The organism is Isoptericola sp. NPDC019693 (assembly GCF_044389085.1).
Classification (GTDB): domain Bacteria; phylum Actinomycetota; class Actinomycetes; order Actinomycetales; family Cellulomonadaceae; genus Isoptericola.
Window position 1 is genome coordinate 1 of sequence record NZ_JBIRXP010000008.1, and the last position, 57,671, is coordinate 57,671.

General features: G+C 72.2%; 48 protein-coding genes and 1 tRNA gene (1 of these 49 running past the window's edge). 37 read left to right on the top strand and 12 right to left on the bottom strand.

Annotated features, from left to right (window positions below; translation table 11 throughout):
- The first annotated feature begins 411 nt into the window (after window positions 1-411).
- On the top strand, window positions 412-1,596 hold the full coding sequence (locus ACH436_RS19405) for a replication initiator (protein WP_430561974.1): 1,185 nt from the start codon (window positions 412-414) through the stop codon (window positions 1,594-1,596).
- A 917-nt stretch (window positions 1,597-2,513) separates the two neighbouring features.
- Here ACH436_RS19405 and ACH436_RS19410 read toward each other — a convergent pair.
- Together ACH436_RS19410 and ACH436_RS19415 are read right to left on the bottom strand one after the other, a co-directional pair.
- On the bottom strand, window positions 2,514-3,227 hold the full coding sequence (locus ACH436_RS19410) for a hypothetical protein (protein ID WP_430561848.1): 714 nt from the start codon (window positions 3,225-3,227) through the stop codon (window positions 2,514-2,516).
- A 782-nt stretch (window positions 3,228-4,009) separates the two neighbouring features.
- Window positions 4,010-4,516 carry a helix-turn-helix domain-containing protein gene (locus tag ACH436_RS19415; RefSeq protein WP_430561849.1) on the bottom strand — a complete coding sequence of 169 codons (507 nt, stop codon included), beginning with the start codon at window positions 4,514-4,516 and terminating at the stop codon, window positions 4,010-4,012.
- Window positions 4,517-4,654: 138 nt separating this feature from the next.
- On the opposite strand from ACH436_RS19415, the gene ACH436_RS19420 reads away from it, so the two are divergent.
- The 5 genes from ACH436_RS19420 (at window position 4,655) to ACH436_RS19440 (ending at window position 8,853) form a co-directional block, all read left to right on the top strand.
- Window positions 4,655-5,047, top strand: a complete 393-nt coding sequence (locus ACH436_RS19420) for a hypothetical protein (RefSeq protein ID WP_430561850.1) — start codon at window positions 4,655-4,657, stop codon at window positions 5,045-5,047.
- A gap of 3 nt (window positions 5,048-5,050) precedes the next feature.
- The gene (locus ACH436_RS19425) at window positions 5,051-6,718 is read left to right on the top strand and encodes an FtsK/SpoIIIE domain-containing protein (RefSeq protein WP_430561851.1); all 1,668 of its coding nucleotides are present in this window, start codon (window positions 5,051-5,053) and stop codon (window positions 6,716-6,718) included.
- Window positions 6,719-6,870: 152 nt separating this feature from the next.
- Window positions 6,871-7,410 (top strand): HNH endonuclease, encoded by a 540-nt coding sequence (locus ACH436_RS19430; RefSeq protein ID WP_430561852.1) that lies wholly within the window; start codon window positions 6,871-6,873, stop codon window positions 7,408-7,410.
- A gap of 46 nt (window positions 7,411-7,456) precedes the next feature.
- On the top strand, window positions 7,457-7,678 hold the full coding sequence (locus ACH436_RS19435) for a helix-turn-helix domain-containing protein (protein ID WP_430561853.1): 222 nt from the start codon (window positions 7,457-7,459) through the stop codon (window positions 7,676-7,678).
- On the top strand, window positions 7,675-8,853 hold the full coding sequence (locus ACH436_RS19440; protein WP_430561854.1) for a tyrosine-type recombinase/integrase: 1,179 nt from the start codon (window positions 7,675-7,677) through the stop codon (window positions 8,851-8,853). Before ACH436_RS19435 ends, ACH436_RS19440 begins: the two co-directional genes overlap by 4 nt.
- Before the next feature lie 141 nt (window positions 8,854-8,994).
- On the opposite strand, the gene ACH436_RS19445 is transcribed toward ACH436_RS19440, so the two are convergent.
- Window positions 8,995-9,067: transfer RNA gene (locus ACH436_RS19445), tRNA-Arg, on the bottom strand.
- A 120-nt stretch (window positions 9,068-9,187) separates the two neighbouring features.
- Here ACH436_RS19445 and argS point away from each other — a divergent pair.
- The 23 genes from argS to ACH436_RS19560 all read left to right on the top strand — a co-directional run bounded on the left by argS (window position 9,188) and on the right by ACH436_RS19560 (window position 33,126).
- Window positions 9,188-10,855, top strand: a complete 1,668-nt coding sequence (gene argS / locus ACH436_RS19450) for an arginine--tRNA ligase (protein WP_430561855.1) — start codon at window positions 9,188-9,190, stop codon at window positions 10,853-10,855.
- Window positions 10,852-12,249, top strand: a complete 1,398-nt coding sequence (gene lysA / locus ACH436_RS19455; RefSeq protein ID WP_430561856.1) for a diaminopimelate decarboxylase — start codon at window positions 10,852-10,854, stop codon at window positions 12,247-12,249. The genes argS and lysA overlap by 4 nt, the downstream gene beginning before the upstream one ends.
- A gap of 218 nt (window positions 12,250-12,467) precedes the next feature.
- Entirely contained in the window at window positions 12,468-13,766 is a 1,299-nt protein-coding gene (locus ACH436_RS19460) for a homoserine dehydrogenase (RefSeq protein ID WP_430561975.1), read from the top strand.
- Between the two features lie 2 nt (window positions 13,767-13,768).
- A complete protein-coding gene (gene thrC, locus ACH436_RS19465; RefSeq protein ID WP_430561857.1) occupies window positions 13,769-14,887 on the top strand; it encodes a threonine synthase in 1,119 nt (372 codons plus the stop codon).
- A 37-nt stretch (window positions 14,888-14,924) separates the two neighbouring features.
- A complete protein-coding gene (gene thrB, locus ACH436_RS19470) occupies window positions 14,925-15,887 on the top strand; it encodes a homoserine kinase (protein ID WP_430561858.1) in 963 nt (320 codons plus the stop codon).
- Between the two features lie 281 nt (window positions 15,888-16,168).
- Window positions 16,169-18,139, top strand: coding sequence for a transcription termination factor Rho (gene rho, locus ACH436_RS19475; protein WP_430561859.1), 1,971 nt, complete (start codon window positions 16,169-16,171; stop codon window positions 18,137-18,139).
- 143 nt (window positions 18,140-18,282) lie between these two features.
- Window positions 18,283-18,492 (top strand): 50S ribosomal protein L31, encoded by a 210-nt coding sequence (gene rpmE, locus ACH436_RS19480; protein WP_430561860.1) that lies wholly within the window; start codon window positions 18,283-18,285, stop codon window positions 18,490-18,492.
- A 196-nt stretch (window positions 18,493-18,688) separates the two neighbouring features.
- Complete coding sequence (gene prfA / locus ACH436_RS19485; RefSeq protein WP_430561861.1) at window positions 18,689-19,780, top strand: peptide chain release factor 1; 1,092 nt, start codon at window positions 18,689-18,691, stop codon at window positions 19,778-19,780.
- Window positions 19,773-20,738, top strand: coding sequence for a peptide chain release factor N(5)-glutamine methyltransferase (gene prmC, locus ACH436_RS19490; RefSeq protein WP_430561862.1), 966 nt, complete (start codon window positions 19,773-19,775; stop codon window positions 20,736-20,738). The genes prfA and prmC overlap by 8 nt, the downstream gene beginning before the upstream one ends.
- A gap of 13 nt (window positions 20,739-20,751) precedes the next feature.
- A complete protein-coding gene (locus tag ACH436_RS19495) occupies window positions 20,752-21,468 on the top strand; it encodes an L-threonylcarbamoyladenylate synthase (protein ID WP_430561976.1) in 717 nt (238 codons plus the stop codon).
- Complete coding sequence (locus ACH436_RS19500) at window positions 21,465-22,721, top strand: glycosyltransferase family 4 protein (protein ID WP_430561863.1); 1,257 nt, start codon at window positions 21,465-21,467, stop codon at window positions 22,719-22,721. The genes ACH436_RS19495 and ACH436_RS19500 overlap by 4 nt, the downstream gene beginning before the upstream one ends.
- A complete protein-coding gene (locus tag ACH436_RS19505; protein ID WP_430561864.1) occupies window positions 22,718-23,197 on the top strand; it encodes a hypothetical protein in 480 nt (159 codons plus the stop codon). The genes ACH436_RS19500 and ACH436_RS19505 overlap by 4 nt, the downstream gene beginning before the upstream one ends.
- Before the next feature lie 356 nt (window positions 23,198-23,553).
- Window positions 23,554-24,237 carry a F0F1 ATP synthase subunit A gene (gene atpB, locus ACH436_RS19510; protein ID WP_430561865.1) on the top strand — a complete coding sequence of 228 codons (684 nt, stop codon included), beginning with the start codon at window positions 23,554-23,556 and terminating at the stop codon, window positions 24,235-24,237.
- 104 nt (window positions 24,238-24,341) lie between these two features.
- Window positions 24,342-24,572, top strand: coding sequence for an ATP synthase F0 subunit C (locus ACH436_RS19515; RefSeq protein ID WP_079569652.1), 231 nt, complete (start codon window positions 24,342-24,344; stop codon window positions 24,570-24,572).
- Between the two features lie 2 nt (window positions 24,573-24,574).
- Entirely contained in the window at window positions 24,575-25,180 is a 606-nt protein-coding gene (locus ACH436_RS19520) for a F0F1 ATP synthase subunit B (RefSeq protein WP_430561977.1), read from the top strand.
- Window positions 25,180-25,995: a F0F1 ATP synthase subunit delta gene (locus tag ACH436_RS19525; RefSeq protein WP_430561866.1), complete on the top strand. Its 816-nt coding sequence runs from the start codon at window positions 25,180-25,182 to the stop codon at window positions 25,993-25,995. Before ACH436_RS19520 ends, ACH436_RS19525 begins: the two co-directional genes overlap by 1 nt.
- 83 nt (window positions 25,996-26,078) lie before the next feature.
- Window positions 26,079-27,707, top strand: a complete 1,629-nt coding sequence (gene atpA / locus ACH436_RS19530; RefSeq protein WP_430561867.1) for a F0F1 ATP synthase subunit alpha — start codon at window positions 26,079-26,081, stop codon at window positions 27,705-27,707.
- Between the two features lie 2 nt (window positions 27,708-27,709).
- Window positions 27,710-28,609: a F0F1 ATP synthase subunit gamma gene (locus ACH436_RS19535; RefSeq protein WP_430561868.1), complete on the top strand. Its 900-nt coding sequence runs from the start codon at window positions 27,710-27,712 to the stop codon at window positions 28,607-28,609.
- 88 nt (window positions 28,610-28,697) lie between these two features.
- Window positions 28,698-30,179 carry a F0F1 ATP synthase subunit beta gene (gene atpD / locus ACH436_RS19540; RefSeq protein WP_430561869.1) on the top strand — a complete coding sequence of 494 codons (1,482 nt, stop codon included), beginning with the start codon at window positions 28,698-28,700 and terminating at the stop codon, window positions 30,177-30,179.
- A 101-nt stretch (window positions 30,180-30,280) separates the two neighbouring features.
- A complete protein-coding gene (locus ACH436_RS19545; protein ID WP_380327012.1) occupies window positions 30,281-30,565 on the top strand; it encodes a F0F1 ATP synthase subunit epsilon in 285 nt (94 codons plus the stop codon).
- Window positions 30,566-30,576: 11 nt separating this feature from the next.
- Window positions 30,577-30,996 carry a DUF2550 domain-containing protein gene (locus tag ACH436_RS19550; RefSeq protein ID WP_429735124.1) on the top strand — a complete coding sequence of 140 codons (420 nt, stop codon included), beginning with the start codon at window positions 30,577-30,579 and terminating at the stop codon, window positions 30,994-30,996.
- Window positions 30,997-31,084: 88 nt separating this feature from the next.
- Window positions 31,085-31,780, top strand: a complete 696-nt coding sequence (nucS, locus tag ACH436_RS19555; RefSeq protein WP_430561870.1) for an endonuclease NucS — start codon at window positions 31,085-31,087, stop codon at window positions 31,778-31,780.
- Between the two features lie 62 nt (window positions 31,781-31,842).
- Window positions 31,843-33,126, top strand: a complete 1,284-nt coding sequence (locus ACH436_RS19560; RefSeq protein ID WP_430561871.1) for an N-acetylglucosamine-6-phosphate deacetylase — start codon at window positions 31,843-31,845, stop codon at window positions 33,124-33,126.
- Window positions 33,127-33,146: 20 nt separating this feature from the next.
- Here the strand turns inward: ACH436_RS19560 and ACH436_RS19565 are convergent, their stop codons facing one another.
- From ACH436_RS19565 to ACH436_RS19580, 4 genes are read right to left on the bottom strand one after another with little or no spacing between them, the layout of a single operon-like run.
- Window positions 33,147-34,583, bottom strand: a complete 1,437-nt coding sequence (locus tag ACH436_RS19565; RefSeq protein WP_430561872.1) for a sulfatase — start codon at window positions 34,581-34,583, stop codon at window positions 33,147-33,149.
- Window positions 34,580-35,464, bottom strand: coding sequence for a carbohydrate ABC transporter permease (locus ACH436_RS19570; RefSeq protein ID WP_430561873.1), 885 nt, complete (start codon window positions 35,462-35,464; stop codon window positions 34,580-34,582). Before ACH436_RS19570 ends, ACH436_RS19565 begins: the two co-directional genes overlap by 4 nt.
- Window positions 35,464-36,444: a carbohydrate ABC transporter permease gene (locus ACH436_RS19575; RefSeq protein WP_430561874.1), complete on the bottom strand. Its 981-nt coding sequence runs from the start codon at window positions 36,442-36,444 to the stop codon at window positions 35,464-35,466. The genes ACH436_RS19570 and ACH436_RS19575 overlap by 1 nt, the downstream gene beginning before the upstream one ends.
- A gap of 50 nt (window positions 36,445-36,494) precedes the next feature.
- The gene (locus ACH436_RS19580; protein WP_430561875.1) at window positions 36,495-37,787 is read right to left on the bottom strand and encodes an ABC transporter substrate-binding protein; all 1,293 of its coding nucleotides are present in this window, start codon (window positions 37,785-37,787) and stop codon (window positions 36,495-36,497) included.
- Window positions 37,788-38,147: 360 nt separating this feature from the next.
- Here ACH436_RS19580 and ACH436_RS19585 point away from each other — a divergent pair, with 360 nt between their 5' ends.
- Together ACH436_RS19585 and ACH436_RS19590 are read left to right on the top strand one after the other, a co-directional pair.
- The gene (locus ACH436_RS19585; protein ID WP_430561876.1) at window positions 38,148-40,655 is read left to right on the top strand and encodes a beta-glucosidase; all 2,508 of its coding nucleotides are present in this window, start codon (window positions 38,148-38,150) and stop codon (window positions 40,653-40,655) included.
- Window positions 40,652-41,299 carry a DUF624 domain-containing protein gene (locus ACH436_RS19590; RefSeq protein WP_430561877.1) on the top strand — a complete coding sequence of 216 codons (648 nt, stop codon included), beginning with the start codon at window positions 40,652-40,654 and terminating at the stop codon, window positions 41,297-41,299. Before ACH436_RS19585 ends, ACH436_RS19590 begins: the two co-directional genes overlap by 4 nt.
- Before the next feature lie 118 nt (window positions 41,300-41,417).
- Here ACH436_RS19590 and ACH436_RS19595 read toward each other — a convergent pair whose 3' ends face one another.
- From ACH436_RS19595 to ACH436_RS19615, 5 genes are all read right to left on the bottom strand, one after another.
- Entirely contained in the window at window positions 41,418-43,175 is a 1,758-nt protein-coding gene (locus tag ACH436_RS19595; protein ID WP_430561878.1) for an ABC transporter substrate-binding protein, read from the bottom strand.
- A 31-nt stretch (window positions 43,176-43,206) separates the two neighbouring features.
- On the bottom strand, window positions 43,207-44,124 hold the full coding sequence (locus ACH436_RS19600; protein ID WP_430561879.1) for a carbohydrate ABC transporter permease: 918 nt from the start codon (window positions 44,122-44,124) through the stop codon (window positions 43,207-43,209).
- Between the two features lie 14 nt (window positions 44,125-44,138).
- Window positions 44,139-45,161 carry an ABC transporter permease gene (locus ACH436_RS19605; protein WP_430561880.1) on the bottom strand — a complete coding sequence of 341 codons (1,023 nt, stop codon included), beginning with the start codon at window positions 45,159-45,161 and terminating at the stop codon, window positions 44,139-44,141.
- A gap of 157 nt (window positions 45,162-45,318) precedes the next feature.
- Window positions 45,319-46,317: a LacI family DNA-binding transcriptional regulator gene (locus ACH436_RS19610; protein ID WP_430561881.1), complete on the bottom strand. Its 999-nt coding sequence runs from the start codon at window positions 46,315-46,317 to the stop codon at window positions 45,319-45,321.
- Window positions 46,318-46,320: 3 nt separating this feature from the next.
- Window positions 46,321-48,903: a glycosyl hydrolase family 95 catalytic domain-containing protein gene (locus ACH436_RS19615; protein ID WP_430561882.1), complete on the bottom strand. Its 2,583-nt coding sequence runs from the start codon at window positions 48,901-48,903 to the stop codon at window positions 46,321-46,323.
- A gap of 208 nt (window positions 48,904-49,111) precedes the next feature.
- On the opposite strand from ACH436_RS19615, the gene ACH436_RS19620 reads away from it, so the two are divergent.
- From ACH436_RS19620 to ACH436_RS19645, 6 genes are all read left to right on the top strand, one after another.
- Entirely contained in the window at window positions 49,112-50,437 is a 1,326-nt protein-coding gene (locus tag ACH436_RS19620; protein WP_430561883.1) for an ABC transporter substrate-binding protein, read from the top strand.
- Window positions 50,438-50,441: 4 nt separating this feature from the next.
- Entirely contained in the window at window positions 50,442-51,407 is a 966-nt protein-coding gene (locus ACH436_RS19625; RefSeq protein WP_430561884.1) for a carbohydrate ABC transporter permease, read from the top strand.
- On the top strand, window positions 51,407-52,276 hold the full coding sequence (locus ACH436_RS19630; protein ID WP_430561885.1) for a carbohydrate ABC transporter permease: 870 nt from the start codon (window positions 51,407-51,409) through the stop codon (window positions 52,274-52,276). Before ACH436_RS19625 ends, ACH436_RS19630 begins: the two co-directional genes overlap by 1 nt.
- Before the next feature lie 78 nt (window positions 52,277-52,354).
- Window positions 52,355-54,661 (top strand): alpha-xylosidase, encoded by a 2,307-nt coding sequence (yicI, locus tag ACH436_RS19635; protein ID WP_430561886.1) that lies wholly within the window; start codon window positions 52,355-52,357, stop codon window positions 54,659-54,661.
- Window positions 54,662-54,838: 177 nt separating this feature from the next.
- A complete protein-coding gene (locus tag ACH436_RS19640; RefSeq protein WP_430561887.1) occupies window positions 54,839-56,317 on the top strand; it encodes a GH1 family beta-glucosidase in 1,479 nt (492 codons plus the stop codon).
- Window positions 56,318-56,415: 98 nt separating this feature from the next.
- Window positions 56,416-57,671, top strand: the 5' portion of a protein-coding gene (locus tag ACH436_RS19645) for a serine hydrolase domain-containing protein (protein ID WP_430561888.1). 181 nt of this gene lie beyond the right edge of the window; only the first 1,256 of its 1,437 coding nucleotides appear in the window; it begins with the start codon at window positions 56,416-56,418; its stop codon lies off the right edge, out of view.

Below are 57,671 nucleotides of genomic sequence, written 5' to 3' on the forward strand. Positions count from 1 at the left end.
GCGCGGGGCGGCGCCGCCCCCGCCGCCCGGCCCCCGCCCCCCCGGGGCGCGCCCCCCGCCCGCACCGCAACGGCCGAGAGGGTCGAGGGGGAACGAGAAGCGGCCCTGGTCGATGACCAGGGCCGCTTCTCTCGTGGTGCGCCTGAAGGGATTCGAACCCCCGACCTTCTGCTCCGGAGTTCGAAGGCTCGTCCAGGACGCGCGGGATCGTGCCGCCCGAGTTCCCCGAGTCGCCCGGAATTCCGGGTCCCAGGGGGCCGGCGGAGGCTGTTTGGCGGGCACCGTGGCGGGCACCGCCGCACCTGAGAAGGCCCCGGCTGCGCTGCAACGCACCGGGGCGGGACAGGTGCAGTTGTGGGTACACCCGTCGCGTCCGAGGGTACGTCGAAGGTTCCGACCCGCGCCGAAGCGGTGTCGCTCATCGAGAATGCTGGGCTCAGCCTTCCGTGTCAGCGTCCGATCCGGCGTCGTGGGGTCGACAAGACCACTGGGGAGCCCGTGGAGGTCCTGGTGCGGTGCGGCACCCGTCTTCGGCGGGTTTGTCCGTCGTGTGCCGCGCTGTACAAGAACGACGTGCGCGCGGTGCTTTTCCAGGGGCTGCGTGGGGCGGTGGAGTCGGGGGAGACGGTGGTGCTCCTGACGGTGACCGCGCCGTCGTTCGGCCGCGTGCATCGGGTATCGAAGGACGAGGTGTGGCGGCAGGGCGGCTCGCGGCGCGCGCATTGCCCGTGCGGGAAGGTGCACGGTCCGGACGACCCGGTGGGCGGTACGCCGCTGGACGGGGCCTGCTACGACTACAACGGTGCAGTGCGGTTCAATCATGTGGCGGGCCGTCTGTGGGGTCGGACGGCGCAGGAGATCGGCCGTCGGGCGGGCCTGATGAAATGGTCGGAAGCCCGAGGTGAGTACATTGCACGTCGGCCGGTGTACGCCGGAGTGGCGGAGTGGCAGGCACGGGGGGCGATTCACCTCCATGTCATCCTCCGCTTCCCGGCCGGGGCGGTTTTGGGGGTCTACCAGGACCGTCGCGGGCGACCCCGTTCTCGTCTCGTGGAGGAAGCCAGCCAGGGCGCCGCGGTGTTCGCCGGCCCTAGACGGAGTGGTGGGCGGATCGGCTGGGGGAAGCAGGTTCGAGCCGACGTTGTGCGCAGCGAGAACAGCGCGTTTCGGACGGCGGGCTACCTGGCGAAGGTTCTCGGGTACGCGGCGAAGGACGTAGGCGCGGACGTCCTCGGAGACCGTCGACCGAACGATGAGGAGGGCTGGATCAGGCAGCGCCACCATGCCCGGCTGCAAGCGTCGGCAGACCTGCTCGGCATGGAAGTGCGTGCCAGAGGTGGCGGGGCGGAGTCGGCTCGCCGGTTGTCGCGGGCGTGGGGCTGGCGGGGGATCACGGCTCGAAGGTCGCGGGACTGGGGAGAGCTGACGCTCACGAAGGCTCGTGCTCGACGCGTTGACCACATGCGAGAGCAGAACGGCTCCGGCGCTCCCGATGTGGCCTGGCACCCAGACGTGCGGGTCGAGTACCGGGACGAGTGGCACAACCTCGTCAACGCGGCCATCAGAGGGTGGGATCTTGTCGCGTCAAGTCCCTAGGGAGCGCAGTTGAGAGTGACCGTGCGCCGCGCAGTGGATGGTCACGCCCTGGCGTACGAACCAGGGCGACGGTTCGTCGAGGGTTGGTGGCGCGTCACACACCTGCCTCTCGCGGCTACGATCCGTTGCCATGGGAGAGGGCGACCAGATGGAAATTCACGCAATGGGCGATTGGATCACACAGACCTCAGAGGCCTGGGGCGCGTTAGTTCAAGACGCGGGGGCGGCACGCATCTACCCCGACAGCGAACTCGATAACGACGCCGTGCTACCTGGACGCCTGGTTCCTGCGCACCTTGCGTGGCGGTCCATCGCCACAGCGGGGGAACACCTGGGTGCCTTGTATCATCTTCACTCAACTTCGGACTCGGGAGTCTGGGTTAAGCCGTACCTGAGTTTGGCCAGGGCGACGTTGCTCGGGGCCGCCCGAGCCCTCTACGTCCTAGAGCCGGAGGACGCGAACTATCGAAGGGCGCATTCGCTGCAACTGCTGAGGTCGGAGGCAGAGGACCTGCATCGCGTAGTTGGTGACTGGGAACGGGCGTCCGAGGACACTCTTCTCAACGACGTCAGGCGGGAAGCAGACGCGTTCCGAGCTGAGACCGAACGAGAACTGGTCAGATCCGGGATGAAGTCGGGCAGCATTAAGTCTGAGACTGCTCTGCTTCTCGATGTCGCTCACCACCTCAGCGACGGCGCTGATGATCCAGTCGCTTCGATCATGGACGTCTGGCGTCTGGCCTCCGGGACGGCCCACGCGCGCACGTGGCCCTGGGAGTCAGGGTTCGAGGACCAGGAGGCGCTACACGCCTACGTAAGGATTTGGTCGGTACCCCTCGGGCTTCTGGGGCACGCCTGGGAACTATGGAATCGCCGGCGAGGGGAATCTTGATATATCGCCCTTGTGACTCGGCCTCCTATGAACGGTCGCCCCAGTCGTTTCCAAAGAGGGCCATAGGCGATGAATTTAGTCGCACGATCCATTGAATAGACGTGACGTCCCAGAACCATAGTTCGGGGTCGTCGTCAACGGCGGGCGTGATTGATTGCGTGGAAGGAGAATGTGCCCCTTCCGCGTACCAGTACACCCGCGATTCTCCTGGAGTCAGATAGTCAGAACCCAACGCTTGAAATAGCTCATATGGGTGCGCTTCCTGGTGAGGGCTGACGGGCTGGACGTAGTCCGGGTCCACGTGGCTCGCGCGCACCGATTCAACCCGGATGGGCGCCTTCGACTCGTTTACGACCTTATAGAGATGAAGGCGGGAAGCGCTGCCGGGGCTCACGCGCAGAACGTCGGCACGATCGCCAACCCCGGCATTTTCGAGCCGCACGCCATCCACCAGTTGTAGCGCTTCGCGCTCACGCAACTTCGACTGTGCCCTGATCCTCTCTTTTCGTTCAACCCACCACAACGCCGATGGTACAACTACGGCCAAAAGGCTGGACCACTCACCAACAGTTCCCCATTGGACCGCGGTTCGGTAGGGGCCAAGCAATAGTACTAATGCAACAAGTAGCGCAGCGGCAATAAGTAGAACGAACGCATGCTGCCGCGCACGTTCCAGCGCGTTCTCCCATATCCAGCGAGTGTTGCCCGTTAAACGGGACCACCACGAGCGCCCAGCCATGGCTGAACGGTAGCCCCCTGGCACTGCGCGGCTATGCCGCGGCGCGCTACGTATGCAGTGCGTCGGGCGGCAGGTGCCACGTAACGCATCGACATCTCTGGCCGGACGCCCGGGAGCCGCCCACCGCGAGGGAGTCCCGCGCCGCGACGTATCCGACTGTCGGGGGCTGGTGCCAGCGCGTGCACCGTCTAGCGGTTGGGCGACTGTCGCGAGAGCGGGCCGACACGTACCCCGGGTATGGTTCCTCGTCCGTGGGGCACGGGGGCAGCTATGGGTTTCGTGAGGGCAACCCCGCGCGGAGCGAAGCGAGCACGGGGGCGGCAGCATGCTCGTCACGGTGAGCAACCCGATGGCCTCGGTGCCGGTCGGGGCGTTGGCCTACCCATCGGGCATGCGGAGTAGGAGTAGGAGCGGGGTACTCCTACGTTCCTACTGATTGTTTGATGGTGGCAGGTGCTTGTCGATGAACGCTTGGACCGATGCGGGGCGGAGGTAGCCGGCGGGAAGGGCGCGGCCCTCCAGAGCCGCGGATGCCTTGGTTGATTGTTCGGCGGATCGGCTCACCGCCTGCTTGCTGAGGTGCTGACGCGCCATGCTGCCCAGTGTGTCGATGCACGACCCCCTGCAGAGGGATTTCAATGTTCAACCGTGCGTCGGGCCGGGCGCTGGGTGTGGGCCCCGAGCCGAGAACGGCGCGTGCGCCGCACGCGCAGGCTCGGGGCCCACACCCAGCGCGCGCACGGCTCGGCCGTGCGCCTTGACCTTGTAGTGAAACTCTCGCCTCACTCGTTGTTGGGCAGGGGGATGTCGCCCTCCGTGTGCGGGATCGGCGATGTGCCCCCTCGCCAGTCCTCGGTTGCCTCGCCTATGTCGATTCCAGTGAGGCCGGCTCGCTTGCCGAGTTCGCGGATCCGTTCGCGGTCGAGGGCCCACATTGGCGGGTCCGACGCGCTCGGGTCCTGACTCGGCGGTGTATCGCCAGCACGGCCGTTGATCCACTTGCGGACCGTCGCATGGGTCACTCCCGTTGCTTGAGCAACTTGGCGGAGCGAGACCCCTTCATCGACGGCGGCATCGGCCAGTGCCTCACGAAGGAATCGAATCTCCTCCTCCGCCCCACGCAGCGCCTGCAGAAGACGCATGGACCAGATCGCTCGGTCCGTCCATTCGTCTTGATGCTCAAGCGCCAAGTCGACCGCGTCTCGGACGCCCGAGAGCGCGACCAGTGCCGTGAGGCGGTCCGGCGGGGGGACCTCGATTATGTGCCGTCCGGGCGTCCACCAAGTCATGCCTTGAATGTAGCACCCATGCCCAGCAAGGATGCTGTGGAACCATCAGCATTCATGGGTTCCCATGAGGGTTCCGGTATGGTTACTATGTATCCACCGGTCGACACGCGGCCGGCTGAGGACGAGGAGATGACTGTCATGGCGACGTACCCGGTGGACAGCAAGCGGCAGGAGATGGTGGCGACAGGTGTCGTCGAGCCGGTCATGGAGTGGGTCGAGACCGCTGAGGGCAAGCGTCGTCCTGGCGATGTCCAGGCCCGAGCCGAGGCTTCGGGGCTTCCGCTGTGGGGCGTGGAGGTGGCCTATCAGTCGGAGGACTGGGGGCGGGTTTCGACGAAGACGACGAAGGTGACGGTGCCGTCCCAGACGCCGCCAGCCCCGTCGACGTTCTCGCCGATTGCGTTCGGAGACCTGGTCGCGCACGCGCGGGTCGACCGTCGTAATGGAGTTCTTTCGGAGTCGTGGGAAGCCGGGAGCATCGACGGGCCGGGTGCTGGTTCCGCCAAGGCGTCGCCGGGTCGCGAGGGCTGATCGGTGATCGGCGCGCTGTGGATCGTCGCCCTGATGGGGATCGCGGTGGTCGGATGCATCGCGATCGCCCGTCTGGCGCGTCGTGTCGCTCCGCGGCTCCTGGTGGCGCTGAGAGTCCGCTGGGTCGGGATCGTGTGGACGATCGCCGTCCTGGTGGCCCTGATGGTGTGGCCGGACTACGAGGTCCTCACGCTCGCAGTCGGCGTCGTGGGGTGGGTCTCGCTCGGTGTCCGTGCGCGTCAGCGACGTGCTGCGAATAAGGCGCCGGCGGCGGTGGTCCGGTCGGGGGCGGAAGGGGTACCCCCGCACGACCCGGATGTCGTGGTTCTTGCGACGGTAGGGGCTACGTGGGCGACTGCGTGCGCGAGTGTCGGTCTCGCGGTCACTGACTACCGGTTGACTGAGTCGTTCCGACGGTCAAGGTCCGGGCAAGCGTCCAGTTCGAGTGGTTGGGCTGCGGTGGTGGAGGAGGCTTCGTCAGCGATCGCCCGCAAGACGATCTTGGAGACGCCCGGTGCGGTTGTTCAGGGGAGCTCTGTCGTGGCGACGCCGCTCGTTCTGGGTGGCCATGCCTCGCCGGTGGGCCCGGTCATGGTGGTATCGATGCTGCCCGGACTGACTCTTGGGGACTATCAGGCGCGGACGGATGCTCTTGCGCACACCCTGCAGGTCCCCGGTCTGTCGGCCTCACAGAGCGAGTCAGAGCGGGCAGTGGGTCGGGTGTCGGTCGCGATCAGGCTGCGGGATCCGCTGGCCGCACCGATTGAAACCTCCTTGGTTCCGCCAGCGGACGACCTGAAGGCCGTGCCGGTGGCTCTCGGCGAGGACGGTCGTTGGGTGACACGGTCTCTGGCGAACGTCTCTGGGGAAGTCGTCGGAGGCGTCCCGGGGTCGGGGAAGTCTGCTGCTGTGACGAGCGTGCTGTGCCGTCTGGCGCAGAACCCCTGCGTGCAGTTCGTGGTCGTAGACGGCAAGGGCGGCTCGGACCTTTCATGGATCCAGCCCCGCGCCGCGGTCTGGACGAACGAGGACGAGGACCTTGCGACGGTCGCGACGGTCACGGACGACGTCAGGTCGCTTCTTCGGCAGCGTCTTCGGACCCAGATGCGGGACCGGGGCGCGTCGAACTTTTGGGACTTGCCATTGGTGCCTGAGCACCCCTTGATCGTCGTGGTCGTCGACGAGGTGCAGACGTACACCGATACCCGGGGCATGCCGAAGGACGCGAAGGCTCTGGCTGAACGGATCACAGCGAATCTCGTCAGCTGCGTGAAGAAGGGACGCTCGGCAGGGGTTCTCGTGATCGCAATGACGCAGAAGCCGACGTCGGACGCGCTGCCGACCGCATTGCGTGACAACGCGAGCGTTCGGACGGCGTTCCGGGTGCTGACCCGGGAAGCAGCGGTGTCGGTGCTGGGAGACGCGGTGCACGCGTCGGATGTGTCGCCGACGGACATCCCCCGCTCAATGCCGGGTGTCGCAGTGGTGGTCGACGAGTCCGGCGCCATGGTACGTGTCCGCTTCCCGTACGTGAGCGAGCATGCGGCGGCTGGAATCGCGCGGCGCACGGCAGCCATGCGTCGGGAACTGACTACCGAAGCAGGCGCGGTGAGAGTCGGGGAGGGGAGTGGAGATGTCGAAGCCGACGCGCGTGCTCCTCGGGCTTCCTGAGATCGCGAGATTGGCAGGGGAGTCCTACGAGAAGGTCCGACGGATGGAACGTGACGGGCTGTTGCCGGAGCCGTTCCTTCCGAAGCCGTATCGCTCGAGGTGGCGGCGACGGGACATCGAGAAGTGGTTGGGAATCGATGAGGGGGTTCGTGATGAGCAGGATGTTCGTTCCGACGCGTGATGAGGCGGTGGCGGCGTGGTCGGCGGTGCGGCCCCGTCTGGTGAGGGTCCCGAAGAAGGACTACGCGCTTCCCGGGTTGAGCGCTGAGTGTCTGACGATGCGTGACGGGTCCCGCTATCCGGAGGCGGTGATTGGCGAGCGGAAGAAGGTCCGGCTGTCGCGAATCGCCTACCTAGCCGAGGTCGGGGATATCGATGACTCCGCGACGCTCATTCGACACCTGTGCCACAACCCCGCATGCGTGGAGCCGACTCACCTGCTGCCGGGGACGGATGAGGACAACGCCCGTGACCGTGCCAGGGCCGGCCTGGGGAACATCCCGTTTCGCCACGGGACATGTAAGCGGGGCCACGACGTCACGATCGAGGCGAACGTGTACCGGTGGATCTATCGGGGCAGTGACGGGGTCGGTCGCCGTCGGGCGACGTGTGCGGTGTGCCAGCGAGGGATTCGACGATTCGGCAGCGCCACTGCGTACGAGGCCGCGAAGCGTGCAGGGGACGCGGAATGAGTACGCGTCGAGCAGAGCGTCGCGCGGGCGTGGAAGGAGCGGACGGATGAGTGACGAGCAGGTAGTGCTCACGCATCGGAAGCAGGTGGTCCTCACTCAGGGTGAGGTAGCGACGCTACTCCGGGTGCCGGAGGCGACGTTGCAGGACCTCGCGCGACGTGGCGACACCAGCATTCCGCGACCGTGGAAGGTGGGTCGCGCGTGGCGTTGGGCTGCGGATGACGTACACGCCTACGTCGAGTCGCGTGGCCGGGTGACGTCGGCGTGAGCGTGAAGAAGCGGACCTACGTCGGAGAAGACGGGGTGGAGCGCGTCGTGTGGCGGGCGAGGGCGTGGACCTACCCGCCGCACGGCCCGCGCCGCGAGGTCTCGAAGTCCTTCCGGACCCGGCGCGAAGCTGCGGAATGGGAGCGGGAGACGGTGGCGTCGGCGCGAGGTCGGAACGTCGCGGTCGAGCGGCTGCGGCTCGCGGATGCCGGTCTTTGGGAGCGCGCGGAGCCTGTGCTGCGGTCGCGGCTGTCGCCGAAGACGCTCGATCACTACCGCCGGGGATACGCGGCGCGGGTGCTGCCGACGCTCGGCGCGATCGCGGTCGGTGATCTCTCGGTCGGGGACGTCGAGCGCGCGATGGCCTCGTGGGCTGCCGAAGGTGCGGGGCCGTCCACGGTGCGTCAGGCGCGGCTCGCTCTGAGTGCGGTGCTCACGGTCGCCGTCAGGGACGGGCTGGTGCGGGCGAATCCGGCTCGGGACGCGCGTCGTCCGGCGGGGGACGTGGCGGCTCGTCGGGCTCGTCGCGTGGGCCGGACGCTCACCCCGACGCAGTCGCGTGCCCTGGTGACGGTGCTCCGACGTGAGGCGGGCGAGCCGTACGCGACGATGGCGGACCTCGCTGCCGGGGCTGGGCTCCGGTATGGGGAACTGGCCGCGCTGCGGTGCGGGGACGTCGATCTTGCGACGGGCACGCTGCACGTGCGGCGGGCGGTCACGGAGGTGACCCGGGATGACGGTCCTGTGCCTGCGGGACGCACACGGGACGGCTCGTTGGTCTGGGGTGCTCCGAAGGGTGGGCGAGAGCGGGTCACGGTCGTTCCTGCGCACCTACGGGGATCGCTCGCTGCGCTAGTCGAGGGACGACGGGGGCACGAGCTGGTCTTCGTGTCGGTGCGTTCGGGGGACGTGCCGCGTCCGATCCGGCGGAACACGTTCGCGCGGGCGACACGGTGGACGGAGACGGTGCGCGCGCTCGGACACCCGGGCTTCCGCATCCACGACCTACGGGCGTGCTTCATCACGAACAGCCTCGCGGCGGGGGTGCCGCCGCACGTCGTCCGGGAGATGGCCGGACACCACGACCTGACGGTGACGAACGGCTACGCGAGGGCGCACGACGACGCGCTGACGAGGGCAGCCCGGCAGATGGACGAGTGGTTCAAGGGCGCGTGAGACGGGTCCGCCGAAGAGGTTTGGCGGGCAGCATGACGGGCAGAGGCCCCGTCGACCAGGTAAGAGACAGACAATCTGTGCGGCGGAAGAAGCCGCGGAATCCGCGAATCAGCAACGATCACGGCCCCGAGGGGCTGACGGTGCGCCTGAAGGGATTCGAACCCCCGACCTTCTGCTCCGGAGGCAGACGCTCTATCCACTGAGCTACAGGCGCGGGCGCCGAAGCGGAACCGCTCGGCACGGTGCACGAGACTACCAGCACCTGGGTGCAGGGCGGCACACGAGGGGCGGACGGCGCGAGCCGGGCGGCCCGTCGCCTTTGTAGAATCGCCCGGTGACCCCCGACGAGCTCTCCGGAGCACTCAGCGCTGCCCTCGCCTCGGCCGTGGCCGACGGCACCCTCGCCCTGCCCGCCGACGCCGTCCCGGCCTCGGTGCACGTGGAGCGACCGCGGCAGCGCGAGCACGGGGACTGGGCCACCAACGTGGCGCTCCAGCTGGCGAAGAAGGCCGGCACGACGCCGCGGGCGCTCGCGGAGGACCTGGCCTCCCGCCTCGCGGCGACGCCGGGCATCAAGGCGGCCGACGTCGCCGGGCCGGGCTTCCTCAACATCACGCTCGAGGCGGGTGCCGCGGGCGAGCTCGCCCGGACGATCGTCACCGCCGGCGACGCGTACGGCCGCACCGACGCCCTCGCCGGCCAGGTGCACAACCTCGAGTTCATCTCCGCCAACCCCACGGGCCCGCTGCACATCGGTCACACCCGCTGGGCGGCGCTCGGCGACGCGCTCGTGCGGATCATGCGCGCGGCCGGCGCCGACGTCACGGCCGAGTACTACATCAACGACGCCGGCGCGCAGATGGACAAGTTCGCCGCGTCGATCATCGCCCGCGCCAAGGGCGAGGACGTGCCCGAGGGCGGGTACCCCGGCGAGTACGTCGCCGAGCGCGCCGCCGAGGTGCTCGAGCAGCAGCCCGACCTGCTGTCCCTGCCCGCCGACGAGGCCCTCACGACCGCGCGGGAGCTCGGCTACCAGGCGCAGCTCGAGGCGATCCGCCGCACCCTCGACGCGTTCGGCGTGCACTTCGACGTCTGGTTCTCCGAGCGCACGCTGCACGACTCGGGCGCCGTGGAGCAGGCCGTCGCCCGCCTGCGCGAGCAGGGCCACGTGTTCGACGTCGACGGCGCGGTGTGGCTGCGCACCACCGACTTCGCCGACGACAAGGACCGCGTGATGATCCGCGCGAACGGCGAGCCCACGTACTTCGCCGCCGACGCCGCGTACTACCTGTCGAAGAAGGACCGCGGGTTCCCGGGCAAGATCTACCTGCTCGGCGCCGACCACCACGGGTACATCAACCGCCTCAAGGCGATCGCCGCGTGCGCGGGCGACGACCCGGAGACGAACATCGAGGTGCTCATCGGCCAGCTCGTCAACATCGGCGGCGAGCGGATGGGCAAGCGTCGCGGCAACGCCCTGTACATGGACGACCTCATCGAGTGGCTCGGGTCGGACCCGCTGCGCTACTCGCTCGCCCGCTACCCGGCGGACTCGCCGCTGTCCCTGTCGGGCGAGGAGATGCTCAAGCAGAGCAACGACAACCCGGTCTACTACGTGCAGTACGCGCACTCGCGCACCTGCGCCGTCGACCGGAACGCGGCCGACCGCGCCGTCGCGCGCGTCGCGCCCGACGGCTCCGACGCCTTCGACCCCGCCCTGCTCACCCACGAGACCGAGGCGGCGCTGGTCGGCGCGCTGACGGAGTTCCCGCGCATCGTGTCGCAGGCGGCGGAGCTGCGGGAGCCGCACCGCGTCGCCCGCTACCTCGAGTCGCTCGCCGCGGACTACCACAAGTGGTACCAGGAGTGCCGCGTCACGCCGTACCCCGACGAGGAGGTCACGGACACCCACCGCACGCGCCTGTGGCTGAACGACGCGGTGCGCCAGGTGCTCGCCAACGGCCTGGAGCTGCTCGGCGTCTCCGCCCCGGAGCGGATGTGACGGCGGCCGGCGCCGAGCCCGGGACCCGGGTCACGACCGGCGCCCTCGGCGTGCCCTGGTCCGCCGGTGCGCGGCGGCGCGACGACGGCGTCGTCGAGGTGGCCGAGGTCGGCGTGGACGCGCTCGCGGCCGAGCACGGCACCCCGGCCTACGTGCTCGACGAGACGGACTTCCGCGCCCGCGCCCGCGGTTACCGCACGGCGTTCGCGACGGCGTTCGCCGAGGTGGGCACGGGCGTGGACGTCTACTACGCCGGCAAGGCGCTCCTCACGGTGGCCGTGGCCCGGTGGGCGCGCGAGGAGGGGCTGCGCGTCGACACGGCGTCCGGCGGCGAGCTCGCCGTCGCGCTGCGCGCCGGCGTCCCCGGCGCCGAGATCGGCCTGCACGGCAACAACAAGTCGGACGACGAGATCCTCGCCGCGCTCGCGGCGGGCGTGGGGCGCATCATCGTCGACTCGCTGGTCGAGATCGACCGCGTCGCGGCGCTCGCGGCCTCGCGCGGCCTCGTCGCGCCGGTCATGGTGCGCGTCACGACCGGCGTGCACGCCGGCGGGCACGAGTACATCTCGACGGCGCACGAGGACCAGAAGTTCGGGCTCTCGGTGAACCCGGGGCCGGGCGGGGGAGACGCGCCCGCGATGCGGGGCCTGCTCGCCGTGGTGGAGCGCCCGGAGCTGCGGCTGCTGGGCATCCACTCGCACATCGGCTCGCAGATCCTCGACCCGGCGGGCTTCGAGGCGGCGGCGCGCGTCGTGCTGCGGCTGCGGGCGGAGCTCGCGGAGCGCACGGGGGTGCTGGTCGACGAGGTGGACCTCGGCGGCGGGTACGGCATCGCCTACCTACCGGGGGAGGTGCCGCTCGACCCGGACCGCATCGCCAAGGACGTGGCGAGCGCCGTGGCGGCGGTCTGCGCCGAGCTGGGCACCCCGCTGCCGCGCCTCTCCGTCGAGCCGGGGCGCGCGATCGTCGGCCCGGCGGGGCTGACGCTCTACACGGTGGGCACGGTCAAGCCGGTCGCGCTCGACGACGGCCGCGTGCGCACCTACGTCTCCGTCGACGGCGGGATGAGCGACAACATCCGCCCGGCCCTGTACGAGGCGCAGTACCACGCGGAGCTCGTCGGCCGGGTGTCGTCCGCGGAGCCGGTGCTCGCGCGCGTGGTGGGCAAGCACTGCGAGAGCGGCGACATCGTCGTGCACGAGACGTGGCTGCCCGGTGACGTGCGCGCCGGGGACCTGCTCGCCGTCGCCGCGACCGGCGCGTACGGGCGCTCGATGGCGTCCAACTACAACCTGCTGACCCGCCCGCCCGTGGTCGCCGTCGCCGACGGTGCGTCGCGCGTCCTGGTGCGCCGGGAGACGGTCGACGACCTGCTCGCGCTCGACCAGGGCTGATCGCCGGCGGCCCGCCGTCCGGCCGTCGTCGCCGCCCGTGGACAGCGGCCCGGGGGCCGGCGCCCCGCGGCTATCCTGACCCCGTCCCGGCATCCCGTTCCGAAGGTTCCTCCGTGCCTGCAGCCACCCCGTCCGGGCCCCTCACCGGGGCCGTCGCCCCGACCGGCACGCCCGCCCCGAGCCGAGCCACCGACCGGACCGCCGACGAGGCGGCCCCGCTGCGCGTCGCGCTGCTCGGCTGCGGCGTCGTCGGCACCCAGGTCGCGCGGACGCTGGTCGAGCACGCGGACGACCTCGCCGCCCGCGCGGGCGCGCGTCTCGAGCTCGTCGGTATCGCCGTGCGCGACGCGAGCCGCCCGCGCGACGGTGTCGGCACCGTCGTGCCGGCCGACCTGCTCACCGAGGACGCCGAGGCGCTCGTCGACCGGGCCGACCTCGTCATCGAGCTCATGGGCGGCATCGAGCCGGCGCGCGGGCTCATCCACCGCGCGATCGCGGGCGGCGCGAGCGTCGTCACGGCCAACAAGGCACTCCTCGCGGCCCACGGCCCGGAGCTCTTCGAGGCCGCCGACGCCGCGGGCGTCGACCTGTCGTTCGAGGCGGCCGTGGCGGGCGCGATCCCGATCGTCCGGCCGGTGCGCGAGTCGCTCGCGGGCGACCAGGTGCGCCGCGTGCTCGGCATCGTCAACGGCACCACCAACTACGTCCTCGACCAGATGACGACGCACGGGCTCGACCTCGCCGACGCCCTCAAGGAGGCGCAGGACCTCGGGTACGCGGAGGCCGATCCCACGGCCGACGTCGAGGGGCACGACGCCGCCGCGAAGGCCGCGATCCTCGCGTCGCTGGCGTTCCACACCCGGGTCTCGCTGGCGCAGGTCGCGTGCGAGGGCATCACGGGCGTGACGGCGGCCGACGTCGCCGCCGCGCAGCAGACCGGCCACGTCGTCAAGCTGCTCGCCATCGCCGAGCAGACCGCCGAGGGCGTCTCCGTCCGCGTCCACCCCGCGCTCGTCCCGGCCGCCCACCCGCTCGCCGCGGTGCGCGGCGCCTTCAACGCCGTCTTCGTCGAGGCCGACGACGCCGGCCCCCTGATGTTCTACGGCCAGGGCGCGGGCGGGCGCCCGACGTCGTCCGCGGTGCTCGGCGACCTCGTGTCCGCCGCACGCGACCGGATGGTCGGCGGGCGCGGACCGCGCGAGTCCGCGTACGCGTCGCTGCCCGTGCTGCCGCACGACGCCGCCGTCACGCGCTACCAGGTCCGGCTCGTCGTGGCGGACCGCCCCGGCGTGCTCGCCCAGGTGGCGCAGGTGCTCGCCGACCACGGCGTGTCGATCGACACCGTCCGCCAGGCGCCCGACGAGCCGTACGCCGTCGACGTCGCCGAGGGCACCGCCGCGCTGCTGCTCACCACGCACTCCGCCCGCGAGGCGTCGCTCGCCGCCACCGTCGCGGCCGTGCGCGGGCTCGAGCCGGTGCACGAGATCACGTCCGTCCTGCGAGTCGAGGGAGCCTGACCATGCCGGTCGACCAGCCGAAGACCCAGCCCGCCCACCAGTGGCGCGGTGTCATCACCGAGTACGCCGACCGGCTGCCCGCCCACGTCGCGGAGCGGATCGTCACGCTCGGCGAGGGCGGCACCCCGCTCGTGGCCGCACCCGCGCTGTCGGACCGCACCGGCGCCGACGTGTACGTCAAGGTCGAGGGGATGAACCCGACCGGGTCGTTCAAGGACCGCGGCATGACGACGGCCATCTCGGCCGCCGCGGGCCGCGGCGCGAAGGCCGTCGTGTGCGCGTCGACGGGCAACACGTCCGCCTCGGCGGCGGCGTACGCGACCCGTGCCGGCATGACCTGCGCCGTGCTGGTGCCGGACGGCAAGATCGCGATGGGCAAGCTCAGCCAGGCGATCGCGCACGGCGCCCGCCTGCTCCAGGTGGACGGCAACTTCGACGACTGCCTCGTCGCGGCGCGCAAGCTCGCCGAGGTGTACCCCGTCGAGCTGGTGAACTCCGTCAACCCGGACCGCATCCAGGGCCAGAAGACGGCCGCGTTCGAGGTCGTCGACGCCCTGGGCGACGCCCCGGACATCCACTGCCTCCCGGTGGGCAACGCGGGCAACATCACCGCGTACTGGAAGGGCTACCGCGAGTACGCGGGCCTGGACGACGGCGCCGCGCACGGTGCGGTCGCGACGCGCACCCCGCAGATGTGGGGCTTCCAGGCGGCCGGTGCCGCGCCGATCGTCCTGGGCCACCCCGTCGACCAGCCGGAGACGATCGCCACGGCGATCCGGATCGGCAACCCGGCGTCGTGGGAGCAGGCGGAGGCGGCGCGCGACACGTCGGGCGGCGTCATCGAGTCCGTCACGGACGAGCAGATCCTCGCCGCGCACCGCGTGCTGTCGGCCGAGGTCGGGGTGTTCGTCGAGCCGGCCTCCGCGTCGGGCGTCGCGGGCCTGCTCGCCCGCGCCGAGCGTGGGCTGGTGCCGGCCGGGGCGCGCGTCGTCGTGACGGTCACCGGGCACGGGCTCAAGGACCCGCAGTGGGCCCTGCGCACGCCGGACGGGGACGACGTCGTGCCCACGCGCGTGAGCGCCGACGTCGTGTCGATCGCCGACGCGCTCGGCCTCGACTGACCCCACCCGCTTCGACCGGACCCCGGGGAGGGGAACGATGCAGCTCGGCGCCGACCACGTCCTGGTCCGAGTCCCGGCGACCAGCGCCAACCTGGGCCCGGGGTTCGACGCGATGGGCCTGGCCCTCGCGCTGTACGACGACCTGGAGGTCGAGCTCCTCGCGAGCGACGACGTCCTCGTCGAGGTCGAGGGGCAGGGCGAGGGCGAGGTGCCGCTCGGCGAGGACCATCTCGTCGTGCGCGCCCTGCGGCACACGCTCGAGCTCGCGGGCGCGCCCCGCACCGGTCTGCGGCTGCGCTGCGTCAACCGCGTCCCGCACGCCCGTGGCCTCGGCTCGTCGTCGGCGGCGGTCGTGTCCGGGATCGTCGCGGCACGCGCGCTCCTCGCCGACCCGCACGTCCTGGACGCGCGGGCGGTGCTGCGCATCGCGACGGAGTTCGAGGGGCACCCCGACAACGCGGCGCCCGCGATCCGGGGCGGTGCGACCCTCGCGTGGCAGTCGGGCGACGGGCCTCGCGCCGTCGACCTCGACGTGGACGCCCGCATCGAGGCCACGGTGCTGGTCCCCGACGCCCGCCTGGCCACGAGCCGCGCGCGGGGCGTCCTGCCCGCCGAGGTGCCGCACGGCGACGCGGCGTTCACCGCCGGGCGTGCCGGGCTGCTGGTCGAGGCGCTGGCCCGGCGGCCCGAGCTGCTGCTCGACGCCACCGAGGACCGGCTGCACCAGGACTACCGAGCAAGCGTGATGGCGGGGTCCGCCGAGCTGCTGCGCGCCCTGCGCGCCGAGGGGCTGGCGGCCACGATCTCCGGTGCCGGGCCCACGGTCCTCGTGCTCACCGCGGGGGAGGGCACCGCCCGGCTCGACGCCGTGCTGGCCGACCTCGTCGACGACGTGGCGGGCTGGCGTGCGCTGCGGCCCGGGGTGGACCACGACGGCGCGGTGGCGCGCCGGGTGACGGCGGGCGCGGCTCCGGGCGCGTCCGCCTGGGGCCGGGTCTGAGGTGATACGATGCGGTGAGCCTTCGGGATCGACCGCGAAGGCACTCCCTCTCTCCCGCACGGCGCGCTTGCGTGCCCGGTCAGAGCCAGGTGCCTCGGTGGTCGCGATGCGGTGCAGGATCCGCCGCGACAGTCCCGCGAGAGGGTGAAACACCAACCCCGCCAGCCGACGTCGTCGTACCACTGATGCGAGGTTCCACGCGTCTCGGCGCTCCCCGCGCCGGACGGCAACCACCCCGGCCCCGAGATCTGCGGGCCGCATACGAGGGGGAAGGGTCCTTCGTGACGAACACCACCGACAGCCGGAACGGCGCCGCCGCATCCGGGAACCTGAGCTCGATGCGTCTGGCCGAGCTCCAGGCGCTGGCCTCCGGACTGGGCGTCAAGGGCACGTCCCGGATGCGCAAGAGCGACCTGCAGGACGCGATCCGGGCCGCGCGCGGCCAGGGCGCGCGCACCGCCGGTGCCCCGGTCGCCGCGGCGACCGCCGTGGCGCCGACGGTCCGCAGCGACGCCCCGGCCCAGTCGCCGGCCGACCAGGGCTCCGGGCAGCCCTCGGGCGAGGCCCCGCGCCGCTCGCGCCGGGCCACGCGCTCCGCCGGCTCGGCCGAGGGCGACGGCGCGCCGCAGCAGCGCGCGGCCGAGGCGCCCGCCGAGCAGCAGCCCGCACGGAACGCCGAGCAGCGTGGCGCCGAGCAGCGCGGCGGCCAGCAGAACGACACCGACCGCGAGGTGCGCCTCGCCCAGCTCGCGGAGGCCGTCGCGGCCCCGCGCGAGCGCGGCGGCCGCCGCTCGGGCAACGGGCAGAACGCCGGTCAGGCCGAGGCCGAGGGCCAGCGCGCCGGCGGCCAGGCGCGCGGCAACGACGGCTCCGGCCAGCAGCGGTCGGGCGGTCAGGGAGCGCAGGGCGGGCAGCGCGACGAGCGCCCCCGCCGCGACGAGGACGACGAGCGCGGGGGTTCGCGCCGTCGTCGGGGCCGTGACCGCGGCCGGGACCGCAAGCGCAACCGCGGCGGGCGTGCGGGCGGCCCCGACGTCGCCGGCCTGGACGACGTCGAGGTGCGCGAGGACGACGTGCTGCTGCCGGTCGCGGGCGTGCTCGACATCCTCGACAACTACGCGTTCGTGCGCACGAGCGGCTACCTGCCCGGCCCCGGCGACGTCTACGTGTCGCTGAACCAGGTGAAGAAGTCCGGCCTGCGCCGCGGCGACGCGATCGTCGGCGCGATCCGCCAGCCGCGCGAGGGCGAGGAGCCGCCGTCGGGCAAGAACGTGCGCAGCAAGTTCAACGCCCTGGTGCGGCTCGACTCCGTCAATGGCATGACGCCGGAGGAGGCCCGCCAGCGCGGCGAGTTCACCAAGCTGACGCCGCTGTACCCGCAGGAGCGGCTGCGCCTGGAGAACCCGGAGGCCACGCGCCTCACGCCCCGCGTGATCGACATCGTCGCCCCGATCGGCAAGGGCCAGCGCGGCCTCATCGTCGCGCCGCCCAAGGCCGGCAAGACGATCATCATGCAGCAGATCGCCAACGCGATCACCGCGAACAACCCCGAGGTCCACCTCATGGTGGTCCTCGTGGACGAGCGGCCCGAAGAGGTCACCGACATGGAGCGGACGGTCAAGGGCGAGGTCATCGCCTCGACGTTCGACCGCCCCGCGTCGGACCACACGATCGTCGCCGAGCTCGCGATCGAGCGCGCCAAGCGCCTGGTCGAGCTGGGCCAGGACGTCGTCGTGCTGCTCGACTCCCTCACCCGCCTGTCGCGTGCCTACAACCTGGCCGCGCCGGCGTCGGGCCGCATCCTGTCCGGTGGTGTGGACGCCGCGGCGCTCTACCCGCCGAAGAAGTTCTTCGGTGCGGCGCGCAACATCGAGAACGGCGGCTCGCTGACCATCCTCGCCTCGGCCCTCGTGGAGACGGGCTCGAAGATGGACGAGGTGATCTTCGAGGAGTTCAAGGGCACCGGCAACATGGAGCTGCGCCTGTCCCGCAACCTCGCCGACAAGCGGATCTTCCCGGCGGTGGACGTCAACGCGTCCGGCACCCGGCGCGAGGAGATCCTCATGTCGAAGGACGAGCTGGGCATCGTCTACAAGCTGCGCCGCGTCATGGGCGCGCTCGACCAGCAGCAGGCGATCGAGCTGCTGCTCGGCCAGCTCAAGAAGACCAAGACCAACGTCGAGTTCCTGCTGCACGTGCAGAAGACGACGCCGGCCGGGCTCTCGGACGAGAACCCGGGCGAGACGGTCTGATCGTCCCGTGCGCCGGGCCCGCGGGCCCGGCGCACGGGAATGTCCGGGGCGCGTCCGCGTTCTGGCACAATGGTTCGTCGGCCTTCCGGTTCACGGCCCGCTGTCCTGCGGGGCGACCCGGCGGCATCACACCAAGGAGCATCATGAAGTCCGGTATCCACCCCGAGTACGTCGTCACCGAGGTGACCTGCACCTGCGGCAACACGTTCACCACCCGCAGCACCGCGACCTCCGGCAAGATCAGCGCCGAGGTCTGCAGCGCCTGCCACCCGTTCTACACGGGCAAGCAGAAGATCCTCGACACCGGTGGCCGCGTCGCCCGCTTCCAGGCGCGCTACGGCAAGAAGAACTAGCTGTTCCGCAGCGCCGGTGGTCCGCCCGACAACCTCTCCAGGGGCAGTCGGACGACGGACCACCGGCGCTGTTGCTTTGTCGAGGTAGTCCACGGACCCGCGAGGTAGTTCCGATCACCGCGAGGTAGTTCCGGCCGGGATCTCCTGAACCACCTCGCGATGACCTGAACCACCTCGTGCTCGACCGGGAGATGCCATGACCGACTCGTTCGCCGCCGCGCGGCCGTTGCTCGAGGAGCACGCCGAGATCGAGCGAGCGCTGGCCGACCCGGCCGTGCACGCGGACGCCGGGCGCGCCCGGTCGCTCGGGCGCCGGTACGCCGAGCTGAACCAGGTCGCCGCGGCGTACCGGGCGTGGGAGCACGCGCACGACGACGCGGACGCGGCGGCCGAGCTCGCCGCCGAGGACGAGGCGTTCGCCGCGGAGCTCCCGGCGCTGCGGGAGGCCGCAGAGGCCGCCGCCGAGCGGCTGCGCCGCGTCCTCGTGCCGCGCGACCCGGACGACGCGCGCGACGTCATCCTGGAGATCAAGGCGGGGGAGGGCGGCGACGAGTCGGCCCTCTTCGCCGGGGACCTGCTGCGCATGTACCTGCGGTACGCCGAGCGACGCGGCTGGGCCACCCAGGTGCTCGACGCCACCGAGACGGAGCTGGGCGGGTACAAGGACGTGCAGGTCGCGATCAAGGCGCGCAGCGTCTCCGACCCCGCCGAGGGCGTGTGGGCGAGCCTCAAGTACGAGGGCGGCGTGCACCGCGTGCAGCGCGTGCCCGTGACGGAGTCGCAGGGGCGGATCCACACCTCGGCCGCGGGCGTGCTCGTGCTGCCCGAGGTCGACGACCCCGGCGAGGTCGAGATCGACCCGAACGACCTGCGCATCGACGTCTACCGGTCGTCGGGCCCGGGCGGGCAGTCGGTGAACACGACGGACTCCGCCGTCCGCATCACGCACGTGCCCACGGGGATCGTCGTGTCGATGCAGAACGAGAAGTCGCAGCTGCAGAACAAGGAGCAGGCGATGCGCGTGCTGCGGGCCAGGCTGCTCGCCGCCCGGCAGGAGGCGGCCGCCGCCGCGGCCGCCGACGTCCGCCGCTCCCAGGTGCGCACCGTCGACCGCAGCGAGCGGATCCGCACGTACAACTTCCCGGAGAACCGCATCGCGGACCACCGCACCGGGTACAAGGCGTACAACCTGGACCACGTGCTCGCGGGCGACCTCGACCCGGTGGTGCGCTCCGCCGTCGACGCCGACGAGGCGGCGCGGCTGGCGGCGGCGGGCTCCCATGTCTGACGTCGCGCCCGCGACGGTCGGGGCGGCCGTCCGGTGGGCGGCGACGCGGCTCGCCGCCGCCGGCGTGCCCAGCCCGCGCGCCGACGCGGAGACCCTGCTCGCCCACTGCCTCGGCGTCGACCGCGGGGAGGCCCGGCGTCTGGCCGTGCTCGACCGCGCCCTGCCGGACGGCGCGGCGGCGAGGTTCACCGCCGACGTCGCACGGCGCTCCGCGCGCGAGCCGCTGCAGCACCTCACCGGCGCGGCCCCGTTCCGCCACCTCGAGCTCGCGGTCGGCCCGGGGGTCTTCGTGCCGCGTCCGGAGACGGAGCAGGTCGCGCAGGTCGCGATCGACGAGGCCGCGCGCGTGCTGGCCCGTGACGGTGCCGTGGTGGTGGTGGACCTGTGCACGGGTTCGGGCGCCATCGCGCTGGCCGTCGCGACCGAGGTGCCCGGCGCGCGCGTGCACGCCGTCGAGCTCGACGCCGACGCCCACGGCTGGGCGGCGCGCAACGTCGCGCAGGTGTCGCCGGACGGTCCGCCCGTCGTGCGCCTGCTGCGCGGTGACGCGCGTACCGCGCTGCGGGAGCTGGACGGCACGGTCGACGTCGTCGTCTCCAACCCGCCCTACGTGCCGCCGGGCGCCGTGCCGCGCGACCCGGAGGTGGCCGACCACGACCCCGCCGTCGCGCTCTACGGCCTGGGCGAGGACGGGCTCGAGGTGCCCCGCGGCGTCACGGCGGCGGCGGCCCGGCTGCTGCGGCCCGGCGGGCTGTACGTCATGGAGCACGCCGAGGTCCAGGCGGCGGCGGCGCGGGCGATGGTGGCCGGCGCGGGCGGGTTCGACGCGGCGGCCACCCGCCCCGACCTCACCGGACGCCCGCGGATGGTGGTGGCGCGGCGTGCGGGAACGGCAGCCGCGGGCCGCAACGAGGACACGGACGACCGCCGGGCGGCCGGTCGAACCGTGACAGACTGAGCCCGTGAGCAGCGTGCACGACGTCACCGACCCGAACAGCTGGGGCCCTGCGATCGACGAGGCGGTGAACACGGTCTCGCGCGGCGGCCTGCTGGTCCTGCCGACCGACACCGTCTACGGCATCGGCGCCGACGCCTTCGACGCGGAGGCCGTCGCGGCCCTGCTCGCGGCCAAGGGCCGCGGGCGCCAGATGCCGCCGCCCGTCCTCATCCCCGACGTCCGCACCCTGGACGGCCTGGCGACCGAGGTGCCGGACGACGCGCGCAAGCTCGCCGAGGCGTTCTGGCCGGGTGGGCTGACGATCATCCTGCAGGCCCAGCCCTCGCTGCAGTGGGACCTGGGGGAGACGCACGGCACCGTCGCGCTGCGCATGCCCGACCACCCGGCCGCGCTCGCCCTGCTGCGGCGCACCGGCCCGCTCGCGGTCTCGAGCGCCAACGCCACCGGCGACCCGGCCGCCCTCGACGTCACCGACGCGCAGGCTCAGCTCGGCGACGCGGTGTCCGTCTACCTCGACGGCGGTGACGCGCCCGGCGGGGTCGCCTCGACCATCGTCGACGCCACCGGTGAGCACCTGCGCGTGGTGCGCCAGGGCGCGATCACGCTCGAGGCGCTCAACGACGTCGCGCCCGTGCGCGGCGTCGACGAGCCCGACGAGCAGCCCGACGAGCAGCCCGACGAGCAGCCCGAGGAGCAGGGCGCCGCTCCCGCGGAGGAGTCCGCCGGGTGAGGGCCTATCTGCTCCTGCTGCTCGTCTCGGCGGCGGTCACGTACCTCGCCACCCCGGGTGCGCGGTGGGTCGCCCGGCGCACGAACGCCATCACCGCGGTGCGGGCGCGCGACGTGCACCTGCAGCCGACGCCGCGGCTCGGCGGCCTGGCGATGCTGCTCGGCATCGTCGTCGCGGTGCTGCTGGCCTCGCAGATGCCGTTCCTCGCGGGCGTCTTCCAGACCGGCCCGCAGGCGTGGGGCATCGTCGGCGGCGCGGTCATCGTCTGCCTGCTGGGCTGGGCCGACGACGTGTGGGACCTGGACTGGATGACCAAGCTCGCGGGCCAGGTGCTCGCGGCCGGGTTCATGGCCTGGCAGCAGGTGCAGCTGACGTCGCTGCCCACCCCCGACTGGCTGTTCATCACGTCGTCGAGGATCTCGCTGTTCCTCACGATCCTGGTGGTCGTCGTGGCGATGAACGCGGTGAACTTCGTCGACGGCCTGGACGGTCTGGCCGCGGGCCTGATCGCCATCGGCGGTTCCGCGTTCCTGCTGTACACCTACGGGCTGACCCAGCAGGCCACGCCGGAGAACTACGCCAACCTCGCGACGCTCATGATGGCCGTGCTGGTCGGGGCGTGTCTGGGCTTCCTGCCGCACAACTTCTTCCCGTCGCACATCTTCATGGGCGACTCGGGCTCGATGGTGCTCGGCCTCGTGTTCGCGGGCTCGGCCATCACGATCACGGGCAACGTCGACCCGGTCTCGATGGGCGCGACGCTCTCCGGTGCGCAGCGGGTGCCGCTGTTCATCCCGCTCCTGCTGCCGGTCGCGGTGGTGCTGCTGCCGCTGCTCGACATGGCCATGGCCGTGATCCGCCGCCTCGCGGCGGGCAAGTCGCCGTTCCACCCGGACCGCATGCACCTGCACCACCGGATGCTGGCGCTCGGCCACTCCCACCGGCGCGCAGTGCTCATCCTCTACGTGTGGGGCGCCGTCTTCTCCTTCGGCGTGGCCGCGCTCGTGCTGTGGGACTGGAAGGCCGTGCTGGCCGGCCTGGGGGTCGCCGTCGTGGTGGCGCTGCTCCTCACGCTCGGCCCGCTGCGCACGCGCGGCCGCTTCCTGGACGACGACGTCGCGACCGGCAGCCACCCCACGGTCGCGGCGGCCCACCCGGCGCACCCCGCGCCCACGACGCCCCGCACCCCGACGGCCGCGCCGACGACCTCGGCCGCACCCACCCTCACGACGCACGAAGGACGCCACCGATGACGACGCCCGACACTCCCGGCCCGACGCCCGACCCCGCTGCCGGCCCCGCCGCGGGAGCGACGGGGGAGCACGCGACCGATGCCGAGCGCCGGGTGCTGCGGACCGCGCTGCGGGACACGCTGCTGCTGGTCGGCGCCCTCGTGGTGCTGGGTGGCGGCATCGGCTTCCTGGTGGCCGGCGTGCCCGGGCTGTGGGGCGCTCTGGTGGGCGCCGCCATCGCGGCGTTCTTCTGCGCGACGACGATCTGGTCGATGATGCGCACGGTGGGCTCGAGCCCGGCGCGCATGGCCGCGTTCGTCATGGGCGCCTGGGTGGCCAAGATCGTCGTGCTCATCGTGGTGCTCGCGCTGCTGCAGGGACGCACGTTCTACGACCCGTGGGTGCTGATCGCGGTGCTCGGCGTGGGGGCGATCGGTTCGGCCCTGCTCGACTACCGCGCGGTGAACCGCGGGCGCGTGCCCTACGTGCAGCCGTGACGTCCCCGTCCTGACCAGGGTGCTTGCGCCGGGCGACCGTCCGTCGCCGGGGGCAACATCGTGCGCTTCTTCACAAGCCGCGAGATCTGGCCAGAAAATCTCCGCCGGTGTGGCGGAGCACCTGTGAACATCCGGTAGGCTGTCCGCGAATCCATGACGGCCAGGTCCGATGGCGTGCCCACCAGCAGTGGAGCGCCCCCGGCCCGTACGACCTCCGGGAGAATCCCCTGTCTACGCCAGCGATCCCCCTGCTGCTTGCCGCCGAAGGTGACGGCGAGTTCCATGCGCCGACGATCGCGGACTTCTTCCCGCCGGCCATCTTCTTCGAGGGCACGCCGTTCGAGTTCAACCGGATCATGCTGGTCCGCGTCATCATGGCGGCCGTGCTGCTGCTGGTCTTCTGCCTGGCGGCGCGTCGCGCGCGGCTCGTGCCGGGCCGGTTCCAGAACGCCGTCGAGATGATCCTCGACTTCGTGCGCAACTCGATCGCGATCGAGGTGCTCGGCCAGGAGAACGGCCGCAAGTACTTCAAGCTCCTCGCGACGATCTTCTGCACCGTCCTGGTCATGAACATCGCGGCCGTGATCCCGTTCCTCAACATCGCGGGAACGTCGGTCATCGGTCTGCCGATCGTGCTCGCGGCGTGGACGTACGTGATGTACCTCGGCGCCGGCGTCAAGGCCCACGGCCTCGGCGGGTACCTCAAGAACTCCCTCTTCCCCCCGGGCGTGCCGAAGCCGCTGTACGTGCTGCTCGTGCCGATCGAGGCGCTCCAGGTCTTCGTGCTGCGGCCGGCGACGCTGGTCATCCGACTCCTCGCCAACATGGTGGCGGGTCACCTCATGCTCGCGATCTGCTTCGCGGCCACCTCGTTCTTCCTCTTCGACTCGGCCGGCGCCATGAAGCTGTTCGGCGCGGGCACGTTCGTGGCCGGTGCGGCGTTCTTCTTCTTCGAGGTCTTCGTGGCCGCCCTGCAGGCGTACGTCTTCGCGATCCTCACCGCCGTCTACCTCAACATGTCCGTCGAGGCGGAGCACTGACCGTCCCGCGGTCCCCGGCCTAGGCCGGAACCTGCCTGACAACTGCACCCACACAAAGCGACGCCGGGCCACCCGAGGCCCAGCGCCCAACGGAAGGAAACCCAGTGGACGTCACCACCCTCGCCGAGGTCACCGGCAACATCGGCACCGTCGGTTACGGCCTCGCGGCGGTCGGCCCGGGCATCGGCCTCGGCATCCTCATCGGCAAGACGATCGAGGGCATGGCCCGTCAGCCCGAGGTCTCCGGTCAGCTCCGCACCACGATGTTCATCGGTATCGCCTTCGTCGAGGTGCTCGCGCTCCTCGGCCTGGTGGCCGGCTTCATCGTTCCGTGATGATGACCTCTTCGCTGAACACCTCAGAGCCAGCAGTCCTCGCTGCCGAGGGGACCGAGCAGAACATCCTCCTGCCGCACACGTACGACATCGTGTGGTCGCTGATCATCGTGGTCATCGTCGGCGTCGTGTTCTACCGGTACGTCCTGCCCAAGTTCCAGGCCGTGCTGGACGAGCGCACCGCGAAGATCGAGGGCGGCATCGCCAAGGCGGAGAAGGCGCAGGAAGAGGCTGCGGAGGCGCTCAAGGAGTACCACCAGCAGCTCGCCGAGGCCCGCGCCGACGCGGCGAAGACCCGCGAGGAGGCGCGTGCCGAGGGCACCGCCATCGTCGCGGAGCTGCGCAGCAAGGCACAGGAGGAGGCCTCGCGCATCGTCGAGACCGCCCACCGCCAGATCGAGGCGGAGCGCCAGACGGCGGCCGTCTCGCTGCGTGCCGAGGTCGGCGAGCTGGCCACGGAGCTGGCGTCCAAGATCGTCGGCGAGTCGCTGCAGGACTCCGCGCGTCAGTCGCGCGTCGTCGACCGCTTCCTCGACGAGCTCGAGGCCGCGGGTGACGAGTCGCGCACGGCGGCGTCGGTCGGCAACTCGGCCGGCAAGGAGGGCTGATGCGGGGCACCAGCGGAGCATCCCTCGCGGCGGCGCAGGAGCGGTTCGAGCCGGTCCTGCGGTCCGCAGGGGCCGACGCGCAGGCGCTCGGCGAGCAGCTGTTCGCCGTCGTCGCCGCCCTGGACGAGTCGGGGCCGCTGCGCCGGTCGCTCGCCGACCCGTCGCGCAGCCCTGAGGACCGCGCGGCCCTGGCCGGGCGCATCCTCGCCGGGGGCTTCGACGAGCGGGTCGTCGACCTCGTCACGGGTCTGGCGCGGTCGCGCTGGGCCGGCGACGCGGACCTCGTGGACGCCGTCGAGCGTCTCGGTCTCGACGCCGTGCTGGCGTCCGCCGAGGCGCGCGGCACCCTCGAGACCGTCGAGGACGAGCTGTTCCGGCTCACCCGGGCGCTCGTCGGGCAGCGTGAGGCGCGCCAGGTGCTCTCGGACGCCACGACGCCTCCGGAGCGCCGCGCGGAGCTCGTCGACACCCTGCTCGCGGGCAAGGTGGACGACGTGACGCTCGTGCTCGCCCGCCGGGCCACGACCACCCTTCGCGGCCGCCGCTTCGTGGCGACCCTGCTGTGGTACGGGGAGATCGCCGCCGAGCGCCGCCGCCGCCTCGTGGCCACGGTCACCAGCGGCAGCGTGCTCAGCCAGCCCCAGCAGGACCGGCTCGCCGGGCTGCTCGAGCGTGCCTACGGGCGCGCCGTGCAGCTCAACGTCACGGTCGACGCCGCCGTCATCGGCGGCCTGCGCATCCAGGTCGGCGCCGACGTCGTCGACTCCACCGTGCTGTCCCGCCTGGCCGACGCCCGTCGCCGGCTGGCCGGCTGAACCCTTCCCAGGCCCAGCGCCGGCCCCGGTCGGCTACGCAGAACGTGAGGCCGCGCGATATGCGGCCACGACAGGAGAGAGCAATGGCTGAGCTGACGATCCGGCCGGAGGAGATCCGCGCCGCTCTGGACAGCTTCGTGAAGTCGTACGAGCCCGAGGGCGCGGTCAGCGAGGAGGTCGGCCGCGTCACCGTCGCCGCCGACGGCATCGCCTACGTCGAGGGTCTCCCCGGCGCGATGGCGAACGAGCTGCTGCGGTTCGAGGACGGCACGCTCGGCCTCGCCCTGAACCTGGACGTCCGGGAGATCGGCGTCGTCGTCCTCGGCGAGTTCACGGGCATCGAGGAGGGGCAGGAGGTCCGCCGTACCGGCGAGGTCCTGTCCGTCCCCGTGGGCGAGGGCTACCTCGGCCGCGTCGTCGACCCGCTGGGCAACCCGATCGACGGCCTGGGCGACATCGAGAGCGAGGGCCGCCGCGCCCTCGAGCTCCAGGCGCCCGGCGTCATGCAGCGCAAGTCGGTGCACGAGCCGCTGCAGACCGGCATGAAGGCGATCGACTCGATGATCCCGATCGGTCGCGGTCAGCGTCAGCTGATCATCGGCGACCGGCAGACCGGCAAGACCGCGATCGCGATCGACACGATCATCAACCAGAAGGCCAACTGGGAGACGGGCGACCCGAACAAGCAGGTCCGCTGCATCTACGTCGCCGTCGGCCAGAAGGGCTCGACGATCGCCTCCGTGCGCGGCGCCCTCGAGGAGGCCGGCGCGCTCGAGTACACGACGATCGTCGCCGCCCCGGCGTCCGACCCGGCGGGCTTCAAGTACATCGCCCCGTACACCGGATCGGCCATCGGCCAGCACTGGATGTACCAGGGCAAGCACGTCCTGGTCATCTTCGACGACCTGTCGAAGCAGGCCGAGGCCTACCGTGCCGTGTCGCTGCTGCTGCGCCGCCCGCCGGGCCGCGAGGCGTACCCCGGCGACGTCTTCTACCTGCACTCCCGCCTGCTCGAGCGCTGCGCCAAGCTCTCGGACGACCTGGGCGCGGGCTCGATGACCGGTCTGCCGATCATCGAGACCAAGGCGAACGACGTCTCGGCGTACATCCCGACCAACGTCATCTCCATCACCGACGGCCAGATCTTCCTGCAGTCGGACCTCTTCAACGCCGACCAGCGCCCGGCCGTCGACGTCGGCATCTCCGTCTCCCGCGTCGGTGGTGACGCGCAGATCAAGGCGATGAAGAAGGTCTCCGGAACGCTGAAGCTCGAGCTGGCCCAGTACCGCTCGCTCGAGGCCTTCGCGATGTTCGCGTCCGACCTCGACGCGGCGTCGCGCGGCCAGCTGGCCCGCGGTGCGGTGCTGATGGAGCTGCTCAAGCAGCCGCAGTACACGCCGTACCCGGTCGAGGAGCAGGTCGCGTCCGTGTGGGCCGGCACCAAGGGCAAGCTCGACGACGTCCCCGTCGAGGACGTCAAGCGGTTCGAGTCCGAGATGCTCGACCACCTGCGTCGGAACACCTCGGTGCTCTCCACGATCGCCGAGACCGGCAAGCTCGAGCAGGACACCGAGGACGCGCTCTCGGCGGCGGTCGAGGACGTGCGCAACGGCTTCCTCAAGGCCGACGGCACCCCGCTCGTGGGCGGCGACGCCGACGACGAGGCCTCGGACGTCGAGCAGGAGCAGCTCGTCGTGCAGAAGAAGGCCTGAGCATGGCCGGTGGAGCCCAGCGCATCTACAAGCAGCGGATCAAGTCGACGCAGTCGCTGAAGAAGATGTTCCGCGCGCAGGAGCTGATCGCGGCCTCCCGCATCGGCAAGGCGCGGGCGCGCACCGCCTCGGCGGCGCCGTACGAGCGGGCCATCACCCGCGCGGTGTCCGCCGTGGCCACGCACACGTCGACCAAGCACCCGCTGACCAGCGAGCGGCACGACACCGACCGTGTCGCGGTCCTCGTGATCGCGTCCGACCGCGGCATGGCCGGCGCCTACTCGGCGTCGATCATCCGCGAGACGGAGCGCCTGGTCGCGCAGCTGCAGGGCGAGGGCAAGCAGGTCGAGCTGTACGCGACCGGCCGCCGCGCCGTCTCGTACTACAGCTACCGCGGGCGCCAGCTCGCGGGGCAGTGGTCGTACGGCTCGGACAGCCCGGACTCGGACGTCGCCGCGGAGATCGCCGACACGCTGCTCGGGGCGTTCCTCGCCCCGGCGGACGAGGGCGGCGTCTCGGAGCTGCACGTGGTGTACACGCAGTTCGTCAACATGGTCACGCAGCGTCCGCGCGTGGTGCGGATGCTGCCCCTCGAGGTCGTCGAGGGCGTGGCCGTGCCCGGCGAGCACGACGCGTTCCCCCTGTACGACTTCGAGCCGTCGCCGGAGAGCGTCCTCGACGCCCTCCTGCCGCGGTACGTGCGCAGCCGCATCTTCAGCTTCATGCTCGACGCCGCGGCGTCCGAGCTGGCCGCGCGCCAGCGGGCGATGCACACGGCGACGGACAACGCCGAGGACCTGATCCGCACCTACACCCGCCTGGCGAACCAGGCCCGCCAGGCGGACATCACCCAGGAGATCAGCGAGATCGTCTCGGGTGCCGACGCCCTCGCGGCGTCATGACGCCGGCCATGCCGCCCACCACGGCTGCCGAGCCGGCTCTGACGACCGTACTGACATCCGCAACGTTCCTTTCGAAGCGAGGCAAGCAATGACCGCCACCACCGTGGAAGCCCCGGTCGAGCACCAGAGCGGACCCGGCGTGGGCCGTGTCGCGCGCGTGATCGGCCCCGTCGTCGACATCGAGTTCCCCGAGGACGCGATCCCCGACATCTACAACGCCCTGACGGTCGACATCGACCTGTCGTCGCAGGGTGAGGGCGAGAAGTCCTTCACCCTCATGCTCGAGGTCGCCCAGCACCTGGGTGACTCCCTGGTCCGCGCCATCGCGCTCAAGCCGACCGACGGCCTCGTGCGCGGCGCCGTCGTCTCCGACACGGGCGCGCCGATCAGCGTGCCGGTCGGCGACGTCACCAAGGGCAAGGTCTTCAACGTGACCGGCGACGTGCTGAACGCCGAGCCGGGCGAGAAGATCGAGATCACCGAGCGGTGGCCCATCCACCGCAAGCCCCCGGCCTTCGACCAGCTCGAGTCGAAGACGCAGATGTTCGAGACGGGCATCAAGTCGATCGACCTCCTCACCCCGTACGTGCAGGGTGGGAAGATCGGCCTCTTCGGTGGTGCGGGCGTCGGCAAGACGGTCCTCATCCAGGAGATGATCCAGCGCGTCGCGCAGGACCACGGCGGTGTGTCCGTGTTCGCCGGCGTCGGCGAGCGCACCCGTGAGGGCAACGACCTCATCGCCGAGATGGAGGAGGCCGGCGTCTTCGACAAGACGGCCCTGGTCTTCGGCCAGATGGACGAGCCGCCGGGCACGCGTCTGCGCGTCGCCCTGTCCGCGCTGACGATGGCGGAGTACTTCCGCGACGTGCGCAAGCAGGACGTGCTGCTCTTCATCGACAACATCTTCCGGTTCACGCAGGCGGGCTCCGAGGTGTCGACGCTGCTCGGCCGCATGCCGTCCGCGGTGGGCTACCAGCCGAACCTCGCCGACGAGATGGGCCTCCTGCAGGAGCGCATCACCTCGACGCGCGGTCACTCGATCACCTCGCTGCAGGCGATCTACGTGCCGGCGGACGACTACACCGACCCGGCGCCGGCGACGACGTTCGCCCACCTGGACGCGACGACCGAGCTCTCCCGTGAGATCGCGTCGAAGGGTCTCTACCCGGCGATCGACCCGCTGACCTCGACGTCCCGCATCCTCGACCCGCGCTACGTGGGCCAGGAGCACTACGACGTGGCCACCCAGGTGAAGTCGATCCTGCAGCGCAACAAGGAGCTGCAGGACATCATCGCGATCCTCGGTGTGGACGAGCTCTCGGAGGAGGACAAGACGGTCGTCGCGCGTGCGCGCCGCATCCAGCAGTTCCTCTCCCAGAACACCTACATGGCGAAGAAGTTCACCGGCGTGGAGGGTTCCACCGTGCCGCTGAGCGAGACCATCGAGGCGTTCAAGAAGATCGCCGAGGGCGAGTTCGACCACATCGCCGAGCAGGCGTTCTACAACATCGGCGGCCTCGAGATGCTCGAGGAGAACTGGGCCCGGATCCAGAAGGAGTACGGGGCCTGACGGTCTCGTCCTGCCGCGTCGCCCCGCCGGGAGGCACCGCCTCCCGGCGGGGCGACGCGACCGCCTGACGAACCCCGCACGATCGGAAAGAGGACATGGAGATGGCAGAGCTGAACGTGGACCTCGTCGCGTCCGACCGCAAGGTCTGGTCCGGCGCGGCGCGCGAGGTCAGCGCCCCGTCCGTCGACGGCCAGGTCGGCATCCTCGCCGGCCACGCGCCGCTCCTCGCGGTGCTGCGCCCCGGCACGGTCAAGGTGTCGACGGCCCACGGGACCGCGGTCGAGGCGCACGTCACCGGCGGTTTCGTCTCCGTCGACGGCAACCTCGTGACGATCGTCGTCGACGAGGTCTCGGAGCTGTCCGGCCGCGAGCCGGCGCTGCGCTGAGGCAGGTGCCGGTGGCGTACGTCGTCTGGACCGCGGTGGCTCTCGTCGTCGCGCTCGGACTGGTGCTCGCCGCCGGCGCCTCCCGCCTGCGGACCCTCTCCCGGAGGGTCGGCTCCTTCCCCTGCCACGCCCGGCCCGCGGACGATCCGCAGGCCGCGTGGATGGTGGGGATCGCCCACTACGCCGTGGGCCGCATCGACTGGTGGCGCGGGTGGTCGCTCGCGCCACGCCCGGCACGCGTCTGGCGTCGCGACGGGCTCTCGATCACCGGCCGGGCCCCGCTCGACCAGGCCGGTCAGCCCGACCAGGTGCTGGTGCGGTGCCGCTACGACGGCACCGACTTCGAGCTGCTGATGTCCTCCGGCGCGTACGCCGGGCTGGCGTCCTGGCTCGAGTCCGCGCCCCCGGGGCGCCGCGACCTGGTGCTCTAGGCTCGCTCGTGCGCACCGGCGTCCGGACGGGCGCCGCGCCCACCCTGCCACCGCACCGACCGCCCGACACGACATCCGGAGGGGGACCGTGCGTCTCGTCGTCGCCCGCTGCTCGGCCCGGTACACCGGCCGGCTCACCGCCCATCTGCCGCTGGCCACGCGGCTCCTCGTCGTCAAGGCGGACGGCAGCGTGCTGCTGCACTCCGACGGCGGGTCGTACAAGCCGCTGAACTGGATGAGCCCGCCGTGCGCCATGGCCGTCGGCGAGCCCGACGAGGAGGCGCGGGAGCGCGGGGTCACCCAGGTCTGGACGGTGCAGCACCAGAAGTCCGACGACCGTCTCGAGATCGAGCTGCACGAGGTGGAGCACGACTCCGCTCACGACCTGGGCGTCGACCCGGGCCTGGTGAAGGACGGCGTGGAGGCGCACCTGCAGGAGCTGCTCGCCGCGCAGATCCATCGTCTCGGCGCGGGCCACACGCTGGTGCGGCGCGAGTACATGACGGCGATCGGCCCGGTCGACATCCTCGCCCGCGACGCCGCCGGGGCCACCGTGGCGGTCGAGCTCAAGCGCCGGGGCGACATCGACGGCGTCGAGCAGCTGACCCGCTACCTCGAGCTCCTCAACCGCGACCCGCTGCTGGCCCCGGTGCGAGGGGTGTTCGCCGCCCAGGAGATCAAGCCCCAGGCCCGCGTGCTCGCGACGGACCGGGGCATCGAGTGCCTGGTGCTCGACTACGACGCGATGCGCGGCGTCGACGACGTGGACTCGCGCCTGTTCTGACCCCTGGCGAGGTTTGTCAGGAAGGTTTCGCAACTCGCGGGCCCCTGCGGCAGGATGGCCCCATGAGCGCTGCCATCCCCACGGTCCCCACCCCCGGCCCCGGTGCGCTGATCGCCCTGCGAGGCCGCGTCGTGACCCCGCAGGACGACGTCCTGGACGGCGTGGTCGTCGTGGCGGACGGCGTGGTGCGGTGGGTCGGCCCCGTCGCGGCGGCGGAGCACGCCGACCCGGAGGTCGCCGCCGCCGTGGCCGCAGCGGCCGTGCCCGCGGACGGCACCGTGCTGCTGCCCGGCCTCGTGGACCTCCACAACCACGGCGGTGGCGGTGTCGGCTTTCCCGACGCGACGACCGCGGACGAGGCGCTCGTCGCGGTGCGGGAGCACCGCAGGCACGGCACGACGACGATGCTCGCGTCCCTGGTCACGGCCGACCGCGAGACCCTGCTGACCAGGGCGGCGATGCTGGCCGGGCTCGCGGAGGCCGGGGAGATCGCGGGCATCCACGCGGAGGGGCCCTTCCTCTCCCACGAGCGCCGGGGCGCGCAGAGCCCCGACGACCTCCTCCCGGGCGATCCCCGGCTCGTGCGGGATCTCGTCGAGGCGTCGCGCGGGCACCTGCGCACCATGACCGTGGCGCCGGAGGTCGACGGGGTGGTCGGCCCGGAGGGGGCGGCCGAGGCGCTGGTCGCGGCGGGGGTCGTGCCGTCCCTGGGGCACACCGACGCCACCACGGAGCAGGCCGAGGTGCTGATCGCGCAGGCGAGCGCGGCCCTCGCGGCCGCCGCCGAGGCCGGCGAGGCGCCCGCCCGCGAGATGACCGCCACCCACCTGTTCAACGGGATGCGGCCCCTGCACCATCGCGCGCCCGGTCCGATCGCCGCGTGCCTGGCCGCGGCGGCCCGCGGCGAGCTCGTCGTCGAGCTGATCGCCGACGGCGTGCACCTGGCGCCGGCGACCGTGCGCACGGTGGTCGAGACGGTCGGGGCCGACCGGGTCGCGCTCGTCACCGACGCCATGGCCGCCGCCGGCATGGCGGACGGCTCCTACGAGCTGGGGCCGATGGCGGTGACGGTGCGCGACGGCGTCGCCCGGCTCAGCGACCCGGCCGACCCGGCCGGCGGCGCCATCGCGGGCGGCACGGCCCATCTGGTCGACGTCGTGCGCCGTACCGTCGCCGCGGGGGTGCCGCTCGTGGACGCGGTGCGCTCCGCGTCGTGGGTGCCGGCGCGAGTGCTCGGCCTCACCGATGTCGGCGGGCTCGTCGTGGGGCGGCGCGCCGACATCGTGGAGACCGACGGCGACCTGCGGGTGCGGCGCGTGCTGCGGGCGGGTGCGCCCGTCGGCTGAACCCGACCGGCCGCGCGGCGTCAACCCTGGGCGAGCAGGGCGTCCACCCGGGCGGCGTGCCGCGCCGCGAGGTCGTCGCGGCCCACCTCGTGCAGCCACGCCGCATGGGCCTCCCAGAGCCGGCGGACGTCGTCGGGCCGCCGGCCCGCGAGGTCGTCGGACTCGGCGACGTCGTGGCGCACGTCGTGGAGGGTGACGCCGTCCCCGGGATCGGTGTGCTCGACGGTGCGCACGCCCTCGGCCGCAGGGTCCTCGCCGTGCACGACGCGCAGCTTGAGGTCGCCGGAGCGCACCGCCGCCTGGAACCCGCACTCCCAGTGCAGGGCGCCGTGGCCGTCGGCCTGCTCCCCGCGCCACGCCGCCGACTGGTCCACGCCGTCGACGCCGTCGAGGGACGTCCCCGCGCCCGCCGCGGCGAGGATCGTGGGGAGGAGGTCCATCGAGCTCACGAGGGAGGCGCACTCGCGTCCGCCGCTCCAGCCGCCGTCCGGCCAGCGCACGAGGAACGGCACGCGCACCCCGCCCTCGGCGAGCGTGTACTTGGTGCCGGACAGGGGCGCGTTGCTCCCGTAGTTGCAGGTGGAGCCACCGTTGTCGGTGAGGTACACGACGATCGTGTCCTCGGCGAGGCCGCGCTCGTCCAGGTCGTCGAGGAGGCGCCCGATCTCGGCGTCCATGAGCTCGAGCTGGGCGAGGTAGTACTCGCGGCCGTGCTCCAGGTGGGGCGAGATGGCGCCGTCGTACCAGTCGGCGTACGACGCCTGGCCGTCCTCGTCCCAGTCGGCGTGCACGGGCAGCCCGCGCCGTTCCAGCTCCTCGGGCGGCAGCTGCCAGCAGAAGTTGTGCACGGCGTTGAACGCCACCATCGCGAAGAACGGGCGCTCGCCCGCGCCCGCGACGAACTCGCGCGCGCGGCGTCCCAGCTCCGCGGTGAGGAAGCCCTCGAGCTCGACCTCGTCCCGGTTGTGGAACATCGGCTGCACGGCCATGCGCCAGTTGCCCTCGGGTCCGTACTCCTCGACCGCCGCGCGCGTGTGCGTCGTGTAGTGGAGCCGTCCCTGCTGACGCCCGGCGAGCCCGTAGTACGACTCCTCGAAGCCGTGCTCGGGCGGGGTCGCGCGGTCGCCTGGCTGCTCGGGGCCGTAGTGCACCTTGCCGAAGTACCCGGTCGCATAGCCGAGCGCACCGAGGTGCTCGGCCAGGGTGGTGCGGGAGTCGTCGAACCGCGTGTCCAGGAACCACGTGGAGCCCCAGCGTGCGGGGTGCGCACCGGAGATGAGCGCGGCGCGCGACGGGTTGCAGATCGGTGCGGCCACGTAGGCGTCCGTGCACGTCACCCCCTCGGCCGCGAGCCGGTCGAGGGCCGGCGTGGACACCGCGGGGTCGAGGCCGAGCGCCCCGCGGTCGGCGTAGCCGTGGTCGTCGGACAGGACGACCAGCACGTTCGGACGCGTCATCCCTTGAGCCCTCCGCTGATCAGGTCGAGGCGCCAGTAGCGTTGCAGGAACAGGATCATCGCCACCAGCGGGATGATCGCGACGGCCGCTCCGACGATCGCGAGGCTGTACAGCGACGGCGTGCCCGACCCCTTCGAGAGCAGCGTGTACAGGCCCACCGTCAGGGGGTACTTCGACTCGTCCGACAGCATGATGAACGGCAGGAGGAAGTTGTTCCAGATGCCGACGAACTGCAGCAGGAAGACCGTCACCATCCCGGGCACCATCATCGGCAGGGCGATGGACGTGAAGACCCGCGCGTCGTTGGCGCCGTCGATCCGCGCGGCCTCCATCGTGTCGGACGGGACCGCCGAGGCGGCGAAGACCCGCGCGAGGAAGATGCCGAACGGCGAGATCAGGCAGGGCAGGAGCACGGACCAGTAGCTGCCGGCGAGGCCGACCTTGGCCATCAGCAGGTACTGGGGCACGGCGAGGACGATGCCCGGCAGCAGCACCCCGCCCAGGATCGCGTAGAAGGCGACCTGGCGGCCCGGGAAGTCGTACTTGGCGAGGGCGTAGCCGGCCATCGTCGACACGAGGGTGCTCGCCACCGCGCCCACCCCGGCGAAGACCACGCTGTTGAGCGCCCACCGCAGGTACTGGCCGTCGCCGTAGGCGAAGAGGTCCTGCAGGTTCTCCACGAGTCCCGTCCCGGGCAGGAACGTGAAGCTCGAGAACAGCTCGGAGCTGGACTTGGTCGAGGCGACGAGCACCCACACGACCGGGACCAGGCAGTAGAGGGCGCCGAGGAAGAGCGCGACCGTCGGGACGGTACGGCCCCGGGTACGGGCGGCGACCGGGGCGGCGGGACGGGGCCGTGCGGCGGTGGTGTCGGTGCTCATCAGCTCTCTCCGAAGGATCGCTTCTGGGTCACCCGCAGGAGCACGACGGACACGACGAGCGTGCCCAGTGCGAGGGCGACCGACGAGGCGGCAGCGAGGGACAGGTCGTCGCGGGTGAACGCGTCGCGGTAGATCGTCATGAGCGGCACCCAGGTCTGGGAGATCTCGCTCGTCATCGGCCGCAGCGTGGTGGGCTCGCCGTAGACCTGGAGCGTCCCGATGAGGGCGAACAGCCCGGTGAGGACGAGGGCGGGCCCGACGAGCGGGACCTTGATCCGGTAGGCGATGTCCCACTCCGTGGCCCCGTCGAGCCGAGCGGCCTCGTAGATCTCGGCGGGGATCCCGCGCAGCGAGGTGAACAGGATGATCATGTTGAAGCCCACCCCGCTCCAGATCGCGATGTTCGCGACGGCGGGGAAGAGCATCGGCCCCTGCAGCACCTCGATCCCGCTGAGGCCGACGCGCTCGAGGATCCAGTTCAGCGGGCTCGTGGACGGCAGGTAGAGGAACCCCCACAGCAGGGTGGCGACGACGCCGGGCACCGCGTAGGGGATGAAGATCGCGGTGCGGGAGAAGCGGGTGCCGCGCACGCGGGGCAGGTCCAGGAGCAGCGCGAAGGTGAGGGCGAGGCCGAGGGTGACCGGCACGGCGATGATGCCGTACACGAAGAGCCGGCCGAAGCCGGCGAGGAACTCGGGATCGGTGAGCGCGGCGGCGTAGTTGTCGAGCCCCACCCACGTCTCGCGGATGATGCCGAACGGGCCGCCGCCGGGCGTCACGCGCATGCCGCGCACGCTGAGGTAGACCGCGTAGCAGATCGGGATCGCCAGGAACGCGACGAAGAGGACGGCCGCGGGAAGCATGAACAGCAACGGAGCGGCGACCCGTCGACGCGACCGCCGACGGACGGGCGGCGCGCCGCCGGGTGGCGCCGAGGCGCCGGCGGCCTCGACGGACTGCGGGTCGGCGATCGTGCTCATGGTGCGCTCCTCGGAGACGGGCGGGCGGGACGACGTGGCGGCCACGGCGGTCAGGGCCGGACGACCTCGAAGCCGGTGGTCTCCATGTCGTCGACCACCACCTCCTCGGTCTCGGTGAGCGCGTCGCGCAACGGCGTACCGCGGGTGACCGCCTTGGACATGGCGTCCTGGAACGCGCTCGAGGCGACGTTGACGTTCGGACCCCAGCTGATCTCGGGGATGGTGTTCCGGGTGATCTCGGCGGCGATCGTCCAGTAGTCCTCCTGCCGGGGCATGAGCAGGGGAGGGTCGCTGTGGAGCGTCATCTCCTGCCCGGCGAGCGACGCCGGGTACTGGCCCTGCTCGATCTGGGCCGCCGCCGCCTCCTCGGAGGTCCCCATCCAGCGGGCGAACTCGGCCGCCTCCGCGGGGTGCTCGCTCGAGGTGGTCACGACGAGCGCCGAGCCGCCCTGGAACCCGACGGAGGGGTCGTCGGCGTCCCAGCGGGGCAGCGGGGCCATCGCCCAGTCGCCCGCCGTGTCCTCGGCGACGCCGTACAGCACCCCCGCGGCCCACAGGCCGGTGGGCCACGACAGGACCTCGCCCTTGTTGACCTGCGCGTTCCACTCGGGGGTCAGCAGGGGCTCCGCCCGGACGAGGTCCCGGTCGATCAGGTCCTGCCAGTAGTCCGCGACGGCGACGGAGGCGTCGTCGTCGAAGTCGACGGTCCACCGCGCGTCGTCGACCGACCACCACTGCGCGCCGGCCTGCTGGGCGTAGCCCGCGAAGCCCCCGAACTCGGCGGGGGCGAACGTCGTGAGGTAGGCGTCGGGGTCGGCGTCGCGGACCTGCTGCGCGGCCTCGGCGAACTCGTCCCACGTGGTCGGCACGTCGATCCCGAGCTCGTCGAGGCGCGCCTTGTTGTACGTGAGCGCCTGGGGCCCGGCGTCCTGCGGCACTCCGTACGTGCCGCCCTCGAAGGACACCTGGTTCCACACGCCGGGGGCGTACTCGTCGGCCAGCCCGTCGGTGTACCCGGTGATCTCGGCGACGACCCCGGCGACCATCATCGCCGGGAGGGTGTTGTACTCGACGAGGGCCACGTCGGGAGCGTTGTCCGCCCGGGTGGCGGTCACGAGCTTGGCGGACGAGTCCGTGCCGCCGCCGGCGTCCGTGTGCCGGACCTGGACGTCGGGGTGCGCGGCGTTCCAGGCGTCGATCATCGGCTGCTGCGCCGTGCCCCACGCCCAGTAGTCGAGCACCACGGGACCGTCGCCCGACGCCGGGACGTCGCCCGACGAGCATGCGGAGAGGGCGAGCGACGCCGCTGCCGCTGCCGCTACGTAGAGCCCTGTCTTGCGCATCCGTATCTCCTTCGACCGGTGGTGGTTCGTCGTCGTCGAGATCGAACCGCTTCGACATCAAAGCGCGCCCAGCCTCGGTCACGACGGATCGACCTGTCAAACTGGAGCGGCCCTGGCCTGGCGTTTCATGGGTTCTTCGGAGTCGCGAGGCTGATCCCGAGAATCGAAGCGCTTCGGAAACTGGAGCCGTGCACCCGGGCCGGCGCGAGCGGTGTCGGCGCGAGCGAGGCCCCCGGCCGCCCGACCTCGTTGCCCGAGGTGCGCCGGATCGCTACCGTTGTTGAAGCGCTTCGACAATTGTCGCCGGTAGCGTGACCGCCGTGCCGCACCGCTGCGGCATCCCGAGGAGGACCCGTGGACGTGCCTGCCTTCCGAGACATCCGCCTTCCGGCGCCCGAGCGCGCCCGCGACCTGCTGTCCCGGCTGTCGCACGACGAGCGGGTGGCGATGCTCCACCAGCACGCGCCCGCCGTCGAGCGGCTCGGGCTGGCGCCGTTCCACACCGGCTGCGAGGCCCTGCACGGGGTGGCGTGGCTGGGTGAGGCGACCGTCTTCCCGCAGCCGGTGGGGCTCGCGGCGACGTGGGACGCCGACCTGGTGCGCCGTGTCGGCGACGCCGTCGCGTCCGAGGTGCGGGCCAAGCACCGGGCCGACCCGTCCGTGAGCCTCAACGTCTGGGCGCCGGTGGTCAACACGCTGCGGCACCCCGGCTGGGGGCGCAACGAGGAGGGGTACTCGGAGGACCCGCACCTCACCGCGCACCTCGCGACCGCCTACTGTCGCGGCCTGCGCGGCGAGCACGAGCGGGTCTGGCGGACGGTCCCCACGCTGAAGCACTTCCTCGCGTACAACAACGAGACCGACAGGTCCTCGACGAGCTCGAACGTCACGCCGCGCACCCTGCACGAGGAGGAGCTGCCCGCGTTCCGGGAGCCCGTCGAGGCGGGCGTCGCGGGCGCGGTGATGCCGTCGTACAACCAGGTGAACGGCGTGCCGGCGCACCTGCAGGGTGAGCTGTTCGACGAGCTGCGGTCGTGGGCGCCCGGGTCCGTCGCCCTCGTCTCCGACGCCGCGGCGCCCGCCTTCCTCGTGACGCTGCAGGGCGCCGCGACCGACCGGGCCGCCGGGAACGCCGCGATGGTGCGCGCCGGGGTCGACTCGTTCACCGACGACGACGCGGACCGCGGGCCCACGGTGCGGCGGGTCGAGGAGGCCCTCGAGCGCGGCCTGCTCACGACCGACGAGGTCGACCGCGCGGTGCTGCGCCTGCTCGAGCTGCGGATCCGGACGGGGGAGCTCGACGGCGACCACGACCCGTACGCCCTCGACGGCACGATCGACGCCCCGGAGCACCGCGGGCTCGCCCGGGAGGCCGCGGCCCGGTCCGTGGTCGTGCTGCGCAACGACGCCGGCACGTTGCCGCTCGCGGCCGGGACCGTCGCCGTCGTCGGACCGCTCGCGGACGTCGTGCTCACCGACTGGTACTCGGGCACCCCGCCGTACGCGGTCACCCCGGCGGACGGGTGGCGCGCGGCGGTCGGCGCCGACCGCGTGGAGGTCGCGACCGGGGCCGACGTCGTCGCGCTGCGGGAGGTGGGCACCGGCCGGTACGTCGCCGTCTCGGCCGACGGGGACCGTGTCGTCGCCGACGCCGCGGGCGCGGGCAAGGACACGCACCTGCAGGTGACCGACTGGGGCGACGGCGTCCTGACGCTACGGGCCGCCGCCTCCGGGCGGCTGCTGACCGGGGCGGCCTGGCCGCTGCGCGCCGACGCCGAGCGCGTGGGCGGCTGGGAGGTGCAGGAGAGCTTCCGCCGCCACGTCCACCCCGACGGCTCGTGGTCGCTGCTGCACCTCGGCTCGGGTCGCTGGGTGCGGGTGCAGCGGGGGACCGGCGTGCTGTGCGCGGAGGGGCGGACCCTGGACGACGCCGCGCGGTTCGTGCCGCGGGTGCTGGAGTCCGGGGCGGCGCGCGTGGCCGAGGCCGCCGCCCGCTGCGACGCGGTCGTCGTCGTGGTCGGCAACGACCCGCACCTGAACGGGCGCGAGACGCAGGACCGCCCCCACCTGATGCTGCCCGACGCCGCCGTCGAGGTGTGGCGGGCCGCCGCGGACGCGAACCCGCGGGCCGTCCTGGCGATCGTGTCGAGCTACCCCTACGTGCTCGGGCCCGGGGCGGACGACGCGGCGACGGTGGTCTGGAGCAGCCACGGCGGGCAGGAGCTCGGGCACGGGCTCGCCGACGTGCTCACCGGAGCCGTCGAGCCCACCGGGCGGCTCGCCCAGACGTGGCCGGCCCGGCCGGAGCAGGCGGGCGACCTCTTCGACTACGACACGCGCCGCCAGCAGGTCACCTATCGGCACCTGCCCGCGGGCGACCTCGGCGCCCCGGCGTTCGCCTTCGGGCACGGCCTGACGTACGGCGACGTCGCCTACGACGGTCTGGAGCTGTCGCGGGCCGTGGCGGACGCCCCGGCACCGACCCGCGACCACCCGCCGCTGCACCCGCGCGACCCGGCCGCTCCCGGCGTCGTGACCGCGCGGGTGGCGGTGCGCAACGCCGGTGACCGGCCTGCCGAGGAGCTGGTGCAGGTCTACTCGCTGGGCTCCGCGGCGGCGGGGACCGCCACCCCGGTCCGCCTGCTCCTCGGCTATCGGCGCGTGCGCCTCGCGCCCGGCGAGGAGGCGACCGTGGACGTCCCGGTCGACGTCGCCCGGCTCGCCGTCTGGGAGGGGCGGCCCGGTGGCGGGGCGCTCGACGGGGCCCTGCGCGTCCAGCCGGGGGAGTACGTCCTCGCGGCCGGCCCGTCCAGCGCCGACCTGCCCGTGCGGCGGACCCTGCGGGTGCAGGGCGGTGCGGTGCGGTGAGGATCGACCCGGAGGGCCGCACCGCCCAGGGCATCACCACGTTCGTCCTGTTCGTGGTCCTCAACGTGCTGTACCTCGTGGCCTGCCTGCCCGTCGTGACCATCGGCGCCGCGACGAGCGCGCTCTTCGAGGTGACGCTGCGGTACGCCGACGACGAGCGCGGGCACCTGGTGCGCGGGTTCGTCGTCGCCCTCGGGCGCAACGCCTGGCGTGGCACCGTCACCCTCATGGCGTTCGGGCTCCCGGCGGCGATGCTCGTGTACAGCGGGGCCTTCTGGCTCTCGCTGACCAGCACGCTCAGCGCCGTGGCGGGGGCCCTCGCGGTGCTGGGCGCCTGCTACCTCCTCGCAGCCCTGCTCTACGCGCTCGCGCTGGTCGGCTGGTTCGACGCACCGCTGCGGCGGACGCTGCGCAACGCGCTGCTCCTCCCGCTCGTCGAGCCGGCGCGCACCCTGCTGCTGGTGCTGATCCCCGTGGGGTCGGCGTGCCTGGCCTTCGTGGCGCCGCAGACGCTCTTCCTCGGCGCGACGATCGGGTTCTCCTTCGGCGCCTACGTCTGCGCCTTCGTGCTGCACGGCGTCTTCCGCCGCCGTCAGGCCCACCCGTCCGAGCTCGAGCCGGTGAGCCCGCACTCCGGGCAGTAGTCTTCGGGCGCGACCGGACCGGCGCGGGGACACGGCGCAGGCACGACGAAGGGCTCGGGCAGGACGCCCGAGCCCTTCGTCGTGCCGCTACCGGTGACGCGTCACCAGCTCGTGACCGTCACCCGAACTCCTTGGCGACCGCCACGCGCGCGTCGTTCTGCGCCTGGGCGTTCGCCATGTCGAAGTCGAGCACCTTGGCGTACCCGAGGCCCTCGACGGTCGTCTGCATGTCCGCCAGGATCGAGTCGAACTCGGACTCGCTCTTGGCGAAGACCATCTTCCAGGAGTGCTCGATGATGGCGGCCTTGACCTGGCTGCGGATGGCCTCGATCTCCGAGTCGTCCGTCGGGGCGGTGAAGCTCGAGCCCGGCGCCACGACCAGCTGGTCGTTGGCCTGCAGGTACTCCATGGTCGAGGTGGCGTCACCCATCCGGGCGCTCCAGTCCTCGGTCAGCGGGTTGGCGACCTGCTCCTGGTAGCTCGGCCAGAAGGTGTAGTTGTACGGGAACTCCGTCTCCGGGTTGACGTCCTTGGGCAGGACGGTCGACACGTTCAGCGTCGACACGCCGTCCGTGTAGGCACCGCCGCCCCACTCGGCCGGCACGTCGGCGCCGCCCTCGCGGAACACCTTCGTGCCGAAGTCGGTGAGCGTCGGCTCGCCGTCCTCGCCCTTCTCCCAGGTGAGGCCCTCCGGTCCCGCGGCCGCGCCCGTCTGCGACGAGTTCATGTTGACGCCCTCGGGCGAGTAGAGCCAGTCGATGAACGCCGCCAGGCGGGCCGGGTCCTCGGCGCCCGACCCGATGCCGAGGATCTGCTTGCCGCCGTACACCTCGGCGCCGTAGGAGAAGATCTGCTGGTCGGCCAGCGGCGCGAGCTCGAAGCCCTTGCCGTCGGCCATGTTCGCGTCGGTGTTGTACGCCGACTGGCCGAGCCACGGCCACCAGGACAGCAGCACCTGGCCGTTCTGGTACTTGGTGAACATGGTGTCGTAGTTCTGGGTGGTCGACTCGGGGTCGACGAGGCCCATCTGGTTCGCGTCGAAGTAGAACTTCAGGGCCCGGACGTACTGCGAGTCGGAGTCGACGATGCTCTGGTAGTCCGAGCCGTCGGCCTTCGCGAGGACGAAGCCCATCTCGTCGTACCCGTAGAGGGTGGCGGGCTGCTTCGCCGTGACCATCATGTTGCCGTCCCAGTCCTTGAACAGGGAGATGGCGTAGGCCTTCTGCCCGTTGTCGGCCTTCGGCTGCGCGTCCTGCATGTCCTTCAGCACGGGCAGGAGGTCCTCCAGCGTGCCGATCTCCGGGTAGCCGGCCTCGGCGTACAGGTCCCAGCGCAGGTAGGGGCCGAACGTGGGCTCGAGGCCCTCGGAGGGCTCGGTCGGCTTGAGGCTCGACACGGAGGTCGGGAAGCCGTAGACGCCCTCCTTGCCCTCGTTGAGGTGCTGGACCGCCGGGTCGAACTGCGACACGTTCTTCATCGACGCGTAGTAGTCGGCCGCGTCGAGGAGGAGGCCGCCCTCCACGAGCTCGTCCATCTGCTGGCCCTTGTCGACGACGACGAGGTCGCCCAGCTCGCCGCCCGAGACGCGGGTGTTGTACAGGGTGTCACCCCCGCCGGCGACGTTGGGGGCGATGATGTTGAGCTCCATGTTGAACTTGTCCTTGACGACCTTCGCGAACCACCCGCCCTGGGTCCCCATGTAGTTGGCGAGCCCGTCGTAGACGTCGACGGTGATCGGGTCGGCCTTGGACCAGTCCTGGTCGAGGTTGACGTTCGACGGCGCGTCGTCGTCCGACCCGCCGGGCGAGCAGGCCGCGAGCGCGAGCACCCCGACCAACGGGGCCACCACCATGGCGACCGATTTCCTGAGTTTCATGACACCCCTTCGTGCGTGCGACGAGACACGGTCAGCCCTTGACCGCGCCGAGCATGATTCCCTTGACGAAATAGCGCTGGAACAGCGGGTAGATGAAGAGGATCGGGAGCACCACGAGCACCGCGACCGTCATGCGGATCGACGTCGGTGTCTGGGTGGTGGCCGCCGTGGCCAGCGCCCCGAGGTTCCCCTGAGCGTTCTGCGCCGCCTGCGCCAGGCTGCTCGCCTGGTTCGTGTACGTGTAGAGCAGGTACTGCAGGGAGTAGAGCTTCTGGTCCGTGATGTACAGCAGCGTGTCCTGGAACGAGTTCCACTGGGCCACCGCGGTGAAGATCGCCACCGTGGCCAGGATCGGCGTCATGTTCGGCAGGATGATCCGGAAGAACACCCGCAGCGTGCCGGCCCCGTCGATCTCCGCCGCCTCCTGCAGCGAGGCGGGCATCGACTCCACGTACGTCTTGACGAGGATGATGTTGAAGGGCTGCACGATCGCCGGGAGGATGTAGACCCAGAACGAGTTGGTGAGCCCCAGCGTCTTCATCGTGATGTACATGGGGATGAGCCCGGCGCTGAAGTACATCGTGAAGATGACCAGCCGGTACCAGAGGGAGCGCTTCCACATCCGCTCCTGGGTGAACATGAAACCGAGGAAGGCCGAGGCGAGCACCGTGCAGGCCGTGCCGATCACGGTGCGGGCCACCGACACGATCGCGGCGGCCGACAGCCCGTCGAGCTGCAGGATCTGCGCGTAGTTCGACAGGTGCAGCCCCTCGGGCCACAGGCGGACCTGCCCCAGGGCGCTCATGTCGTTGGCGCTGACGGAGTTGATGATCAGGAAGTAGAACGGGTAGGCGCACAGGAGCGCGAAGAGCAGGAACCCGACGTAGTTGACGATCGCGAAGGGAACGTCGCCGCGGGTGCGCTTGAGGGCAGGGCTGGTGATTGACACGGTCTCGTCCCCGTTCAGATGATCGACGTGCCGCGGGCGCGCTTGGCGATCGCGTTGGCGGTGACGAGCAGGACGACGGAGATGACGCTCTTGAGCATGCCCAGCGCCGTCGCCATCGACAGGCTGTTCCCGGTGATGCCGATGTTGTAGACGTACAGGTCCAGCACCTGGATGTGCTCCTTGTTGAAGGCGTTCTGGAACACGTAGTACTGCTCCATGCCGTTGTTGAGCATGTTCGCGATGGAGAGCACGAGCAGGACGACGTAGGTGGGCATCAGCTGCGGGAAGGTGATGTACCGCATGAGCTGGAAGCGGCCGGCGCCGTCGATGCGCGCCGACTCGTACAGCGCCGGGTCGATCGACGTGATGGCGGCGAGGTACATGATCGCGCCCCAGCCCAGGCCCTTCCACAGGCTCCAGAGCAGCATCGTGAGCCACACGTGCTCGCCGGTGTCGAGGAACTTGATCGGTGTGGTGATCAGGCCCCAGTCGTTGAGCACCGAGTTGACGAGCCCCGAGGTGGAGAAGAGCGAGAAGGCGATCATGTACACGAGCACCCACGAGATGAAGTTCGGGAGCGTCGTGAGCGTCTGCACCGCGTTCTTGAACCACGGGGCCCGGATCTCGTTGAGGAGCATCGCGAAGAAGACAGGGAGCAGCGAGGTCGCGATCCCGAGGAAGCTCATGGCGAGCGTGTTCGCCATGACCTGCCCGATCTGCTGGAGCTGCGTCGGGGACGACACGAGCATCCGGAACCACTGGAACCCGACGAACTCGCTGCCCGACAGCCCGAGGGCGGGCTTGTAGTCGTAGAACGCCGTCGCCCAGCCGACGAGCGGCAGGTAGGAGAACGCGAGGACGAGGACGAGGAACGGCAGGATGACGAGGAACATCGCCGGCGAGGGCTTCTTGCCCTGACGTCTCCGGTCACGGCCGCGGCGCCGCCGCGGCGGTTCCTCGCTCGGGCGCCCGCGTCCGCGGTCCGGTGCGACGGCGGCGCCGTGGTCGAGCAGCGGCGCTCCCTGGGTGAGGCTCACCTGTCACTCCCTCGTGATGGGTCTCTCGCGCATGCGCGGTGACCGCCGGTGGCCACTGCGTCGAAGCGCTTCGAATTGATATCACTCCCGCGACGGGTCGCGCAATGGTGTGCGGCAGATCAGGGGGAGCGGTCCGGCGGCGCCGGGGCCCGGCCGGTCAGCGGGGGGCGGTGCTCCCGCGGGTGGTGAGCACGGGCGTCAGCAGCCGGGTCTCGGCGTGCTGCCCGCCGTCGAGCCGCGCCATGACGATGTCCACGGCGAGGCTGCCGATCGTCGACGCGGGCAGGTCGATGGCGGTCATCGGGACCTGCTGGGCGAGCGCGACGTCCTCGGGGCACAGGGCGATGACCGACACGTCCTCGGGCACGGACCGGCCGGCGTCGCGCAGCCGGGACAGCACGTGCGGCAGGGCGCGCTCGTTGTGCACGAAGAGGCCGCTGGTCCCGGGCGCCTCGGCGAGGAGCTCGTCGACGACCCGGGCGACCTCGGCGGGCGCCCCCGGGCACGCCACGACCCGCGCCTCCAGGCCGTGCTCCGGCGCACCCTGCGCGAAGCCGCGCATCACCCGGTCCACGTACGACGTGTGCCGGTCCACGACCTCCGGCGGAGCGCCCAGCATCGCCACCTGCCGGTGCCCGAGCTCGGACAGGTGCTGTGCCGCCAGGCGACCCGCGGCCTCGAAGTCGAGGTCGACGCACGACAGCCCCGACGCGTCGCGCGGCAGCCCCACCAGCACGGACGGCTGCCGGGACCGGGCGAGGATCGGGATGCGGGCGTCGTCCGCCTCGACGTCCATGACGACGAGCGCGTCGACCATCGAGCCGTTGATCGCCCGCTCCAGGCCCTCGAGATCGTCCTGCGTGAGCAGCAGGACGTCGTGCGCGTGCTCCCGCGCGCGGGTGACGACGCCGCCCGCGAACTGCATGATCACGGGCACGTCGATGCCGGCGCGCAGCGGGACCATGAGCCCGATGACCTCCGTCCGCGCCGACGCGAGAGCGCGTGCGCCGGCGTGCGGGCGGTAGCCCAGCGTCGCGATCGCCTGCTCCACCCGGCGGCGGGTGGGCGCGGAGATGGACCGCTTCCCGGACAGCACGTAGGAGACTGTCGACGCCGAGACTCCCGCCGCCTTCGCGACGTCCTCGATGGTGGCCACGGGCTATCTCCTGGGTGCGTGAGGGACGGCGGTGCCCGCGACCGGGAGGTCGGCGGGCACGTCGAGGATCACGGTAGCGCCCGCGGCGACCGCGACCGGGGTTCCCGCGGCGGCCATGCCGCCGTGGCGCACCACGACGTCCAGCGCCCGGTCGGCCGGCGCGCGCAGCAGCGCGCGGGCGAGGGAGCCGTCGCGCCACACGAGGTCGACCTCGGCCCCGCCGCGCGCACGCAGGCCGGCCACCTCGCCGTCGGGCCACTGCGGGGGCAGCGCGGGCAGCAGGTCGAGCCGGACCACGCCGTCGTCCCGCCGGTGCGACTGCACCAGCATCTCCGCGACGCCCGCCGTGAGCCCGAGGTTGCCGTCGATCTGGAACGGCGGGTGGGCGCTGAACAGGTTCGGGTACAGCCCGCCCCGGTGGCCGACGTGCTGCCCGGCCGGGCCGTCGGCGGGTCGCAGGGACAGCAGCACCTGGTCGTGGGCCCGCGCGCCCTCGCCGAGGCGTGCCCACAGCGCGATCCGCCAGGCGAGCGACCAGCCCGTGGACTCGCGGCCCCGCAGCTCGAGGCTGCGCGCGGCGGCGCGCGCCAGGTCCGGGGTCGTGGTCGGGTCGACGTCGCCGAGCGGGTAGAGCCCCACGAGGTGCGACAGGTGCCGGTGGTCCGGCTCCGCCTCGGGGACCTCCGCGCCCCACTCCAGCAGCTCGCCGCGGGACCCGACCGCCGGGTCCGGCAGCGCGGCGACCACGGACTCGAGGCGCGCGAGCCACGGCTCGTCGGCGTCGTCGAGCCCGAGCGAGCCGGCGGCCTCGCGGCAGCCCGCCGCCAGGGCCCGCAGCAGCGCCACGTCCATCGTGGCGCTCGTCGTGACCGCAGCGGGCTCGCCGTCGGGCGCCACGAACTGGTTCTCCGGCGACGTCGACGGGCTGGTCCAGGCGCGCAGCGGCCGTCCGTCGTGCCCGGCGTCGCCGGCCGCCCCGTCCGACGTCTGCACCCAGGCGAGCGCGAACTCGCCCGCGCCGCGGAGCGCGGGCCACGCGGCCCGCAGCTCGGCGTCGTCGCCCGTGAACCGGTGGTGCTCCAGGAGGTGCTGGGCCAGCCAGGTGCCGCCGTGCGCCCATGCGGACCACTTGGCCTCGCCGCGGCCGTTCCCGACGGGCGCCGCGTGGCCCCACGCGTCCGAGTTGTGGTGCGCCACCCAGCCCGTGGCGCCGTACAGGTCGCGGGCGACGGCGGCGCCCGGCCCGGCGGCCAGCCGGCGGACGTAGCGCAGCAGCGGCTCCTGGCTCCCGGCGAGCGCCGTGCTGCCCGCCGCCCAGTACGCCATCTGCAGGTTGATGTTCAGCGTGTAGCCGCTGCTCCACGGGCCGGGGAGCCACGGGTTCCACAGGCCCTGGAGCGTGAGGGGCAGGCCACCCGTCCGCGAGGACGAGAGCAGCAGGTAGCGGCCGAAGTGGAACGCGAGAGCCGCCAGCCCCGAGTCGGGGCGGTCGGCCGCGGCCAGCACACGGCGGTCCGTGGGCAGGTCGCCGGCTCCCGCCGGTGCCGGCAGCGCGAGGTCCACGCGCCCGTAGTGCCGGGCGTGCTCCGCGACGTGCGCGGCGCGCAGGCGCTCGCGGACCGCGGCAGCCTCGTCGGCCGAAGCGCCGCCGTCACGGCCCTCGCCGTCGAGCAGCCCGGCGGCGAGCTGCGCCGCGACCCGGTCGGCCGGTGGCGCGGCGTCGGGCTCGCCGGGCGGCTCGGTGGTGGCGGTCGCGACCAGGAGGACGTGGGTGCGCCCCGCGCCGGTGCGCAGCGCGCCGTCGGCCGGCACGGCGTCGTGGTCGGCGGCCGCCGTGACCGCGACGGTGCCCGTGCGGCCGCGCGCGGCGTCGTAGCGCAGCTCGCCCTCGGGGTGGTGGGACGGCGGGACGTCGACCGGCAGGTCGACGGAGCGCACCAGCACGGCCGGGGCGTCGGCGGGAAGGGCCGGGAGCGGGTCCGGGGCCAGAGCGGTCGAGGGCCGCAGCAGGCTCTCGACGCGCACGACCAGGCGGACCGGTCGCTCGGCGCGCACGGTGTGCACCACCGCCCCGCCGCGGGCGTCGGCCCAGGTCTCGTGCACGACGCGCCCCGCCACGGGGTGCTCCCACGTGTGGGTGGCGACGCCGGTGCGCAGGTCCAGCTCGCGGCGCTCGACGGCGTGGGGGAGCGGGTCCGCCGGGCTCGTCGGGGCCGTGGCGGGAACGGCGGGCGGCGCGTCGGCGGGCTCGACGGCGACGTCGAGCTCGGCGAGCGGGAGGTACGCCTGGGCCCACGGGGTCTGGGTCTCGGCGAGCAGGGCCTCGGCGGTGCGCACGTCCCCCGACTCGACGGCGGCACGGACCCGGGCGAGGTGCTCGGGTCCGCGGGCCCGAGCGCCGGCCAGCGGGTCGGCGGGGGGCGGGCCCGACCAGGCGGTGCCGTCGTTGAGCCACAGGTGCTCGACCCCGGCCCGGCCAGCGCACATCGCGCCCCGGAAGCCGTTGCCCACCGGGTAGGCCTCGACCCACCGGTCGGCGCTGCGGTCGGTGTGCAGGACGTGCGTCGTCGCGGGGAGGTCGCCCATGGTCGGAGAGCGTAGTCGGCCCGCGCGAATCGCTTCGACCGCCGGGGCGGTTCGTCGTGGCCGGGCGTGTTCCGGTCGGGGCGCCCCTGCTTGACGGGGCCCCGTTCCGGGTCGATACTCGCCGTCGAAGCGCTTCGACTCAGGTCGTGGCGCCTCGCCGCGGCCTGAGGACCGCCGCCGCGGCGCTGGACTCGACGAGGAGGACCTCATGCTCCACCGCGCACGCACCCTGTCCGCGGCCGCCCTGATCGCCGCGTCGGCCCTTACGCTGACCGCCTGCGTGGGCGGTGGCGGAGGCGGAGGCACCGCCGCCGGCGGCGGGGACACCGACGACACGACCCTGACGATCTGGCACTACGAGAACGACGACTCGGCGATGGGCCAGGCCTGGGCGAAGGCGATCGAGATCTTCGAGGACGAGCACCCGGACGTCACGGTCGAGGTCGAGAAGCAGACGTTCGAGCAGATCCAGAAGAACGCGAAGATCGTGCTGACCGGCGACGACGTCCCCGACGTCATGGAGTACAACAAGGGCAACGCGACCGCGGGGCAGCTCGCCGCGCAGGGCCTGCTCGCCCCGCTGACGGACGCCGCGGAGGAGAACGGCTGGGCCGACAAGCTCTCGGGGTCGCTGCAGACCACCGCGCGCTACGACGAGAACGGCCTCATGGGCTCCGGCGACTGGTACGGGGTGCCCAACTACGGCGAGTTCGTCGGCGTCTACTACAACAAGCAGATGTTCGAGGACGCGGGTCTCGAGGTCCCGACCACGCTCGACGAGCTCGAGCAGGTGATGAAGGCGTTCAAGGACGAGGGGATCACCCCGCTGGCCGAGGCCGGGGCGGAGTACCCCATGGGCCAGCTCTGGTACGAGCTCGTGCTGGCGCACGCCGACCGGGAGCTCGTGGACCAGTACCAGCTCTTCGACGGTGACGTCGACTTCCACGGGCCCGAGATGACGGCGGCCACCGAGCAGCTCGACGCGTGGATCGAGGACGGGTACATCGCCTCCGACTCCGCCGGGCTCACGGCCGAGGACATGGGCGTCGCCTTCATGAAGGGCGACTACCCGATGATGGTGTCCGGGTCCTGGTGGTTCGGCCGCGTGACGGCCGAGATGAAGGACGACTGGGGCCAGTTCAACTTCCCGGGGAACGCGCTGCACACCGGTTCGTCGGGCAACCTGTGGGTGGTCCCGACCAACGCGGACTCGCCGTCGCTGGCCGAGGAGTTCATCGACACGACCCTGCGCCCCGAGGTGCAGGACGTGCTCGCGCAGACCGGCGGCCTGCCGGTCGCGGGCGACGCGGCCGCGATCACGGACGACAAGACCCGTGAGCTCACCGAGAACTTCCAGGCGATCCTCGACGACGACGGGCTGGCGTTCTACCCCGACTGGCCGGTGCCCGGCTACTACGACACGATCGTCAGCCAGCTGCAGTCCCTGATCAACCGGTCGAAGACGCCGGAGCAGGTGCTCGACGGGCTGGAGTCGGCCTACACGGACGGCAAGGCCGACCTCCTGGGCGAGTGACGACGTGACCACCACTCTCAGCCCGCCCGCGGCGGCGCCCCGGGCCGACGCCCGCACGCGCCGCCGCCGGCGGGGCACCACCCTGCCCTACCTGGCGTACCTGCTCCCCGGCGCGGTGCTCTTCGTGCTCGTCATCGGGTACCCGCTGGTGACCAACGTCTACATCAGCCTGTTCTCCTGGCGCGGCGGCCTGGCGCCGCTCACCTGGGTGGGCCTCGACAACTACACGGAGCTCTGGCACGACGCCGCCTTCTGGACGTCGTTCCAGAACTCGATCGCGATGATCGTCGCGATGGTGCTCGTGCCCACGGTGATCGGGCTGCTGCTCGCGGCCGTGCTCTTCGACTACCTGGGCCGCCGGTTCGGCGGCCGGGTCGCGTCCGTCCTGCGGGCCACGTACTACCTGCCGCAGATCCTGCCGGTCGCGGTCGCGGGCGTGCTGTGGAACTGGATCCTCAACGCCCAGACCGGCGCGCTCAACGAGATCCTGCGCGCCCTCGGCGTCACGGACCCGCCCAACTGGCTGGGCGACCCGAGCACGGCGCTGCCGAGCGTCATGCTCGTGCTGATCTGGGTGCAGATCGGCTACCCCGTGGTGATCTTCATGGCGGCGCTGCAGCGCGTGGACCCCGAGCTGTACGAGGCGGCGGAGCTGGACGGCGCCGGCTGGTGGCGGCGGTTCGTGGCCATCACGATCCCGCAGATCCGCCCGGAGACGTTCGTCGTGACGCTGACCTGCACGGTCGCGGCGCTGAAGGTGTTCGGCCCGATCTACGTGCTGACCCGCGGCGGACCGGAGAGCTCCACGCTCGTGCCGAGCTACTACTCGTACCTCAACTTCTTCGACAAGTCGCAGGTGGGCTACGGCGCCGCCGTCGCCACCGTGCTCACCGTGGTGATCCTCGTGGTCGCCGTCGTCATCCTCGCGCTGCAGACGCGCGCCGAGCGGGCCGAGGAGGGGGTGCGCTGATGGCTACGACCCTGGCGACCGTGCGTGCGCGCAGCGGGAACCGCCATCACCGGGGCGCGGGGCGCTGGTTCGTGCTCGCGGGCGCCGTCGTCGTCGCGCTGCTCGTGCTCGCACCGCTGCTGGTCATGCTGCTCAACGCGTTCAAGTCGCCCGACGACTACACGCAGCACGGACCGCTCAGCCTGCCGACGAGCCTGTACCTCGACGGGCTCGTGAACTTCTGGCAGCGCACCGAGTTCCCGGTGAAGCTGTGGAACTCGTTCTTCATCTCCGCCGTCGTCGCGGTCGCGGCGTGCGCGCTCTCGCTCCTCAACGCCTACGCGATCGGGATCGGCCGGATCAAGGGCCGCATGTGGGTGGTGCTGCTCTTCCTGCTCGCGAACATGCTCCCGCAGGAGGCGCTCATCTACCCCCTGTTCGACATGGCCCGCCAGGTGGGCCTGTCGAACTCGCAGTGGTCCGTGATCATCATCTTCACGGTCATCCAGTCGGCCTTCGGCACCTACCTGCTGGCGTCCGTGCTGGGCACGTTCCCGCCCGCGCTGCTCGAGGCGGCGGCGCTCGACGGCGCGGGGCGCTGGCGGATCCTGTGGCGGGTGGTGTTCCCCATCGTGCGGCCCACGCTCATGGTCCTGATGATCTTCTTCTTCATCTGGACCTGGAACGAGTTCTTCATCCCCTTGGTCATGCTCACGACCAACGACACCCAGACGATCCCGATCGCGCTCGCGTCGCTCCAGGGCGACCGGATGATGGACGCACCCACGACCAACGCCGGGGCGCTCGTCTCCCTCGTCCCGGCCCTCGTGTTCTTCCTGATCTTCCAGCGCACCCTCACGCGGGGCGTCACCGCCGGCGCGGTGAAGTAGCGCGCCACACCCACCCTCGCGCGGCGTGCCCCCCGGCGCCCCGCCATCATCGACACGACAGCACGGAGTGTGCCCCTGATGAAGTTCACCGACGGCTACTGGCAGACCCGCCGCGGCATCGCGCCGCTGTACGCGGTGGAGGTCGACGACGTCCGCGTCGACGAGGCCGCGGGCACGATGACGGTGTACGCCCCGACCGCGCGGATCCGGCGCCGGGGGGACACCCTCAACCGGCCGATGCTCACCGTCACGTACTCCTCGCCGGCGCCGGGCGTGGTGCGGGTGCGCGTGGAGCACTTCGCGGGGGCCGCGCGGCGCGGGCCGGAGTTCGCCGTCCAGGGCGAGCCGGGCTTCCTCCCGGTCGTGAAGGTCGACGAGACGGAGGGCGTGCTCGAGACCGGCGGGCTCTCGGTGCGGGTGCACCGGGGCGGCGGCTGGCGCGTGGACGTCGAGCACGACGGCCGGGTGCTCACCTCCAGCCTGCCGAAGTCGGTCGGCGCGATGACCGCGACGTCGGGCCCGCTCGAGGGCGGCACCTGGGTGCACGAGCAGCTCTCCCTCGAGCCCGGCGAGCACGTGTACGGCCTCGGCGAGCGGTTCGGGCCGTTCGTCAAGAACGGCCAGTCCGTCGACGTGTGGAACGAGGACGGCGGCACGTCCAGCGAGCAGGCGTACAAGAACGTGCCGCTCTACCTGACCAGCAAGGGCTACGGGGTCTTCGTGGCGCACCCCGAGCGGGTCTCGCTCGAGGTCGCCTCGGAGGTGAACACGCGCGTCCAGTTCTCGGTCGAGGGCCAGTCGCTCGAGTACTACGTCATCGCCGGCCCGACGCCGAAGGACGTGCTGCGCCGGTACACCGCGCTCACCGGCCGGCCGGCGCGCGTGCCCGCCTGGTCGTACGGCACCTGGTTGTCGACGTCGTTCACCACGGACTACGACGAGGCCACGGTCACGAGCTTCGTGGACGGGATGGCGGAGCGGGGGCTGCCGCTGAGCGTCTTCCACTTCGACTGCTTCTGGATGCGCGAGTACCAGTGGTGCGACTTCGAGTGGGACCCCCGCGTCTTCCCCGACCCGGAGGGCATGCTCGCCCGCCTGCACGAGCGGGGCCTCAAGGTGAGCGTCTGGATCAACCCGTACATCGGGCAGCGGTCCCGGCTCTTCGCGGAGGGACGGGAGAAGGGGTACCTGCTGCGCACCACCGACGGCGGCGTCTGGCAGTGGGACATGTGGCAGGCGGGCATGGCGCTGGTGGACTTCACCAACCCGGACGCCGCGGAGTGGTACCTCGGCCACCTGGAGCGTCTGCTCGACCAGGGGGTCGACGCCTTCAAGACCGACTTCGGGGAGCGCGTGCCCACCGAGGGCGTCGTCTGGCACGACGGCTCCGACCCCCGCAAGATGCACAACTACTACGCCGAGCTGTACAACGAGCTCGTCTTCCGCCTGCTCGAGCGCCGCCGCGGGCGCGGTGACGCCGTCGTGTTCGCGCGGTCGGCCACGGCGGGCGGCCAGCAGTTCCCGGTGCACTGGGGCGGCGACTGCGACTCGACGTACGCGTCGATGGGCGAGTCGCTGCGCGGTGGCCTGTCGCTCGCGCTGTCGGGCTTCGGCTACTGGAGCCACGACATCGGCGGCTTCGAGGGCACGCCCGACGCCGGCGTGTTCAAGCGGTGGCTCGCGTTCGGGCTGCTGTCGAGCCACTCGCGCTTCCACGGCTCGTCGTCCTACCGCGTGCCGTGGGCCTTCGACGAGGAGGCCGTCGACGTCACGCGCCGCTTCACGCGCCTCAAGATGTCGCTCATGCCGTACCTCGCCGCCGCGGGCGAGGAGGCGCACGCCGCGGGCACCCCGATCATGCGGCCGATGGTGCTGGAGTTCCCCGGCGACCGCGCGACGTTCGGCGTCGACATGCAGTACATGCTGGGCGGCTCGCTGCTCGTGGCCCCGGTCTTCCAGGCCGACGGCACGGTCGAGTACTACGTGCCCGAGGGCACGTGGACGCGCCTGCTCGACGGCGAGGACGCGGCGCACGCGCAGACCGTGACGGGCCCGCGCTGGGTCACCGAGACCCACGGGTTCGACTCCCTGCCCGTGCTGGTGCGCCCGGGCACGGTGCTGCCCGTCGGGGCCCGCACCGACCGGCCCGACTACGCGTGGGCCGACGGTGTGGAGCTGCGGTGCGTCGAGCTGCCCGACGGGTACGACGCGGTCACGACCGTGCCGACCGGAGGGCCCGACGGCGAGGCGGCGGCCTTCCGCGTCCGGCGCACCGGCGACGAGATCGTCGTGACGACCGACGACGCCCCGGGGCCCTGGGCCGTCCGGGCGGGGGAGCGGACGGCGGCCGGCGACGGCCCCGGCACCGTGACCCTGTCCGTCTGAGTCGCTCTCGACCAGGCGATCCGTCGCGCCGTCCGGCGCGATGCCGCGACGGATCGCCTGGTCGAGAGTGCCTGGCCCGGGCCGGCCCGGGCGTGTGACCTACACTGGAGACGATCGGGTGGGAGCGCTCCCACCCGTCCCCACCCGCCGTGATCCCAGGATCGAGGACCGAGAACCATGACCACCACGTCCACGGCCACCCCGACCGAGACGGTCGACGAGGTGACCGCCGCCCGCACGTTCCCCGCGGACTTCCTGTGGGGCACCGCGACCGCGGCGTACCAGATCGAGGGGGCCGCCGCCGAGGGCGGCCGCGGCCCGTCGATCTGGGACACCTACTCCCACACCCCCGGGCGCACGCAGGGCGGCGACACGGGCGACGTCGCCTGCGACCACTACCACCGCTGGGCCGAGGACGTGGACCACCTCGACCGGCTCGGCGTCGGCGCCTACCGTCTGTCCATCTCGTGGTCGCGCGTGCAGCCCGGCGGGACCGGCCCCCTCAACCCCGAGGGCGTCGCGTTCTACCGCGACCTGCTGGACGCCCTGCGCGAGCGCGGCATCCGCCCGTTCGTCACGCTCTACCACTGGGACCTGCCGCAGGAGCTCGAGGACGCCGGCGGCTGGGCGAACCGGGAGACGTCCCTCGCCTTCGCGCAGTACGCGCGGCACATGGCCGTCGAGCTCGGCGATCGCGTCGAGGCCTGGACCACCCTCAACGAGCCCTGGTGCTCCGCCTACCTCGGGTACGGCTCCGGCGTGCACGCCCCCGGCCGCACCGAGCCGGCCGCGGCGCTCGCCGCCGTCCACCACCTCAACCTGGCCCACGGCCTGGCCGCGCAGGCGATCCGCGACGTGCTGCCGGGCGCGCAGGTGTCGATCACGCTGAACCTCCACGCGATCCGCCCGGTGGACGCGACGTCCGACGGCGATGCCGACGCCGTCCGGAAGATCGACGCCCTCGCGAACCGGGCCTTCCTCGGCCCGCTGCTCGACGGCGCCTACCCCGCGGACCTGCTCGCCGACACCGCGCACGTCTCCGACTGGTCGTTCGTCCGCGACGGCGACCTCGAGCAGATCCGCCAGCCCCTCGACGTCCTCGGCGTGAACTACTACTCCACGGTCACGGTGCGGCGGTTCACCGGGGAGGGCGAACGGTCGGAGAACGACGGCCACGGCGCGTCCAGCCACAGCCCGTGGATCGGCGTCACCGACGTCGAGTTCGCCGAGCAGCCGGGCCCGTACACGGCGATGGGCTGGAACATCGAGCCGTCCGGCCTCACCGACCTCCTCCTGCGGCTGCACGCCACCTACCCGGGCCTGCCCCTGGCGGTCACCGAGAACGGTGCCGCCTTCGACGACGAGCTGGTGGTGGAGGACGGCGAGCGACGGGTGCACGACGACCGCCGCGTGGCCTACCTGCACGACCACGTCGAGGCCATGGGGGCCGCCCGCGACGCCGGGGCCGACGTGCGCGGCTACTTCGCGTGGTCGCTCATGGACAACTTCGAGTGGGGCTACGGCTACTCCAGGCGCTTCGGCATCCTGCACGTCGACTACCCGACGGGCGAGCGGACGTGGAAGGACTCGGCCCACTGGTACCGCCGGCTGGCCACGTCCGGCACGCTGCCCGAGGTCACCGCCGTCGCCCCCTGACGGGTACCGGTCCAGCCGAGCAGGCGGTTGACACCGTTATCGGGGTCTCGAGACCCCGATAACGGTGTCAACCGCCTGTTCGGCACTAGCGTGCGGGCATGACCGCAGCGCAGCCCGACCCGTCGCCCACCAGCCCTCCGGTCGACGCCGCCCGGTTCGACGACGCGCTGCACGCCCGGTGCCGGGAACGCCGGGTGCCGGCGCTGTCCGCGGCGGTGGGGCGCGCCGGCGAGCTCGTGTGGACCGGCGCGGCGGGCTGGGACCCGGCCCGCCCGGGCACGGCGTTCCGCATCGGTTCCATCACCAAGCCGATGACGGCGGTCGCGGTGCTGCGCCTGGCGGCCGCGGGGCGGCTCGGCCTGAACGACGCCGTGGGCCACCACCTGGCCGATGCCCCTGCCCCGGACGCCACCGTCGCACAGCTCCTCACGCACACCGCGGGGCTGCCTGCCGAGCCGCCCGGTCCCTGGTGGGAACGGCACGGCGCGGGCGCCTGGGACGATCTGGTCGCCGCGGGGATCGAGCCGCTGTGCGAGCCGGGGGAGCGGCACCACTACTCGAACGTGGGGTACGCCGTGCTCGGCCGCCTGCTCGAGGAGGCGCACGGCCGGTCGTGGGACGCCGTCCTGCGCGACGAGGTCTGGACCCCGCTGGGCATGACGGGCACCGGGCGCGCCCGGCCGGCCGACGCCGCGGTGGGGTACGCGGTGCACCCGCACGACGACACGGTCCTCGTGGAGCCCGTGGCCGGCTACGGCGCGATGGGCCCGGCGGGGGAGGTGTGGTCGACGCCCGCGGACCTGGTGCGGTTCGGGGCGTGGCTGGTCGGCGCGGGCGGGGACGGCGCCGGAGGGGACGGCGGGGACGACGTGCTCCCGCTCGCCTGGCGGCGGCGCATGGCGACGCCCCGGGCGGTGGTCGACGACGGCGCGCCGTTCACGGCGGCGTGGGGGCTGGGCGTGTCCGTGCACCACGGCCCCGGCGAGGCCGGGCGCGCCGCACGCCGGACCGTGGGTCACGGCGGCTCCGTCCCCGGTTTCACCGCGACGCTGCGGGCCGACCCGGCGACGGGTGACGTCGTCGCCGTCTGCGGCAGCTCGACCGCCGGGTTCGGCGACGCCTCGTTCCTGCTCGACCTCCTGGACGTCCGACCGGGCGCCGGCGCCGTCGAGGCGGGGATCGACGCCGGTCCCGAGGGGCTGGCCCTGGCCGGCACCTGGTACTGGGGGCCGATGCCGTACACGCTCGCCCCGCGCGCCGACGGCCGCCTGGACCTCAGCGCCCCGGACGGCCGCAGCACGGTGTTCGGCCGGGCCCCCGACGGCGGCTGGGTGGGCGTGGAGGGCGGCTACTG

Bases quoted from the DNA above. Each gene is read 5' to 3' on its own strand.
- ACH436_RS19560 (WP_430561871.1), top strand. From the start codon at position 31,843: ATGAGCGCTGCCATCCCCACGGTCCCCACCCCCGGCCCCGGTGCGCTG.
- yicI (WP_430561886.1), top strand. From the start codon at position 52,355: ATGAAGTTCACCGACGGCTACTGGCAGACCCGCCGCGGCATCGCGCCG.
- ACH436_RS19505 (WP_430561864.1), top strand. From the start codon at position 22,718: ATGACGACGCCCGACACTCCCGGCCCGACGCCCGACCCCGCTGCCGGC.
- thrB (WP_430561858.1), top strand. From the start codon at position 14,925: ATGCAGCTCGGCGCCGACCACGTCCTGGTCCGAGTCCCGGCGACCAGC.
- ACH436_RS19570 (WP_430561873.1), bottom strand. From the start codon at position 35,464: ATGAGCACCGACACCACCGCCGCACGGCCCCGTCCCGCCGCCCCGGTC.
- ACH436_RS19575 (WP_430561874.1), bottom strand. From the start codon at position 36,444: ATGAGCACGATCGCCGACCCGCAGTCCGTCGAGGCCGCCGGCGCCTCG.
- ACH436_RS19615 (WP_430561882.1), bottom strand. From the start codon at position 48,903: ATGGGCGACCTCCCCGCGACGACGCACGTCCTGCACACCGACCGCAGC.
- ACH436_RS19410 (WP_430561848.1), bottom strand. From the start codon at position 3,227: ATGGCTGGGCGCTCGTGGTGGTCCCGTTTAACGGGCAACACTCGCTGG.
- ACH436_RS19430 (WP_430561852.1), top strand. From the start codon at position 6,871: ATGAGCAGGATGTTCGTTCCGACGCGTGATGAGGCGGTGGCGGCGTGG.
- ACH436_RS19415 (WP_430561849.1), bottom strand. From the start codon at position 4,516: ATGACTTGGTGGACGCCCGGACGGCACATAATCGAGGTCCCCCCGCCG.
- atpB (WP_430561865.1), top strand. From the start codon at position 23,554: ATGCTGGTCCGCGTCATCATGGCGGCCGTGCTGCTGCTGGTCTTCTGC.
- thrC (WP_430561857.1), top strand. From the start codon at position 13,769: ATGCCGGTCGACCAGCCGAAGACCCAGCCCGCCCACCAGTGGCGCGGT.
- ACH436_RS19595 (WP_430561878.1), bottom strand. From the start codon at position 43,175: ATGAAACTCAGGAAATCGGTCGCCATGGTGGTGGCCCCGTTGGTCGGG.
- ACH436_RS19630 (WP_430561885.1), top strand. From the start codon at position 51,407: ATGGCTACGACCCTGGCGACCGTGCGTGCGCGCAGCGGGAACCGCCAT.
- ACH436_RS19580 (WP_430561875.1), bottom strand. From the start codon at position 37,787: ATGCGCAAGACAGGGCTCTACGTAGCGGCAGCGGCAGCGGCGTCGCTC.
- ACH436_RS19640 (WP_430561887.1), top strand. From the start codon at position 54,839: ATGACCACCACGTCCACGGCCACCCCGACCGAGACGGTCGACGAGGTG.
- ACH436_RS19520 (WP_430561977.1), top strand. From the start codon at position 24,575: ATGACCTCTTCGCTGAACACCTCAGAGCCAGCAGTCCTCGCTGCCGAG.
- rpmE (WP_430561860.1), top strand. From the start codon at position 18,283: ATGAAGTCCGGTATCCACCCCGAGTACGTCGTCACCGAGGTGACCTGC.
- atpD (WP_430561869.1), top strand. From the start codon at position 28,698: ATGACCGCCACCACCGTGGAAGCCCCGGTCGAGCACCAGAGCGGACCC.
- ACH436_RS19525 (WP_430561866.1), top strand. From the start codon at position 25,180: ATGCGGGGCACCAGCGGAGCATCCCTCGCGGCGGCGCAGGAGCGGTTC.
- ACH436_RS19420 (WP_430561850.1), top strand. From the start codon at position 4,655: ATGGCGACGTACCCGGTGGACAGCAAGCGGCAGGAGATGGTGGCGACA.
- prmC (WP_430561862.1), top strand. From the start codon at position 19,773: ATGTCTGACGTCGCGCCCGCGACGGTCGGGGCGGCCGTCCGGTGGGCG.
- prfA (WP_430561861.1), top strand. From the start codon at position 18,689: ATGACCGACTCGTTCGCCGCCGCGCGGCCGTTGCTCGAGGAGCACGCC.
- ACH436_RS19620 (WP_430561883.1), top strand. From the start codon at position 49,112: ATGCTCCACCGCGCACGCACCCTGTCCGCGGCCGCCCTGATCGCCGCG.
- ACH436_RS19535 (WP_430561868.1), top strand. From the start codon at position 27,710: ATGGCCGGTGGAGCCCAGCGCATCTACAAGCAGCGGATCAAGTCGACG.
- ACH436_RS19545 (WP_380327012.1), top strand. From the start codon at position 30,281: ATGGCAGAGCTGAACGTGGACCTCGTCGCGTCCGACCGCAAGGTCTGG.
- ACH436_RS19435 (WP_430561853.1), top strand. From the start codon at position 7,457: ATGAGTGACGAGCAGGTAGTGCTCACGCATCGGAAGCAGGTGGTCCTC.
- ACH436_RS19565 (WP_430561872.1), bottom strand. From the start codon at position 34,583: ATGACGCGTCCGAACGTGCTGGTCGTCCTGTCCGACGACCACGGCTAC.
- atpA (WP_430561867.1), top strand. From the start codon at position 26,079: ATGGCTGAGCTGACGATCCGGCCGGAGGAGATCCGCGCCGCTCTGGAC.